Raw genomic sequence first — 57,671 nt, 5'->3', positions numbered from 1 at the left:
AGGCCCCCACACCCTTTGGTTATGAAATCGCACTTCACCCTCTTTCAAATCGATAAGGCCATAGATAGCCTTTAGCAAGGTACTCTTACCACAACCACTTTCACCCATTAATGATAAAAGCTCCCCTTGTGGCAACTCAAATGAAATGTTGCGCACAATGGGAGCTTTGTCATAAGCAAACGTAATATTATTTACTTCAAGCATTATAAGCTATTAGTTGTTACTTCTGTTTTAAATCGCAGATTTAAACTGCTCTAAGAACCGGATATCATTCTCATAGAACATACGGATATCGCCTATTTGGTACAATAACATAGCAATACGTTCTACCCCCATACCAAAAGCAAAACCGCTGTACACCTCACTATCGATGCCACAGTTTTTAAGTACATTAGGGTCGGTCATACCACAGCCCATAATCTCTAGCCAGCCGGTACCTTTAGTAATGCGGTAATCTACCTCATTATTTAGCCCCCAGTAGATATCTACTTCGGCACTAGGTTCGGTAAAAGGGAAGTATGAAGGGCGCAAGCGTATCCTTGATTTGCCAAACATTTCTTTGGTGAAGTACAACAAAGTCTGTTTCAAATCAGCAAATGAAACATCTTTATCTATATATAAGCCTTCTACTTGGTGAAACAAGCAGTGAGAGCGAGCAGATATAGCTTCATTACGGAACACACGCCCTGGAGAAATAGTGCGTATAGGCGGCTGATGTCCTTCCATATAGCGTATCTGTACCGAGCTGGTATGGGTGCGCAGTAATATATCGGGGTTGGTTTGGATAAAGAAGGTGTCCTGCATATCACGAGCGGGGTGGTATTCTGGCAAGTTCAGGGCAGTGAAGTTATGCCAATCATCTTCCATTTCAGGCCCGTCGGATACGTCAAATCCTATATTAGCAAATATATTTACTATTTCGTTTTTTACTAATGAAATAGGGTGGCGTGCCCCTATAGGGGTAGGGGTAGCAGGACGACTCAAATCGCCGTAGATGCCTTTGCTTTCGGTACGCTCCTCCAAAAGGTCGCGCAGCTCTTGCACCTTGGCTTCGGCTTTGTTTTTTAGTTCATTTACTACCTGCCCGAAGGTCTTTTTCTGTTCATTAGGTACTTCTTTAAAGGCAGTAAAAAAATCATTCAACACCCCTTTTTTGCCAAGGTACTGAATGCGGAATTGTTCAAGTTCGTCTTTTGTTTTTGCTTTAAACGCCTCGATTTTAGCAATGTGTTCTTTTATTTTATCAATCATCATAATAGGAGAATGATTCATTTAGTTCTTTTCTGGAGTGCAAAGGTACAAAATAATTTAGAATTAGCAATTAACAATTAACAATAATCTGCCCTTTAGGAGACTGTTATAAGTTAAAAATTAAAACATCTATTTTGAAAAGCAAGTTAAAAAATACACATAAATCAACTGTAAATCAGCAGTAAAGGGTGTTTTTATATTACTAAAAGTAGCTTCTAGGCAAGTTACCGGCAAGTTAAATCTATGCCCAAATTGGGACATATCTCATATACCGAGGAGCTGTGTTTGGATCAACAGGTTTTATTAAATTTTTGCCTTGTACTTCTTTTATTAATCGCGAAACCATTCCAGATGATGATGTTTTGAGTCCGAAACGCTCTCTTAGAGAGGAATTAGACATAGCCTCACCTTCAATGTATTTTATACAAGAATGTAAATAAGTAGACCATATACGGTCATCGGTTTGAATATTGACAAAATCTAGATAGGAGAACAAAGAAACGCGGGTTGATTCTTGATATACATTGATACGAGGAGCGGGGAGGTACATACTCTCACAACTGATGACCATTCTGTCCCATCCTCTTCCAAGTTCTTCACACATACGCAGGCGACGCATAATAGAAGCGAGTTTCTCATTGCGTGATTTTGGAGGATTATCAATGATACGCATCACATCGACTAATGGTACACCAGGATTGGTTACTTCTACGCGGTTATCAAACAGTTCAATCACAGGACCTGCGCCTGTAATGTAAAAATCTTGGTGTATTACTGCATTAGCAATACTTTCTCTGATAGCAGGAAGAGGGAATGTACTTACGGTGCGTAACTGTATTTCTTTAGGATCTTCTATTGAGGGGAGGAGAGTGTTTACATACTTGACAGCTTTTTCTAAACTAGTAGCATATCCCTCATTAAAAGTCTCCTCTTTAAGGATTGTTTGGCGATTATGTTTGTCATATTGCACTACACGAATAGCTTTACGTCCTAATCTTGAAAATTCTAATAAATTCTTAGCTAATAGAATTGCACCAAGGTTGGTTATAGCATAAAGAGTATTGTCTTGTTGAGCAAGAAAGCCCTCTTGTAGTAAATAATGTATTATCAGCTCTGTTTCGTCGGGGATTGGTATGTGTAGTAAAGTGAAATAGACTTCATAGTTGAGCAAGCGAAGTACTTTTTTATCAGTTAAACCAGTCATTGAATAAGTTTCTTCAAATTGACTGTTACGTAGCTTGTCCCAGAGTTGTGCTTGGAGAGTAGGAAACTCTATTAACTTTTTGGTGTAGCTTCCTGAACGGATGTAGTCTACTTTTTCAAAAGTTACAGGAACTCCCTCTGCGCGAGTTATTATAATTAGCTCTATATGTTTTCCTTCAATTTCTACTTCTTGAAATTCAAAATTGGCATTTGCAGAAAGCATATAGCGCAGCCAATTCTCTAATTCTTGATTACCTTTCTTTTCATTTTTTAATCTGACAGAGGTGCCTATTATCTGATGTGTAGTGTCATCTACACCCCATATCATATAAGCGTGGTTGCGGTCGGCAAGTACAGTACTATTTGCAAGGGCACTGATATCCTGACCAATCATCTGTGGTAAGCAATTGTTATGTTTGAACTCAACCCACCCTGACTCATTGGGTAGTTTACATAGTTCTTTGATAAGTAAATCTAAGTTTTCCATTAGTTTTTTCTTTTTAATGTTCGTTCATCATCTTTATTTCCCTTTGAATGATTTATCTGTGTCTTCCCACTCTGAAAAAAAATCTTATAGGCAAGTTACCGGCAAGTTAAACAGTATTTATTAAGCAACTGTAAATCAGTAGTAAAGGGTGTTTTTATATTACTAAAAGTAGCTTCTAGGCAAGTTACCGGCAAGTTAAAATTACTAAAAGTTATATTCATTGAGATTTAACTTACTAATGGGACTGGTATTAAAATATGAATGTAGTAACAATTAATTTAGAAAAAGGGGTTATTGGTTGGCTGTTTTGTAGGAGCGCCATTTTTCGATGCAGGCTTGCATATCTTGGGGGAGCTCACTATCAAAACTTAGGAATTGGTGTGTTACGGGGTGCTCAAAGCCTAAGGTTTTGGCGTGTAGCGCTTGGCGAGGTAGTACTTCAAAACAGTTCTCGACAAACTGCTTGTACTTGGCAAAGGTGGTGCCTTTTAGTATTTTATCGCCTCCGTAACGCTCGTCATTAAATAGGGTATGCCCGATGTGCTTGAGGTGTACCCTTATCTGGTGGGTGCGTCCTGTTTCGAGCTGGCAGGCTATGAGGGTTACGTACCCAAAACGCTCTAATACTTTGTAATGGGTAACGGCTTCTTTGCCGTGTGAGCCATCGGGGAAGACGGCCATTTGTAGGCGGTCCTTTAGGTGCCTGCCTATATGGCCGCGTATGGTGCCTTCATCGTTTTCTATATTGCCCCATACTAAGGCTATGTACTGGCGCTGTGTGGTTTTGTGAAAGAACTGCTGGGTGAGGTGTAGCATTGCCTCTTCGGTTTTGGCTACTACTAATAGTCCGCTGGTATCTTTATCGATGCGGTGTACTAAGCCAGGGCGGTTACTGCTGTTATTGGGCAGATGCTCGAAATGATACACTAAGCCATTGATGAGGGTGCCGCTGTAATTACCGTGACCAGGGTGTACTACCATACCGGCGGGCTTATTGACTACCAGTAGGCTATCGTCTTCATAAACGATGTTAAGGGGTATGTTTTCGGGTACTAAGAGGTCGTTATGAGGAGGGTGGGGGAGGAGTACCTTTACCACATCGTTTGCCTTGACGCGGTAGTTGGATTTGACGGGTACGCCATTGACGAAGATGTTACCTTCCTTGGCTGCCTGTTGTACCTTGTTACGGGTGGCATTCTCTACGAAGTTCATCAAGAATTTATCTACCCGCAGGGGTTCTTGTCCCTTGCCGGCGGTAAAGGCGTAATGCTCATAGAGGGTGGGTAGGGTTTCTTCTTCTAAGCCCCAATCATCAAAATAATCTAACTCGGGTGTGTAGTTTGTATCGTCTTCTTTCAATCTTAAATTTATTTGCTAATTGAAAATAGCCACCTTGGGCAATGGTGCCAAGGGGGAGGAAGTGTAGGGTGTTTTGGCTTTTATTGACCTATGAGTTCTTCAATAGGGATTTCGGTAGGGATGGTATCACGTATTTCTAATCCGTTACCGCAAACAAGGTCGATGCGTGAAGTTTTGATGAGTTTGTCGCCAGGTTGTACTGGTTTGCCGTCGTACAGGAGTTCCAGTACCATATCTTTGCCTATATCATCGACATAGGTGATGGTGCCTATGGTAAGCCCTACGGATTGGAGGGTAGCTTCGGCACTGCGGCGTGTTACTTGTATTACTTTGGGTACGGTTACCTTATGATATCCTTTTGGGTTGATATTTAGGTATATTTTGCGGTTTTCTTTTACGCGCTCATTAGGTTCGGGGCTTTGGCTAATGACTGCCAAGGGGGGGTATTTGGGGTTGTACTCGGTAGAATCGAGGACTTCCCAGCGCAGGTTTTGCTCTTCGAGGAGCATTTGCACCTCGGTGAGTGATTTTTTGGCAAGGTTTGGCACTACGATGAACTTGCCGTGATCGGTATAGAAGTTGAGCAGTTGTAGGGCGCCCCATACGATTACTACTAAGGCAACCATAGCGAGGGCTAACTGCCATAGCAATATGCGTCCTGATTTTTTTATAAATTCTTTGAAAGCCATTTTCTTATAGAGTGAAATTACAAGGGGCAAAAGTACGAATAATTTTTCAAATGGCAAAAGCTAAAAAAAGAGGTTATTCCTAATTAAAGAATAACCTCGGTACAATTATTTGGGATTTATTTAAACTCTTCTTCAGTATAAGTGGCACGTACTTCAACCTCTTTATTATCTTTAAGAGTTCGTACCTTATAGCCTATAATTACAGCTGATTGTATTAAACTTTCGGGAGTGGGAGATTTTAGATAATTGATGAAGGATTGATAATTATCAATTGTTTTTATTTCATTTCCTAATGCACCTTCTCCAATAACTACTTTTACATATCCTTTATTGAACCAATTTTGTACAGTTTTGTCATAAATAGCTTTTATATTGGCATTAGTAATATTTTTTTTAGCTAAATTTATTTCTAAAGAACTATCAATGTGATTTCTTGTGGCTTCAGCACCTATGTTTGTTTCAATAAGTAGGTAAGCAATCCTACCATAATCTACACTACTTACATAAACTGGTTCTGTATCTCCTATATTAGTGAGCTTGCCCCATTGTTCAGGAGCTTGTGCATTCATAGTAAGGTTGTATAAAGGCTGAAGAACTTTTACAACTACAAATTCTTTTCCTTGAACACGAAATTTAAAAGGTTTGTAGTCAAAACGAAGGTCAATAAACTTTTTAAAAACATCAATACCTGAATGTAAATGTAGTATTTTTCTAAAACTTTCGACAGTACTTACAGCCTCACTTGAATAAGTCATATAAGTAGGAGTGTTTTGATAGTCTATTTTATCAGTATTATCTTTAAGTAGGTTATTAATTTTTTGGCGGAAATCACTAAGTATAGGTTGTCCTTTTACTTTTACATTTAAATCCTTTCCTTGTAAAGAAGTAGAGATGGTAATATCATTAGGGTTTGTTAGTGCGATAGGATCATATTTTCCTTCCATAAATGAATCACCTCGCAAAACACTACCAGGATAAATGACATCGGCATTTTGCATACCCACTACTTCCATAGGGCTAAGAACTACTTGCTTACGGGTGGTAATAAGAGTTTTACCACTATAACTTGTCCAGTTTCCCTCAGTAGCAATTACCTGATCGGGTTCTTTAGCAAAATGTACTGGTTTGAGATTGGCTAATTGCTTAGCGATAGGCTCAGTAGGTTCGTTATCATTTTTTCCACAAGCTACAACTAAAGTTAAAATTGTTAGTGCTACTATTTTAAAAAAAGACTTTTTCATACAATTGTTAACTTATAAAATTATTATTCACGTACTATTCTTTGTTAGATTTGTATTATTTTTTCACTACAAAAATACAATAAAAATAGTAGAGAGCAAGAGGTAAAATGAGTATTAACACTTAATTAACCTTTACAAAAAGAATTGTAAAGCAATTAACATAGAAGTAACACTTTAGAGTGTTAAAAAATTAATAAATAGTTACATTTTTAAGATTAATTTTCTATTTCTTTTTTTCTGATGGCTCCAAAGGCAAGGGCTTGAGAGAGGGCGAGGCAGAGGCTGAACATCATACCGCCCCAGAAGCCGTGTACTACGAAGCCTTTTACGAGTTCGCCGGCTAAAAGTATTATGATGGCGTTGATGACCAGCATAAAGAGCCCTAAGGTTAAAAAGGTAATGGGTATGGAGATGATTTCCAATACGGGGCGTACTACGGCATTGAGTATGGAGAGTACGAATGAGACTAAGAGGGCGGAGTAGAAGCTCTCGATATGAGCGCCTGCATTAAGGTTGCCTAAGAGAAAGACGAGGGCAGCGGTGATGAATATTCCTATAAGGTATCGCATAAAAAATGAATGGTTTTAGAGTAAAATTCGGTGGGGTTTTGGGCGTGTAACCAGTGTCCGGCGCCGCTTACGGTATCGATAAGGGCGTTTGGGAAATGGGCGTGTATAAGGGGCTCATCACTGGGCATTACGTATTCGGAGTGTTCGCCTTTGAGAAAGAGTGTTTTGCCGGAGTAGGTATTGCCATAAGGCAGTTCGGCTCCTATTTCGATTTCGTTCTCGATCAGGGCGGGTAGGTTTAGGCGTAGTGCGAGTTTTTTGGGGGCTTGCCAATAGAGGTTTTTGAGCAAAAACTGCCTAACGCCCATATCGGTTACGTAGGCGGAGAGGGCTTTATCGGCTTGGGTACGTGAGTGAATGGTATCGAAGTTAAGAGAGGCTAATCCTTTGAGGCAGGCTTCGTGGTGTAGGGGGTAGTATTTGGGGGCTATATCGGCTACTATGAGGGATTGTACGAGGGAGGGGTTTTGGGTGGCGAAGAGCATAGCGGTTTTGCCTCCCATAGAGTGCCCAAGTAGGTGGAAATGGCTGAGGTTATGGGCGTTGGCGTACTCCAACAAATCATTTGCCATAAGGGGGTAACTGAAATGTGGGGAGTGGAAACTGTGCCCGTGGTTGCGCTGGTCGATTAAATGTACTTGGAAGCCGGCTTCGGCGTATTTGAGTCCTAAAGAGCGCCAGTTATCGAGCATTCCGAGGAATCCGTGTAGTATGACAAAGGGGGTTCCTTCGCCTATGATTTGAGAGTGTAACATTTTCAATGAACAATTAGTTTAGTGATTGATAATTTGTGTTGATTGCGCTGCAAAGGTATGAAAAAAATATTAAAAAGCAAGGGGGAGTTAGGGGATAGGGGGTAGGGGATAGGAGATAGGGAGGGGAGGAGTTAGTGAGTAGGGGATAGGGGGAATGAGGAAAATGCAATGTTTTGGGGATTTTGTTGTGAATAATGCAAAAGGAGGGTTGGGTGAGAAGAGGGTTGATTATCAGCGGTTTTTTGTTTATCCTTCGTTTATAGTTCGTTTATAGTTCGTTATAGGTTCGTTCAACCTAAGGGATAGCTGGGGGATAGCTGGGGGATGGCTGGAGGAGGAATGGGCTGATTATTAGGGGAAAGGAGTTAGGAGATAGGGGATAGAGTGGGGAAGGGGATTTTTGCATTATTGGCAATGAAAAAGGAAAATAGATGAATTTTGGGCAGGAGGTAGGGGTAGGATGGTTATTTTTTAAGATAGATTAAAAATATTCTTGGTTTTTTATTCGATGTATGTCGTTTTTTCGGTGTAATTTTGCGGCGTCAAAAAAAGATATATTTATGCGAAGACTTATTTTATTTTTATCTGTTCTGTTAATGGGTTCATTTACAGCGTGGTCGCAGTCTCTTTCCTTTGAAGAGGCTATGGAGCAGATGCGGGGAGGGAACCAAAAACTAAAGGGGATAGATAAACAAGCCCAAGCGGCTAAGGCTAATGAGAAGGCGATGCAAGGGTTGTACTTGCCACAGCTGAGTATTAATGCGAGTTATATGCATCTGGCAGACCCGCTGTATCTTAACTTAAATGAGTATAAGGAGCCTTTACAGAGAGGTTTTATGGGATTTGCGGGGCAGGTGCCGGCTCCTATGCGTCCGCTATTGACGCCGTTAATGGGAAGGTTGCAGCCTCTTTTTGGTATGGATTGGCGTTATAAGTTTCAGGAGCAAGACATTTGGAAGGTGAGTGCCGATGCAAAATGGGTGCTTTTTGCGGGAGGAAAGGTGCGAGTGGCTAATAAAGTAGGGAAACTGAGTACTGAAATAGCCGAAGTAGAAGCTAAAAAGACAGAATATGCGTTGATTTCGGAATTGGCGGAGCGTTATTTTCAAGTGCAGCTGGCTCAAAAAGCGTTGGAAGTGCGGAAACAATCGTTTATGACGGCAGAACATCACTATGAAAATGCCAAGAAATTAGAAAAGAATGGTATGATAGCTTCGGTAGAGGTGATGCAAGCTAAAAAGGCTGTTACCGATGCTAAGCGCGAGGTGATGGGAGCAGAGAAGGATATACAGCTGGCACAAACGGCTCTGTATGGTGTAATGGGTACTACCGAACAACCACTTACTACCCTTACAACAGAACTCTTTGAAGTAGCGCCATTACAACCGCTTAGCTACTATCAGCAACAAGCCAAAGAGAACTATCCTACGATAGTGCAGGCTAAACTAAAAGCCCAACAAGCTACCCAAGGAGTGAAAGCCCAACAAGCGGCTTACTTGCCCGATGTAGCGGTAATAGGCAAGAAATACTTGTGGAGTGATAACCTCCCCTTAACCGAACCCGATAATTGGGTGGTAGGAGTAGGCTTGCAATGGAACTTATTTAACGGCTTGCAAGATAAGCATAAAATAAGCCAAGCCAAAGCAATGCGCGAGAGTGTAGAACTCATAACCGCACAAGCCGAAAAAGATGTACAAACCTTGGTGAAAAAACAATATACAGAAATAGAAAAGCAACGTGAACAATACCTCAGCTTGGAAGAGAGTTTGCGTTTTGCTGAAGAACTGGTACGTGCAAGGGATAAGGCTTTTGCAGAAGGGCTTTCGACCTCGACAGATGTAGCTGATGCGAACTTGTACTTGGCATCTATCAAAATAAAACGATACCAAGCTCTTTTTGAAATGGACAAAACGCTAGCCCAACTACTAGAAACCTGCGGGATGAGCGATACTTTTAAACAACAAACAACAGCTAATAAATAACAGCTTTTGTATTATACATAACTCTTAACTAAATAAAAAAAATGAAAAAGAAGAACATCACTGGACTTATAGTAACCATCACAGTATTTATGGTAGTACTTATTCTCTCTATTTACTTTTTTAGCAATAGGGAGCCTATATATTTGCAAGGGCAAGTAGAAGCTAAACAGATAAATGTAGCGCCTAAAGTACCTGGTAGGGTGAAAACCATCTACAAACAGGAAGGGGATAGCGTACAAAAAGGCGACTTACTATTGGAGCTTGAAAGCACCGAACTTGATGCTAAACTATCACAAGCTGAAGCTGCGCGATTGGCTGCCCAAGCCCAAAGTGATAAGGCACAACGCGGAGCCCGCTCGGAACAAATACAAGGGGCTTATAATGTATGGCAACAAGCCCAAGCAGCAGCAGAACTAGCTGAAAAAACATATCAGCGGGTGAGTAACCTTTACAATGACAAGGTGCTACCAGCCCAAAAGAAAGATGAGGCTTATACCCAAATGGTTGCCTTACAAAAACAAGCTGAAGCAGCTAAATCACAATACGAAATGGCAAAGAACGGCGCTAGAGTAGAGGACAAAACTGCTGCCCAAGCGCTTGTAGCCCAAGCCCAAGGCGTAATAACCGAAGTAAATGCGTATAAAGACGGTGCTAAGGTATTTGCCCCTACTAACGCACAAATACAAACTATTATCCCTAATGAAGGTGAGATAGTGAACGCAGGTTATCCCGTGATGAACCTTATCGATACGCAAGATGAGTGGGTGGTATTCAATATACGGGAAGATAAAATGACAAACTTTAAAATAGGTGCTAAATTTAAAGGTATTGTGCCTGCTCTTGGCAATCGGGTGATAGAAATGGAGGTAAAACATATAGCTGTACAAGCTGATTTTGCTACTTGGACAGCTACTAAAAGCAAAGGAGATTTTGATAAGAAGACTTTTGCTATCAAAGCCTATCCTACGCAAAGAGTAAAGGATTTAAGACCGGGAATGTCGGTATTAGTTGAAGATAACAGGTAACAAGTAATAGATAATTAGCAGATTATCACTATGAAAATAGACCACATCGCTTTATATGTAAAAAATTTGGAAGTATCTAAAGCCTTTTATGAGACTTTCTTCGGCGCAAAATCAAACGAGTTGTACCATAATCCTAAAACAGGATTACGCACCTACTTTCTAAGTTTTGATAGTGGCGCTCGTTTGGAAATAATGTGGAGACCCAACCTCAGTGAACCTTTGGACAAGGTGACGAGTGAAGGACTTATACACTTTGCTTTTAGTGTAGGGAGTAAAGAAGCGGTTGATGTGCTTACTCAGAAAATCGTAAATGAAGGTTACGAGTGTTTTAGTGCTCCTCGTACCACAGGTGATGGGTATTACGAAAGCGTGATACTTGACCCCGATGACAATATGGTAGAGATAAGCATCTGATTAGATAATATTAAAAAGCAAGTAAGTTTGTTTGATAAAATGAGAATAACTGAAGGATTATCAACTAAAGATAAGCAAGCTATTATACATTGGACAAATAGCAAAGGCGCTGATTTCTTGCAACAATGGGCAGGAGATGCTTTGCCTTATCCTCTTACAATGGAAGCGCTCAATGCTTTGTCTCATTGTTTTCGTATTGAGGCAGAGGGTAGTTTTATAGGGATGATTCAGCAAATAAGAGTAGAAGGGAGCAACGTACATATCGGTAGATTTCTTATCAATCCTTCGCTTACAAGAAAAGGATTAGGCACCTCAGCAATGCAGTTATTTATTGCAATGCTTTTTGAGAATAAAAGAGTTCATTCTATTAGCTTAAATGTATTTGATGACAACCTCATAGCTAAAGGTCTTTATATAAAACTTGGTTTTAAAGTAGTAGCCACTGTAGAGGGAGAAAGAAAAAAATACAAGATGATGAAAAGTAATTCGGTAATTAACTAATTAGCTTATTGCTAAATTAGCTAATTATCACTATCTTTGCCCTATAAAAACCTCATTTTACAATGATTGAATCCAAAAACATAGAATACAAGCGACAAGTTACCCCCACGTATTTTGCAGAGTTATCCTAAAGAATCTTTTAAGTTTATGGAAAACACCTTGCGAGTGATTTTCCCTATAGATAGAGATTATTTCAGAAAAAACTATCTCAATCCTGCCATAGAACAAGGCTTTGTAGCGCTTACCATTCCTGATAAACCCACAAGTAGCAAGCAACAATACTACCTTACTGATAAAGGTAAGGAATTTTTAAAAACATTTAAATAACCCTTAAAAAATGAAGATAAAACGAGATGAATCACGTTGTTATGCTGCTGTCATCACCAAAGATGGTCAGTGGCAAAAAGGCGAAGAATACTTCTTAGAAGACTATACCGAAACCCTCATTTACAATGAGCAAGGTAAACTTATAGACGCTTGTTATGGCGAGGAATACCACTTCCTCTTTACCTACGACTCTCACGGCAACTGCTTGAGTTCTCACCTCTACGACCCTGAAGATGAAGCGCTAACCGACTGCTGGGAGGAAAAACAATACCGCTATAACGACCTACAACAAAAGGTAGAATGTATTACTTATGAAAATGGCAAATGGAAAGAAACTGTTACTTTCGAATACGATGCACACGGTAATAACATAAGTCAGCTTACTCGCACTGCTGACTACCAATACTTGTTCCAACTCGAATATGATGCCAAAGGCAGATGTATAGATAATCGTTATACAAATATAACTACGGGAGAAAAGATTTTTCATCACTCTACTGAATTTCATAATGATACCGAAAAGGTTGATACCAGTTTTTCAGAAAGCGGAAAGCCTTTTATGTTTACCATAACTCGTTTTGATGAAAAAGGCAATGTAATTTATGTAGCCCATCAGGATATAGGTGACCCCGAACCTTATTCAATAACTGAAACCACTTTTGATGAGCATAACAACGAAATTTTCGAGCGAATTAGCAACAAAGAAGGGGAAGTTTATACTCGCAAATACACCTATCGCTATGATGCTCACGGCAATTGGATAGAGAAACGCATTGAATACTCTAAGCGTTATACCAACCTTATTGTAGAAAGGAATATTCAATATGCTAATGGGTTAACTTCCTAATTATCTCTATGACATATAATGATTTTTACAACCATATAGAAAGGCTTCCTGAAGAAGTGGCTAACAGAGATTTGGAGACTTATCTTTTGGCATTATATGGACTTATGGCTTCATATAAAAATGATACTTGTACTCCAAATGTTTGTTTGGAACTATTGGTAAAGGCTTTTGCTGCAGCTCCTATTCCTTATGAGGAGGAGTGGGCAACTATTGTTACAATGCCTGAGGCAGAAGATGAACATCTCTCTGCCTTTGATTATACGCAAGCAGTAATTCTCTTTCAGATAGCTGAACTCCACCGTATGAAAGACAAAGAACTTCATAACGAAATGCGTTCCTTTGGCATTACTTCCGAAATGGGCTATGATTGGTACAATTTCAATCCTTTAGACCTTTTAGAATGTGGTGCACGAGGCTTATGTGATTATATAGGCGAAGATGAAACCATTCCTAACGACTGGCGTTTCTTAGGACATCTGTTAGACTTGGGAAGGTATTATGAATAAAAAACATCCAATATGAACCCATTACAAAAAATAGAACAGACTTATAACTTTCAGTACCCCAAGCTATATCACCGGCTTTATGAGGATGGTATGCTGAATGTTCATTGGCAATGGAAGGAAGTATTTCCAGAGCTAAAAAAGAATCCTCCGTTACTTTTATTTAGGGATCAATTTACAGCATTGGATGATGCAGAAGATATTATAAATAGAATAAAAAATAATAGATCTCAACGAGGAATCAAAACTGAATATCTTTTGGTGCCTTTTGCTTCAGAATGTGAAGGAGAGGTTTGTTTTTTCTATGATAGAGAAAAACCAGAGCAACCTCCTGTTATCGTAAAGGACTGGTACGATTTTGATGCTGCTGAAATTATAGCTGATAACTTGCAGAATTTTATTTTCTATGGCTTGCTATCAATTGTATATAGCATTTATGCAAAAGCATCTTCCTTAAGTGATTTCTATGAGAATATTGCCAATATATACCGCACCCATCATCCTTACCTAAGTGAGGAACAAGCTGAGGTAATTAAAGAAATTTACAACAGAAAACTTACAAACTTTCCTTGTTCCGCAAACAAAGAAGAAAATAGATATTCACCCTATCTTATAGTAAAACATCGGAGTGATTATACTGCCTTACTCTCTGATGAAGAGTATTTTGATTTATTAAATAAATACAATTCTATCTCGACCCCAGAGGATGATAGGGAATTCTTTATAATCTAAAACATACAAATAAATTATAATATGGAAGAGAGAAACATCTTTGCCCAGAAAAAAGCACCTTTTAAATGCCCCGAAATAGTAACCTTTTTACGAGAAGAAAACTTTTCTGCCTTGGAAGCAGAACTTGCCAAAGGCTGGGATATCAACCAAGAAGTCCGTGTACACGAACGCTATTCTCAAACACCTTTTGACTTTGCCCTATCCAGTCGGAAAAAGAAACTATTAGAGTTTTTAGTTGATAAGGGAGCTCATATAAACAAAACAGCGCTTATTGGTGTTTGTATGAGTGAGAATAGCGACCCTGAGTTAATAAAATGGTTGATTAAACAAGGTGCCGATGTGAATGCTCGTACCCACCTCACTACTTTGCAGGCTGCTATCTATAGCAAAAATGAAGAAATAGCTTTTCTGCTGATAGAAAACGGTTTTAAACTCACTCCCGACGGTACTACCTTGAGAAAGGTAGCTTCGGAAGGTATGTATAAACTAGCAGACTACCTTATCGCTCACGGATTTGATGTAAACTATTGTGAGCCTGATATGGTATATCCTTACAATGCCTCGCCCTTACAAGTGGCTGCCTCAAAAGGTCACCTTGAGTTGGTAAAACGATTTATTGAGCTGGGTGCTGACCTTTCCTACAAAGATAAATACGGCGAACGTGCCTATCATTACGCTTTGCGCAACAAGCAGAAAGCAGTAGCGGAGTACATCAAATCGGTAGAGCCTGCCGAGTGGCACGATGAAGAAGAGCGCTTACGAGCCTTAAAAGCCTACAAACTTCCCGAAGGACTTATCGCCTTATTGCGCGCTACCGATAGGCGTATCCCATTGCCTGAATGCGAATATACCAGTTTTGTAGCGTTTGCCCCGCTGAGTGATGTAAAGGAAGTAAAGTGGAAAAACAAAAAGTTCCTCGACCTCCTTTCGGATGCTGATAGGTATGGTGCTGAAGGCTTTTTGGTGTGGTATCCTAAGAACAAAAAACTTGCCTTTGCCGATTACGAACACGGTACTTTTACTGAACTCTGTACCTTTGAAGAGTTTGTGGCAAACCCTTCGGCACAAATTAATAAGATTTTTGAGTAATATATGACAAACTACCATACCTTAAATACTTTTAACAACTCTTTTCGTCATTATAGGGTGGTAGATATTGTGCCTTTTCAGGAGAAAATAGCTGTATTGCAATTTGCCTCAGCTGATGTTTCTAAAAAGATGGTGAAAGAGGGAGTGTATGTGGATCGTTATATTCTTGTAGATATATTTTCAGAAGATTTTACCTCACAGAAACGACTTTCTTTTTTCTTTGAAGAAGAAACTTGCTATAATAGTGATGTGTGCTATTATTGGGAAGGCGAACGACTTTTTATGCTTATTGAATACTATAAATTAGGCAATATTTTTGTAACCAATAAGGTATTTGAAATTACTGAAAATGAAGTGATAGAACAATCTTTCGGCGTTATCCCTCAGAAGCAAACTTTTAGTGATGCTAAAGTCTATTGTTTTGGAGATAAAGAAGTTTTTATGCAATCTCCGTTTATGATGAGCTGCCGAGATAAACAGCACCAAAAAACACTTTGGAAATACAAACTCTCTGCTTATCTTTACACTGAAGTAGAGGAGTATAACGATATCTTATATTTTGGCACAGCAGGCAAAGGAGGTTATTTTTATGGAGTTTCGGTGAATAATGGACAGACGGTATTTAGTTATAATACGGGACAAACAATACGCTTTGTACGAAAAGGAGGGCGTATTATCATAAGTAATAAAAAACAGAAGCCAATGCTTATCAATGCTTTAACTGGGGAGATAATTCACTTATTAGACATTGGCAAGTACACTATTGATTACGAGCAACAAATGCTTTGGTATAAAGGACGTTTTTATGGCATTGTTCGCAATAAGGAAAATGACTTATTGGTGGTGAGTGTAGAAGTAAATTGACAATAAACTATTATGAGATTTTATCATTTGAAAATAGCAATTTTAGCTATATTATATAGCAGTTGCGGTTATGAAATAACGGCTCAAGATAAGTATCCTAAGATACCTGAGTTCAGTGGTTTTGATAAAAAGCTTTTTGTAGTGGATACTCTGCTTAGAGGAATAGACAAAAATATGATTTTTTATGACAAAGATGATGGCTTTATATATTGCTTAAACTTTGCAAAGGGAGAGTATTTTTTACTTGATAAAAGTCTGAAAATTAAGCAAAGGATAAATGCAAAAGGGTCTTTTGTAGGGAATAAAACTTTCTACAAAACTGGAGATGATATATTTAAACCTACTGTGTACAAGTATGTTTATCCTTGGAATAAAGGAATTAAAATAAATAAATTAGATGTGTTAGACTATGACTTCATTGTGAAAAATTACAAGATTCCAAAAGATGAAAAATATGGGGAGTATGATATAGATGCCATCAGGAGTATAATAAAAAAGGATATGGATAATAGGTTAGGTACACTGAAAGAAACTATTAACTTGAGAGATCATATCATTTGTATAGGGACTAAAGGGGAGTTTTTTATGCTTGAATACGTATTTAAAACTTACTATGAAGAAAAGCCCCAAAAGAAAAATTTTATTCAATACTTATACAAGGAACAAATAGAGAAGAATTTATATCAGTTTGATGAAGTGGTTTTAGGAAATCACGGAGGAGGCAACCATTTTTCGGGCTGGACGATACCTTATGGTTACCAATACTATACCTTTAAGATAGATAAGGACTCTGTACAATTTAAGTGGAATACTAAAACAAATAGTACGCGTAGGATTATTCAGATGAGAGACTTGTGGGGGGATAGGGTCTTGATTTATAAAGATGGGGAGAATGGAGGGGAATTATATAGCATTCGGAAAAAATAGGAGAGGGGAGGAGATAGAAAGGTTTAGGAGATAGGCAAGAGATAAGAGATAAGAGGGAAGAGAGGGCGAGAAAAATGGGGAGAAAAAGGTGGGAGGTTTGAGAAAAATGCAAGGTTTGGGGGATTTGGTTGTGAATTATGCAAAGGGAGAGTTGTGGAACGAAGGGGCTGATTTTCAGTAAATAAAGGTCTTTCTTTCGTTTATAGTTCGTTTATCCTTCGTTATTCGTTCGTTTAAAGTAGGGAAGAGACAAGGGATAAGAGGTAAGAGGATGGGGGCGGAAAGAGTTGATTATCAGGCAAGAGATAAGATGTAAGGGGCAAGACTGGGTGATGGGGGAATTTTGAAGGATTGGTAATAAAAATGAGAAAAGGATGAGAATTCTTTATTTTTAGGGAGGAGATAGGAGATGAGAAAGGGGAAGGGGTATTGGTTAATTGGCAAAATATGTTTATCTTTGCGTTTATTATTAATTATCAGTTTATTTATTGAATATGAATTTTATTACTGAAAACCAAATCGAGTATCAAGCACTCTTTACCTTTTGGGGTGATGAAGAGGCTGAAGTTGTGGTCTGTTTTGATGCCAAACGCCACTTTACAGAAGAAGAAAAGCAAGAAGTATTTCGGCAAGTAGCAACCAAAGTACAATGGTTGGAGGGCAACAAGGAAGCTGTTCTGCAGTTTCTGCTCAAAAATGAAGAGGTAAGAGAACTCTTTGAAGTAGCCCAAGAAGACCTTGAAGAAGAAATTACTGAAGAGCAATTTTGCGAAGCCGTGTATTTCTATGATTTGTATTGTGAAGTAGGTGAAGACCTCGTCTGCACTTTTGATGTGGATACTGACCCTGATTACTTTTTGGGGCATCTGGTGAATATCAGGCTCGATAATAACTATCAACTTCATTTAGAAACGATTAGTGGATAATAAATCTATGAAAAACCTTACTTTTGAGAAATATGGCTTGAGTCCAGAGAAAGTGGAACAGCTCAGAGCTTATAAGATTTTGCCCGATAAACAAACCCTAAAAAACCTCATCAAAGCCTACGAAACGGACAAGGCGGAAGAAACAGAAATTGCTGATTTTCACAGAGAGCTGAGCCAGCCTATCGATGAGGAATATATTCGTTTTCTGTTGGAGCACAACGGAGGCATTCCTTCTAAAAACAGGGTGAAAGGCAGTAAGGTGGTAATAGACCGCTTTTTGGCTTTTCGGTCGGCTTATAAGTTTCATTCGCTGATAGACTTGTATACTGACTTTCAGAAACAGGGAATACCGATTGCGCGCACTCCTGCGGGCGATACGCTTTTATTAGCAGAAGACCAGCAGATTTATCTTTTTAATCATAATATACAAGACATAGAGCCCTCTCCTATTGCTACTTCTTTTGCCGATTTACTAATGAAACTTTATTAATTTGCAATGATTGATTACACTCCCAAAGAACATGGCTGGGCAATGGTAACTATTAGCAATGGCACTACCGAAATAGCCTTTGTAGCCTCTCACTTGCACGATAGTAGGCAGGATTTGATACGCTCGGTAGCAACCTTAGAAAACTACAAAGAAGCAATCGTTGTTTTTCAAGACGAACCCGATGGTTATGTGCTTCACTTAGAGCGCGAGGACAAGCATTGCCATTATACCCTTCATTCCTTTAAAGGCTATGACCCAACAGCCCTTTGCGAGTTGGTTTTAGAAGGAAATATCAGTTTTGCGAGTTATAAAAACGATATAGCAAAGATTAAATAACACTATATGGAAATTACACAAGCCCTTAAAACAGAAATATATCACACTCTTGCGGACTTTTTAGAAGCCTATAAAGCCGAAGATACCCAAGTATTAGCTGAAAAGTTTGATATTTCGGGAGAGTTTTTAGAAGAAATCTATGAAATGCTTGACTTTGTAGAAGACAAAAGCGTGTTACACCTCTTTCCTATAGAAGAAATGGACAAAGAAGAAGGTGGAGGGGTGAATTTAGAGGTGTATAACTTCAACAATGATGATACCGCTGTAGGAGTAGAAGCCCACTTGTGGGATGATCAAGAATATTTTGCCATCATCAAAGGATATTACAACCTTAGAGACCAATTTCCTAAGTTTGTATTTCACTACTTTAGTTGTTAATACACTCGTTGAGGCTATCTGAAAAGTCTCAAAATTGCTTTTGCGTCGCTATACTTTTGCAAGTTATAAAAACGATATAGCAAAGATTAAATAACACTATATGGAAATTACACAATCCCTTAAAACAGAAATTTACTACGCCCTTACCGACTTTTTAGAAGCCTATAAAGCCGAAGATACCCAAGTATTAGCTGAAAAGTTTGGTGTTTCGGGAGCGTTTTTAGAAGAAATCAATGAGACTCTTGATTTTGTAGAGGATAAAAGCGTATTACACCTCTTTCCTATAGAAGATATAGATAAGGAAGTGAATAAACTACGTGAACTGACCTTGTATAAAGATAAAAAGATGAATAAACTTGTGGTAGAGGCTTGTGTATATAATGATAAAAATGAATGTATAGGGCTTATCGTGGGCGATTATCTTTTGTATGAGTTACCCCCTAAGTTTGTGTTTAGTTATTTTGATGTATAAATAAAAGAACAATTTACTCAGCTTGCTCAAGCTCTCTCTAAACAAGGCAAGAAATGAAATCAATAAAAATATTTAAAATGACACATAACAAAACACTTATTTACTTTTTCTTTCTACTTATATTATCTGCTTGTAGCAAACAATCAGGAGAAGAAGAACAGCAGAAAGGGTATTATTATACGGGAAGTCTCTTTGAGCCTTATATAGCTCAGGGGTCTATTTTCACAAGAGAAGTTAAAAATATGCCTTTGGCAACGAACTCGGCTGCCATAGCAGCTTATATGCCTAAAATGCCCGCTGAATATCTGCCTGAAAGATTTAAAAAAACGGTGCTAACTTCATTGTGTACAACATCTTATAACATCCCTATTTATGTGGTAGATTCTAATAACCCTCATCAGGAATATGCTTATTTTGAATCTAAAGATAATAGAGTTATTTACAGACAAGACCTTATTAAGTATACTACGGGGCGCATCCCCTTGCCTAAATATGCACAACCAGCAGGCGGAGGGGATAGAGCTTTTGCTGTTTATGACAAAGCAACAGGGATGATGCGAGAATATTTTTACGCTGTTAAAGATGAGAAAGGTACTTGGCATTTTGCTGCTTCGGGATATTTTAAAGCAAAACCAAACTTTAAAGATTTGGGTAAGGATAACTTTGCGATGCAACACACCACAGGAGGGTCGGCAGTAGTGTGTATGCTTAATCCACTCTCTCAAATAGGCATTGCAGAGGCGCGAAAAGGTGAGATATGCCACGCGCTATCCTTTACTATTGCCAATGCAGGGAAAGGTTTTTCTTATCCAGCAAAACAAGGAGATGGCACTTCAACAAACCCTAATGCCCCGTTGGAAGGGCAATGGTTTCGGATAGATCCTAACATAGACCTTAACAAGCTAAAACTTCGTCCTTTTACCTTTTTGGTAGCCAAAGCAGTACAGAAATATGGAGGCTATGCAGCCGATAAGAATCTTTTTTGCCACGCCTTTACTGCTGAACACCCTATAAACGAGATGGTACAAGGCAAACCTAACCCTTGGGAAAAAGGAGGGGATATCTATGAGAAATACAACGGAATAGACCTTAATGATTTCCCTTGGCATCTTACCCAATGGGCGCCTGTTGATTGGGGGAAATAGAACATCAAAAAGCATTCTAAACAACATAAAGTATGATAGATATAACGTCTTTGTTAAGTGAAAATGTAAAAAAGCATTTCCTTACCTTGCCTGCTTCTCATCAAAAAGAGTGGGTAAACTATATTAATGAGGCTAAAAAGGAAGAAACACGCCTTAAAAGAGTGCTGAAAATGCAATTGTCGTTCTGTGAGAAGTATACATTGGAGGGAGAACCCCAAGTTATTAATCTGTTAGAGCAAATTATTAATATTAATTCGCAAGAAGGGAATGCTCTTGCAGAGGCTTTTATAAGTGCTATAGGTAATAACCATAGTGGCGTGTATTGTGTGGCATATAAGTGGGCAATTGCTTTTTTGGTGCAATTGTACCAAAACTCTGAACCTAGCAGTCTGCGTGCTATAGCTATATATGGGATTCTAAACGACCTTTACTACTTTGAGCCTATAGAAAAACAAGGTGCTAGTGTGGATAACGCAACCATAAAGGAAGAGATAAAACAACTGTTAGCGCCTTTTGCGGATAAGAATTAAATATTAAAAATGACAACTATAGAAATACCTAAGTTTATAGAAAAGTATAAAGCCTACGAACGAGAAGGCGGTATGATAGACTTTCGTTTCTTTCAGTTGGATACGGAGCAGGACGATACACCTTATCAGAAGCATTTGGCAGTAGCCCAGCAGACTCTTATTTCGGTAGCAGAAGAAGTAAATACGCGTCTTGACCGTATAGCGGCTAAATCTAAAATAAATCGTACAAAACTTTTTACGATGGACTACGATTTTGGTGTCCTTAAAGACTCGGGTAAGGAGATTTCTGTACAAGACTTTATGGGCTGGCAATATGAAGAGGTGAGCGGAAGGATAATTCTTAGTGGTGAGAAACTGCACAATCGGTATTTTTACTATGATGATAAAGAAGTGCCTGAAAAAGCAGTGGCTATGACAGAGGAAGAGCTCAAAAAGGAAGCCTTTGCTTACGCTTTCTTTCAGCCTCGGTTCTCTTTTATGATTACAAAAAGCAATTTTGAAAAAGGCAATTTCTTTTTAGATTTTTGTAGGTTACTTTTTACCGATATTTCGCAAATAGAAGTCTGTAAGTGGAGTACGGATAGCTCTAATTACTTTGATGAGGGCAAAAAGGGGAGAGGGAGTTTCTTTTGGACGGTCTATAATCCGTGTATGTATTGGTATATAGGGATTATAGCCTCGACAACTGATTAATAAATTAATTATGAAAACAGACACGCAAATTAAATTTGATAGGATTGTAAAAGAAGGTTTTACCCTTTTGCTCAAACCGCTTTCTTTTAAAAAGAAAGCCTTAAACTATTATCAAAGGCTTGCTGAGGTAGGGCATATCATCAATATACAGAAAAGCATTTATGGGGATAGAGATAACATTAGGTTTCGGATTAATATAGGGATTTTTGAACCTAAATTTTGGTTGGGCTATTATGATTTTAAACATACAGGACAAGTCCCTGATTACCCTACAGAACCTGTTTGTCTTATCCGTAAAACTATTAACGATTTACGAGGGAGAAAAGAGCTATGGTATGAAGTGGACGAAAATACCAATGAACAAGAGTTGATTAAGAGAGTACAGGAAGATATACAACAATATATTCTGCCTTTTTTTAAACAATATGATAGTGTAGAGAAGATTTTCTATTCGGCTAATTCAATTTTTCCTTCTTTTGGAGCGCTTGTGTTTTATGGGGAACACGGGTATATAGAGAAAGCCCAAACGGTATATAATGAACTTTTAAAAGATGTCAATCCTTTGGCTGAAAGAACTTTAAAGGGGTATGCTAAAAAATATGGCTTAAATATTTAGTAATTATATGAAGCATCTTATTACTTTTTGTATGTGTATCATTAGTTTTGTAGCTTTTGGACAAAAAGAAAAGACTGATATGAAAAAAGAAAAACCTAAAAACCTGACAGAATGTATCCAAATGCTGGATAAGAACCTCAAAAAGGAGGATAAGGAGTATATAAAGACGCTTACCGAAGAAGAATTCTTTATGGAAAGTCATTTTACGATAGGAATGGGCATTCGGAATGAGTGGATTAGGGGTGGAAATCCTGAACTTGTAAAGTTTTTTTTAGAGAAAGGTGTTAAACACCCCGATGATATGTCGGCTATGATACTTACAAGCTATTATCGTCAGCTCTTGGGAAAAGAAATAGACTTTGAAGGACAGATTTCGGCACATAAAAAGCAGTTAAAATGATGAATACAAATAAGCAAGAGAAATATGATGAAATAACCGATTTTCACGAGGGCTTTGCTTGTGTAAGGCAAGGTGACAAATGGGGCTACATCAATGAGAAGGGAGCTCTTATTACTCCTATAAAGTACGATTTTGTCTATGACTTCTTTCAAGGAGTGGCAATGGTGAGAATAGGTGCGCAATACGGATTGATAGATACCTCTGGCAAGGAGATTACTCCCATAAAATACGACCTTATAGATGACAATGACTTTTATAACCATCGCCCTGCTGCTGCCCTATTGAATGGCAAATGGGGCTTTATCAATGAGAAAGGAGAAGAGGTGATTCCGTTTATCTATGAAGATACTGCCTACTTTTATAAAGATTATGTAGCTGTAAAGAAAGACGGCAAATGGGGTTTTATCAACCGGAAAGGCGAACAAATCATACCTTTTTTGTACGATGATGCTTCTTATTTTACCGAGGGGCTTGCCTTGGTGAAGAAAGGCGCTAAATATGGCTATATCAATGATAAAAATGAGACTGTGATTCCATTTATCTACGATGATGGGGCTCTCTTTGAGAATGGTAAAGCGTGGGTGCAGATAGGGGATAAGCAATTTGAGATTACACATTAGTAGGGGAGGGGATGAGAAAAATGTAAGGTTTGGGCGATTTTGTTGTGATTTTTGCAAAGAGAAAGTTTGGGGAATAAAGGGTTGATTTTCAGCAAATAAAAGTCTATCCTTCGTTTACAGTTCGTTTATAGTTCGTTATAGGTTCGTTTAAAGTAGGTAAAAGATAAGAGATAAGAGGTAAGAGAGTGGGGTGGAAATAGGCTGATTATCAGGCAAGAGGTAAGAGATAAGAGGAGAGACTGGGAGATGGGAGAATTTTGAAAGATTGGTAATAAAAATGAGGAAAAGATGTATTTTAGGCAATAGGTAATAGGGGGAGAGGGAAAGAAATAAGCGATTGAAAGATTGGATAAACAAATAAAATAAGAAAAATGATGAAAATTACTAAGTTAGAGGCTAAGAAGCCCCCTTTTTTTGATATTGATATCCGCACTGTAGCAGATATTGACAAAGACCCGCGTTTTTATATGGTGGACACACAAGAAACGCCCTGCTATTGGACAGACGGCAAGCGAATATACTACCGCTATTCGGCTATAGAGAAGGCAAATCTTGATACTTTTGTTTATTTTAATGGCTTTTTTGCTAAAGATGACAAGCATTGTTATATCGTGGGGCGCACTCTTAAAGGGGCTAATGCTAAGACATTTGAAATGCTCAACGAGTGTTATGCTACCGATTATCAAAGTGTATGGACATCGGGAGGGCGCTTTGAGCCTGCTGATATTAGCACTTTTGAGGTGTGTGATGAGGGTGTACACAGGACGGATAGAGATAGAGAGACATCGTGGGAGTTTAGTGATGGTATCAGGCGAGTGGTGCGTGTAGAGATTCCGTATGGGTATGCCAAAGATAGCAAGCAGGTGTATTATGAGGATTATCACGGGAAGATAAAGCTACTTGCTAAGGCCAATCCGGCGACATTTGTCTCGATGAACGATGGTGATTTTGGGAAAGATGATAGGAGTGTTTACTATGGGAAGTCGTCTTTGCCTAAGGCAAATCCGGCGACTTGGGGAAAGATTTCGCATTTCTATACCAAAGATGATAAACGTATTTATTACCTGAACAAACTCATCAAAGAAGCAGATTACGATACTTTTGAGGTGGTAGTGCTCACTTCTCCAGAAGGATATAAACTGCCCTATGGCAAGGATAAAAACCAATATTACAATTATGGAAACCCTCTTAGCGAAGCAGAGGCTTTGTACGAAGTAAATAGACCCTTATAAGAACCTAAACACATAAAGATATGGCCGCATACAAACACCCTATCAGCTTAGAAGCAGCTTTGAGAGAAGTAACCGAAGAGCGTTTTTGCAAAGGGCATCATTATAAAGATGTTGCGCTAACAGACGCTATGGTAGCGCAAATAGTGAGAGTAAAATCGTTGGTAAATATGGGTTTTATCAATACTGATATTACCGATGAAGCTTTGAAAGACTTGGCAACCTTGCCTAAGCTAAAGCTTCTTTTCTTGGAAGATAATAAACAAGTTACAGGAGAAGGATTTAGATATTTTGCTGAAAAGGCTATTGACCATATTTCACTTGACGGTTGTGCAGTAACAGATGAGACGCTAAAAACTGTTTTGCAAGTACCACGCTTAAAGTCTCTTTCATTAAAGAGAACGCGTGTTACTTTTGAGGGACTAATGGCAGTGGCGCATTACAATAAGGTGAGTTTCTACCTTGACAAACCTTTTACCGATGAGCAGATAAAAGCCTTTGAACAAGCCCAACGCACGGCAGGGAAGAAGAAACCAGCTGCAACTCTGGAAGAGGATTTGCCTGTGGTAAAACAATTGCTTTTAGATTTCTTTGCTGCAATGACTGAGTGGGAGGCTTTTGCGGCTAAAAGCGATGATACAGAAGAGACTGAGCTTTTGGTACAAGAAAAGTGTAAAGTCCTATTTGAAAAGTATTGTACTGATAAACGCAGGGCAGGCTATCGTCCTGAGGGGATTCATTTTTCACTAAACGAAGGCGGTACTTATGGAGGACATCAAATCATAGATAACGAGTTGGTGACTAAAAATAAGATATACCTCTATACCCAAAATGATCGTGATGATCAGTTTCGATTTCTCATCATCAGAAAAGATGGCGAGTGGCGAATTGACGAATGCCAAAGGCACGATGGGGGCTGGACTAAATATGGATTATAATAATGAAAACAAAAGACAAAAAACCTTATATAGCTTTATTGCGAGGAGTAATGCCTACGGGGAAAAACAGAATCCCCAAAATGGCAGAGCTACAAGAATTACTCTCCTCAGAATTTGAAGGGGTACGCACTTATATCCAAAGTGGAAATATAGTGTTCTTATCTGACAAAGTACGTAGTGAAATAGCCCCCAAAGTCTCCCAATTAATAAAAGAACATATAGGTCCTGACCTACCAACTGTTGTAGCAACTCGTAAGGAAGTACAGGAAATGCTTGATATGAATCCTTTTATAGGAGAAAATTATGATATAGCTCGGGTATTTTTTACGCTCACAAATAGTGTTTTAACACCTGATTTAGTAGAAAAGTTACAGAAAGAAACTTTTGATGGAGAAGAATTGACTATTGTAGGTAATAAAATATATCTATATCTTCCTAAGGATGCTTCAAGGTCTAAATTGAATAACAATTATGTGGAAAAGAGACTTAAAATAGTAGCTACAACGCGTAATTTTAATACTTTGAGCAAACTTATTACAATGGTTGATGAACTTACTAAAGAATGAAAACAGCAAAACAACTTATAGAAGATGAACTTCAGAAAACAATTCATCAGCTTAAAGAAGTTTCTCTTTTGCAAGAGGAGAAACAAGCACTTGTAAGCTATAAAAAGGAGTTAGAGCAGTTATTGTTTCTCAAAAAACTTTCGGATACTTATCATTTGGAACCTAAAGAGATAGAGCATATTGTTGTATTGCCTCCGCCTCGTACAGATTTTGCTAATTTTCGTATTGTAGATGATGCTGAAACAGAAGAAAAACAATGGTGGGAGGAGTTAAAGATAGAAAATGAACCTCTTTGGCTTTGTGAAGGAGATATTTTGATTAAGAAAAGATAATTTAAAAATATAAATACAATGAAGGATATATCCCAAATATTAAAAGCTGATATAAAAATAGAAGATGGTATTTTTTGCTGTATGAATGACCATTTTGTCAGTGGAGATAATCAAAAATATATGAAAATGTATGATTGGATGTCTTTCTTTTATGATTTTGGAGAAAAATGGATAGGAAAATTCAAGTATGGAAATGGCATTGACCGCCTGCGTACGGAATTGATGAGCCGCTTGGAATGGAAGAATGCTATTTCGGTACTTTATGTTTCCATAGGTACAGGGGCAGACTTGCGTTATCTACCTCAAGGGATTGATCTGAAAACAATAGACCTTGTAGGAGCTGATATTTCTATGGGAATGCTCAAAAGATGTAAGAAACAGTGGCAAAAGAAAACAAACCTTACCCTTGTGCAATGTCCCGCTGAAGAGTTACCTTTTGCTGATAATATGTTTGATATTGTTTTTCACAACGGAGGTATCAATTTTTTCAACGATAAAGCTCTTGCTATGAGCGAAATGCTCCGAGTTGCCAAACCAGGAAGCAAGTTGCTTATCGCCGATGAGACAGCCGACTTTGTGGAGACCCAATACAAGAAAAGCGTCTTTTCTAAATCCTATTTTGAAGGCAAAACGGTTGATTTGAACGCCATAGAACAATGTATCCCAACGTCAGTGGTTGAAAAGAAAACAGAATTGTTCTGGAATAACAAGTTTTATGGAATCACTTTTAGAAAAGCAACTAAATGAGTTACATTACCTTTAAGAGCAAGCTTATAGAGCAAAAAGTAAAGCAATATCTAAAAAAAGAAACACGAAGACCTTCTTGTAAAAGAGGGGAGGAGGGTGTTGGTCAAAGAACAATTAGCAGACCTCCTGAAAACATACCTATTGAACAAAAAAGAATTAGAAAAACAAATCCTATAATCTAAAAACAATGACCCTATTAGCCTCTTTATTAGCCCTATTCTCTTGCAAACAATCACCCCAAGAGCGCAAAGCCACCAATGCCTTTACACCCCAATCATTCCTCACCTATGAGTATTGTGGCCAAAACGCAGGCTTTCAGTATTTCTCATTGGGCAATCATTGTAAGCGTAAAATGTTCAAAATAAAAAACTCCGAAATAAGCATCGAGGCTCAATACACCTTCTCTGCTTCCCAATCTTTTCAGCACAAAATCCCCATCACTCCCATCCCCCAGCAAAAAGTCTTTGCCCAAATTACCGCTACCCACCAAAAACTCTACTTGTATGACCAACACCTCACCCTGCGCTATTTCCTTAATTGTTCCGATTTGCACAAAAAGAACACCCCCAGCCCTACTTATTTGTATGACGAGATTACTAAAGAAGAAGCCCAAAAACACCAACACCAAAGAGCCTATTACATAGGCTATTACTCAGGCAAACTCCTTACCCGATACCAAAAAATCTATAAACAAACCATACTTATCGATAAAGTACTTAAAAACCAATAAATATGATCACCCCATCTCTCCCCCAAGGCCACCCAAGGCCGAACGAACGAATAACGAAGGATAAACGAACTATAAACGAAGGATAGTTGCTCCCTTAGCACAGCCCTATCCTATTAACTAATAAACATATTTACATCTTAATAAATTATCATTATGTATTTATTTAAAACCGAATGCAAGAACCTCTTCCTATCGCCTAAGCGCCTCTTTTACGTCTTAGTGCTACCAATGTTGCTCTTCGGGTTCTTTGCAACTCTATTCTACAAAGGCGTACCTCGTGATTTGCCTATGGCATATATCGATTATGATAACACCCAACTCTCGGCAAACCTCCTGCGTATGCTCGAGGCTACCCCCAATATCGCCCTTACTACTAAAGTAAGCAGCGAACAAGAAGCCCAGAGCCTCATCCAGCAGCAGCACATAATCGGCTTTATAGTCATACCCGCCAATTTCCAACAGAATATTTTTAAAGGCGAAAATCAGTCAGTAATATGCTACACCAATAACCAGTTTATGCTCGGGGCAGGCCTCATTCAAAAAGACTTCCAAGTCACAATAGGCTCTTTCTCAGCAGCATTACTGATGAAAAAGAAAATGCAAAAAGGAACCCAATCCCAGCGCGTATATGCCGAAGCCCAACCCATAAAAGTGGCCGATTATGGGCTCTTTAACCCCTACTCCAATTACGCCTATTACCTACTCACAGCACTCTTGCCAATGATGCTCCAAATGATAGTAATGATGGTAACTGTCTACGTCTTAGGAGTCGAGTTTCGCTACCAACGAGGCAAGCAATGGCTCAAAAAAGCAGGAGGCAACCCCTTAAAAGCCCTTATTAGCAAGCTACTGCCCTACACCCTGCTACTCTTTTTTATAGGCTGGTGGATGAACTTCTTGCTCTTCAACCTCATAGGCACACCCCTTCACATCCCTATGTTTAATGTCTTGCTCATCACCTTTGCCTTAGTGGTGGTGTACCAAGTTATAGGAATCGCAATAGTATCCCTAGCCCCCGATTTTCGCTTAGCTCTTACCATAGGCAGTGGTTTTACAGCCATAGCATTCTCCTTTGCAGCCTACACCTTCCCTATGGAAGGGCTGCCTAAAAGTATGCAGTACTTAGCGCAAATCTTCCCTTATGCCCATTTTATGAAGTATTATGTCAATCGCGCTATTAAAGGCATCCCTATCGAAATGACTTGGCAACCTCTTTTAGCCCTATTGCTCTTTGCCCTATTATTTATAGTCGCCTACCCTATGTTTGTTAAGAAAATTAAATCAGGAGGATATGAAAAAGTTTAGAAATTACATATACCAAAGTTCAGCCGATTTTACCAAGGCAATGTTGTGGGAAGCCAAATACATTTTCCGCGACCGCGCAGTGTTTTTCTCATTTGTCATTGTCGCAGTAGCCGTCTCATTCTTGTACACCTATCTTTATTCAGAAGAAACCCTACAAGAGCTACCCGTAGGCGTAGTCGATGCCGATAATACTACCAATAGCCGCCAGTTACTCCGGATGATAGATGCCAGCAGCGGGGTGGCTATCTACAGCAGTTATTTGAATCTAGCCGATGCTCAAAAAGCCTTCCAGCAGGAGCAAATACGTGGTATAATCACCATCCCTAAAGATTTTGGCCGTGACCTCCAGCGCGGCGAGCAACCCGTAATCTCTGTCTACGCCGATGCTTCATATATGCTCTATTATAAGCAAGTGCTCACAGCAGCCAAAGTATCAGCCACCTACCTCAATGCAGGGGTCGAGCTTAAGCGCACCGCAGCACAAGGCAAGCTCCCCACTCAGGCACGCGATGAGGCAATGCCTGTAAGCGCTCAGGTAGTAAGCCTTTATAATCCATCATCAGGGTACGCTACCTTTCTTATACCTATCGTATTAGTAATTATCTTCCAAACCACCATACTCACAGCAGTAGGTATTTTAGGCGGAACAATGCGCGAAGGTAATAAACTCAAAAAAAATATACCCCAACTCCGATAGCTTTTTTGGCGCACTGCCCATTGTGATGGGCAAAGCCACTACCTATTTAGGCTTCTCAGTGCTCATTCTGCTCATCATTTTAGGTATCGTAATGCCTCTTTTTGGCATACCCCTACGCAGTAACATACTCAGCGTATTAGTGTTTATGATTCCTTTCATTTTAGCCATAGTCTTTATGGGCTTATGTTTGCTTAATTTCTTGCGCCGCCGTGAAGATGCTATTATGCTTATAATGTACACCTCAGTACCAGCCATAATGCTCACCGGTTTTTCGTGGCCATCAGTAGCAATGCCACAGTGGCTCACAGTACTATCCTATGCCCTGCCCACTACTTTGGGTAGCAAAGGCTTTGTATCCATTACCCAGATGGGCGCAAGTCTCACCACTATTATGCCCTTTTGGTTAGGAATGTGGGGTTTGTGTATAGTATATCTCTTTTTAGCAACCCTTACCCTCCGAAGGGTACTTCATAAATCATAATTTGCTAATTCCCAAATTTGCTAATTTGCTAATTCTCTCATTTGCTAATTCACTAATTTTTTGTACCTTTGTCGCCTAAAAACACTTTTGCAATGAACAGAATATACTCACTAATCTTCGCACTCTTGCCAATACTCGTTTCGGCACAATATACCGAAATTATCAATTCCAATCTACCAGGCAACTCACAAAGTGCGTATGCTGTAGGGGCTCGTGTCTTGCAGTTTGAGGGCGGACTCTGGTATGAGCGTAATAACCATAAGCAAATGGGTACCTCTATGAATTTTACAGGGGTCAATTACGCTGTGCGCTATGGCTTTTTTAGAGAGCAGCTTGAGGTAATGCTCAATGGTACTTTTGCCTATGACAAAACCTTCCTGCCCAATGCCACCACCACACATATAGGCTTTGTCAATAATACTATCGGGGCAAAATATTTGCTTTTTAAGCCCAAATTCTTAGATGAGCAGCCCAATATCTATAGCTGGAAAGCCAATAACTCTTTCCGTTGGCGTAACCTCACACCCTCTATAGCAATATATGCAGGGATGAATTTCTTGCCCAATAGCCGTTATTATTATGAACAGATACCTACCTTGTCACCTAAGGTAGCCGCTATCTTTCAGGCAGAACCTATCCCACGTGTGGTAGTAGTAGCCAACCTTATTGCCGACCGCTTCCTTAAAAAAGACAGCTCCGAGTATAGTTATATATTCACACTCACCCATAATCTTGACAATGGCTGGTTTAGTATTTTTGCCGAACAGCAAGGCATTTTTAGTGATCGTTATAATGACCAAATTACCCGCTTTGGGGTAGCTTATATAGCCTCACATAACCTACAACTCAATGCCGATATGGGCTTTGGCTGGAATGATACTCCCCAGCGTTATATGGGGCTTATAGGGGTATCTTACCGCATTGATAAGCACAATAGCTTCATTAAAAAGAAACTCAAAGAAAAAGTTGAACCTACTAAAATAAGCCACAAGAAAAAAGCTAAGAAAAGGAAAAAGAATGTTTTTGATTAAAGAAATATCCACTCAAAAGGAACTTACCAGTTTTGTAAAGTTTCCCCTATCATTATACAAAAACCACCCTTATTGGGTGCCACCTCTCATTGCCGATGAGGTAGCTTCATTTAATAAAGATAAAAATCCTGTGTTCGATAACGCACAGGCTTTCTTCTTTTTAGCTTATAACGCCCAAAATCAAATAGTAGGGCGTGTAGCAGCTATTATTAACCAGCACGATATCGCACAAGGCGCTAAAAAAGTACGCTTTGGCTGGCTTGATATGATTGATGATATTCAGGTTACCAAAGCCCTGCTCGATAAGGTTGCCGAGGTAGCTCGCCTACATCAGTTAGAGTATATTGAGGGTCCTATGGGCTTCTCTAGTATGGATAAAGTAGGCTTGCTTACCGAAGGCTATGACCATATCTCTAATATGATGACTTGGTATCACTATCCTTATTACTATGAGCATTTACAACAGTTAGGCTTTACCAAAGAAAAAGGATTTATTGATATGTCTTTTTTAATAAAAAGTATCAACCCCGAGTTCTTTAAAAAAACAGCCGAAGCTATCAAAAGGCGTTATGGAGTAACCCTTATCGATACGCCTACTACTAAGGAAGTACTTAAGCACGTTGATGATATGTTCAATCTCTACAATGATACCTATTCCAAATTAGCGTCCTATGTACCTATAACCAATCGCCAGCGTGATTATTTTAAGCAAAAATACATTCCCTTCATTAATCCCGAATACATACGTTTTATTGAAGATAAAAATGGCAAACTAATATGCTTTGCCATAGTAATGCCTTCTTTCTCTAAAGCCTTACAGAAAGCAAAAGGCTCTCTATTACCTTTTGGATGGTGGCACTTACTACAAGCCAAAAAACACCATAATACAGTAGAGTTTTACCTTATAGGCGTAGCTCCCGAGTATCAAAATAAAGGTATTCCAGCCCTCCTGTTTGATTATTATTATGATGTATTTAAACGCAATGGGGTAACCAATTGTGTTATCACCCCCGAGTTAGAAGAAAACATAGCCATTCAGCAGCTTTGGAAAAGCTTTGATCCCGTTATCTTTGCCCGCCGTGCTACCTTTAAAAAAGAAGTTTAATAACACGCACTAAGGGCTCCTTACCTTAACCAATTACCTTTTTTGAAATTCTCTAACAATGAATTATTTTCTTCCTTTTTTGGCTGTACTCTTAGGCTACTCTTTTGTAACCTTTTTTAAGCCAGCACAGCACCAATATACCAAACTACTGCTTTCATTCAGTGGGGCTTATCTATTGGCTCTCACTGTATTTGTACTCATCCCCGAAGTATACCACTCTCACAGCCATACCCATGATTTCAAGCACATAGGTATATTTGTTATAGCAGGGGTATTACTCCAAATAGTCTTAGAGTTCTTTTCTCATGGTGCCGAACACGGTCATACCCAGCACCCTCACCCTCATGCTCATAGTGCCTTCCCGCTCTCATTGTTTATAAGCCTAAGCATTCACTCCATTTTAGAGGGGTTCCCGCTATCACACGCCCATAACCACGATCTTGTATATGGTATTTTTGTACATAAGCTGCCTGTGGCAATTGTGCTTACTACTTTTTTTGTCAATTCAGGTATAGCCAAATGGAAAACAGCCCTTTTCCTTCTTCTGTTTTCCCTAATGACCCCCTTTGGTACCTTTCTAAGCAGTACAGTACCTGGTCTTATCAACTACCACACCGAGCTTTCTGCTATAGTAATAGGCATATTCCTGCATATCTCTACTGTCATATTATTTGAAAATTCCGAAGGACACCGTTTTAATCTTCTCAAGTTCTTAAGTGTATGTATAGGCTTTGCTGTAGCCTATTTCACTTAATCAGTTCTTTACCCCCAAGCATAAATCATCAAGTTAAACTTTTAAAACCTGTACAGCATAAAGGTCAAAACCCAACCCAACAAAAAAGGACTGCTTTTCTCAAGCAATCCTTATATTTTAAAAATGAAAATTCAGCTGTATAAAACCTATCTTAGCAAGCCTACTTTCCAGCCATTGCGCTTGCGCCTCAGGGTCAAAACTCTTTCTATCTCTTCTAATATTATATTTTAAGAAAAACCCAGGCTCTGTCGATACCGAAAAATTCTTGCTAAAATAATACAATATCCCAAAAAACGGATTAATAGCTATATTAGTATAGTATTGTTCTCGGTTGCCGTAATACAAATAACGCCCCCAAAGGTCTACACCGTAATAAAACTGCCATTTTTTGTAGTCTTTCAGTTGTTTATCTAAACCAATCTTCAAGGCAAACTCATAATAACTGTCCTTACTATTCTCCATCCGATAGTCAGCCCCTACACGATATACAAGGGTAGGATTTTTCAAATACCTATATTCTAGCAAAAAAGCATTACTATCACTTGGGAAAGCAGCATTTACAAATTTAGAAAGTCCTATCCCTATCTGGTGCTTATACTTAGCAGTACTTAAACTATCTGTGCAAACAGAAATAGCATTGCTTTGTTGTGCCAAAGCAATGCTATTTATAAAAGTAAATATAATTAGTAATTTCTTCTTCATTACTCCTCAGAGTTATTAAAAAAACGTTTGAAGATATCTGTTACCTTTTTTTCAAAGTCTGTAATGTACTCTTCAGCTTTCACTTTTGAGCCATCCGAGAAAATAAAGTAAACCACACTTTCATTATTTCTCTCAAATTCGTGTTTCACATCTGCTATTTTTGCTCCATTTTTAAATACTTCAGCCTTAGCGTATGTATTAATTTCTTCATTGGTAAGCTCGCTTAGTTTTTTACCCAATTTATGAATAGCTTTTACATCTGCATGGGCTACTACTTGTAAGTCGTTTTGTACAGCCACTATACGGATATTATCAATAGCTTCTTCTATTGAGGCTACAGAGTTTAAATCACTTGTAGTAAGTTTTATTACTGCTTTAACCCTTGTAGTACAGCCCTCAGGTGAGCTAAATGAAAAATCTGCCACATACTCATCTCCACTTCCAACATCTACTTTTAAGATTGTAGTAAATGGATTAGTGTAGATTTTAAGATCTACCGCTGTCGGACGAACATATCCATTTTCTAGCTTGTAAGTAATGTTATTAAGGTTTACCTCAGCTACCTTTTCATTATCAACAATAACTACGGCATTTCCTTTAGTAGGAAACCTTTCTTCTTCACCTTTTACAGTAAGAGAAACATCGCTATATCCACTAAGCACAGCCCTACCATTATTGGTAGTACTGCTGGCAGTAGCAGGAAATAACCAAGTAATATTACTACTATTGCTACTCACTTCTTTATTCCATTCTTTACTATTAGGATTCCAAGTGTAAGTTCCCTTAAGCCCTTCGTAGTTAAATCCTTGATGTGCAGTTTTTGTTTCATACTGGTTGTAAAATACATTAGCTATATATTCACCCCAGCCTTCACTCTTTTTTGTGTCTTTTATAAGTTCAAAAAGCACATTAGCAAAGCCCCCATCATTAGCTTTTTTTAAGCAATTATAAAAGCTATCCATAGTACCCCTTATTGAAGCTTTAGCTTCTTCAGCACTATACACAATAGGTTTGTCTTCTTCTTTACTACCACACCCCACAAGGGCAACAGCTGCCAAAAGGCTAAATAAAAATCTTTTCATATACTGAATTGTTACTATTAATAATTGCGGCAAAAATACAATTTTTATCACCAATAAATTGTTAAGTTTTAGTTAAAATACCATTGTAATTCAATGGTTTAGTTTTATATATTGTCAGTTTTATACATTACCCCAACCAAATATCCTTTATTTTTCCCTAAAAATATCACTAATACTCTTACCTCTTACCTAAACATCACTCCTTATCTTGCAGAAGTATAGTTTGTCCGTCCTCAGTCTCATACATCACCCCAAGGCGTTTCCCTTTTTTCTGTGTGTTAGCAGCATCTGTAGGGCTATCTTTTACAGTCTTATACTTAGTAATTGTCTTCCCCTCTCTACTGATAATTTCCATATCATCACCCTTCTTCTTTACTATTGTAAAGTCCTCCCCCGAAAAGAAATCAGCCATATTCAGGTTCATCACCATCGATACCATTAAAGCAACAGCAAACACCATTGCCACATCAAAAAGGTTTACTACCACGCTTAGCGGGTCAGCATCATCATCTTTTATTCTACTTACACGTCGGTTCGTCTTCATAGCTTTGCAGGTTGTGTTAATACTCTACTCACATATTCAAGGTTATTTATTTCTTTGGCATACCAGCGTTGTTTAAACTGTAAGGTTACAAGGCCTACAAGGCTAATTACCAAACCTACCACTGTAGTTGCAAATACCACCTGCATATTGTTCGCCATTTTTGATATATCTCCTGTCGATAGCCCCATCAGCGCCGGACTCATAGCTATCAGTGTACCAATAAGCCCCAGTACAGGTCCCACCTTTGCCAGTAGTTTAGAGGTTGCAATATCCTTCTCTCCTTCATTCTCAAAGTTTGAAATCATATAGTCATAATATGCTTCATCAGGTTTATGTTGCAACATATCGCGCAGGTAATGTATATAAAGTGAATTATCCTGTTCAGGCAATAATCCTTTTAGTGCTTCCCCACCATCAGGGGTTAGCGTGCGTATAGCCTCATTCAGCTGCTTATCATTTTTGTATTTAGTAATAAAACGATTGTAAAAACTGCCCACCAGCAATAAGGCGCGCACAAAAAGCACCAATAAGATAATAATATCAGGTATCAATAAACTATCCGATACCAAAAACAAAATTTTAGATATTTCATTCATAATATTTCTAATTACTAATTGTTAATTGTTTCATTCCCATTTCATAGCCATATTCAAAGGCATAATCCAGCATTTTAGTCTCCAGCACACCCACTTTGCTTAGGTTGTGTAACAGTAGCGCATCACATTTCTTAAACTTTCTAAGGTAGTTCCCATCCATAGTAATGTTGTATATGCGCTGCATAAATTGGAACGAGTTGCTTAGCTCCTTTTCAGTAATTGTCTCCAAAGGATTTACAAAGCTCCCAATAATCACATCACACAGCCCTTTTAGTGGCTCTGTCGGGAAGTTGTTCAGTAGCCCTCCATCACAATAAAGACTATCGCCTATTCTCACTGGCGAAAAATAAGGAGGCAATGCCGATGAAGCTATTAGCGGTTGTATCAGTTCTCCTTCCTTAAAGTACTGGACTTTTCCATTCAGCAGGTTTGTAGCAGTAACCACCAAAGGCAACTGTAATTCCTCAAAGGTTTTACATTTAAATTCTTTAGCAAAAAACTTCGTGTATTTAGCACTATCCACCAAGCCTACTTTTTTAAATGTAACCATCGACCATTTAAATACCGGCGTTTCTTTAAAAAAGCGCATCATATCCTCTGGGGCAATTCCACAAGCATATAGCCCTCCTATAAGTGCTCCGCCACTTGTCCCCGAAATTATGGAGGGTTGTAAGCCCTTTTCTTCCAAAGCCTTTAGTAATCCAGCGTGTGCCAAAGCTCGCACACCACCTCCCGAAAACACCAACCCTATTTTCTTCATAATTTTAATCTATTTAATCCCCCTTCTGCTTTTTTACTATCCTATCAGCCAAAAAGCAAGCATAGCACTAACATAAGCAACACCTGTCATAAATAAGAACTGTATGCCCGCCCATTTCCAGCTATTAGTTTCTTTGCGCACTACAGCTACCGTACTTAAGCACTGCATCGCAAAAGCGTAGTATAGTAATAACGAAATCCCTGTACCTAATGTATATACAGGCGAACCATCAGCACGCACCTCTGTACGCATCTTAGCCAAGATTGTACGATCTCCCCCTTCTATCTCAGTGTCCAATTCATCCTCTCCTAAGCTATAAACGGTCGATAAGGTACTTATAAACACCTCACGCGCCGCAAATGAGGCTACTACCCCTATGCTTATCTTCCAGTCATATCCCAATGGGCGAAATACAGGCTCTATTCCCTTGCCTATATACCCCAAAAATGAATATTCTTTCTTTTCCGATTGAATGTAGTGTTCAGTCTCTTTCTCTGTCCAATGCTGCTCTTGTGCTAATAGCTCAGCCCTTTCTTCTACACTGTTGTACTGTTCACCCATCCCGTGCGAACCCAAAAACCACAACACTACCGATATAGCCAAGATAAACTTACCCGCTCCCATCACAAAGCCCTTAGTTTTCTCATATACAGTCACCCCCACATTGCGCAGCAAAGGCAGTTTGTAATCAGGTATTTCTGCTATAAAATAGCTGTTATTCTTACGCATTTTAAGCAATTTATCTAAGATAAAAGCCGAAAGCAACGCCACAGCTACCCCTAAAAAGTACATCGCAAAAAACGCCCACGCCTTATAGCTTATAAATAAGAACTCTCCCTCTGGTATTACCAAATTAATGATGATAAGATACACCGGTAAGCGTGCCGAACAAGTCATAAAAGGCGTTACAAGTATCGTAATAAGTCGTTCCTTAGGACTCTCAATATTGCGCGCAATCATCACTGCAGGCACCGCACAAGCCGCCCCCGATATAAGCGGAACCACACTCTTCCCACTTAGTCCAAACCGCCGCATTATATTATCCATCAAGAATACCACCCTACTCATATAACCACTTTCTTCCAAAACCGAAATAAGAGTAAATAGCACAGCTATCTGTGGTATAAATACCATAATACCCGTAATACCTGGTATCAATCCCTCTACCAATAATTCTGTAAGAGCTCCTGCTGGTAGTTGGTTACTAAGCCACTCCCCTAAATAACCAAAACCATTTTCTATCCATTCCATAGGATATTCCGACCAGCTGAATACTGCCTGAAAAATAACCAGTAAAATAGCCGAAAATACTACATAACCCATAACCGGATGAATCAAAAAGCGGTCTAATTGCGCTCTTAGTGTTTGCGCCTTTTGCCTATCCACCACATAAGCTCCCTCCAGCACTTCCTTTATAAACTGAAACCTTATAATAGTCTCTTTCTGTTGCTTGCGCCTCTGTTCACTCTCGCTTTTACCAAAATCCATACCCTCCAAGCGTGAAATATCCACGCAGCGGGCTTTAGGAAGTTGTTCATAATTCGCAATAGCCTCTTTTAAAGCATCCAATCCCGTACCCTTGCGCGTGCTGGTAAGTATAATCTTGCACCCCAATCGTGCCTCCAAAGCAGCAACATCCACCGTAATACCCTTTCGCTCCATCTGGTCGGCCATATTAATAACCAATAGGGTAGGGCGGGCTATATCTATCACTTGGGTAAAAAGCAGCAAGTTCTGTTTTAGATTAGAAGCCTCACACACCACCACTACCACATCAGGATAATGACGATCCAAGTTATGCGTAAGCACATCTACCGTTACTTGCTCATCTTCCGAACTTGCATACAAGCTATAAGTACCCGGAAGGTCAATAATTTCAGCCTCCAAAGTATCCGTAAGCCTACACATCCCCACCTTCTTTTCCACAGTAATACCAGGGTAGTTCCCCACCTTCTGGTTCAGCCCCGTTAGTGCGTTAAATAATGATGTCTTACCCGTATTAGGATTGCCCACAAGGGCTACTTTTAAATGTCTCAAATTGCCAAATATTAATTCACTAATCCACTATTGCTCTCTACCAGTCCTCTAATTAGCCAACAGGATATGTCTTGCCATTTCCTTCCTGATAGATAAGTACACATCATTCATTCTGATATAAATAGGATCCCCAAAAGAAGCCTTTTGCAGCACCTCTACCTCATTGCCCACAGCACATCCCAATTCTATAAGTTTCATCGGTATTTTCTGTATATCAACCGATTGTATAATACCCTTCTCGCCTTTCTTCAGTTGGGCAATGCTATTTATTTTAAAGTTCTCTTCCATAGCTATTCTTATTTAGAATGAATTTGCGCGCAAAGGTACAAAACTATTATCAATTACCAATTAACAAATACTATTTTTTTTCACTCCTTATTATTACCATTCTACAGCCATTCCCTCTTCTCTCCATAACCCGCCCACACCCACATATCATCCTTGCTCCATCACTCCCCAAGGAAGACCCTAAGCTGAACGAACGAATAACGAAGGATAAACGAACTATAAACGAAGGATAGTTATCCAGCAAGCACCCCTCACTATATGAAGTCTGCCTACCCTAAAATAACCAAACCACCCCCTCTGGTACGCTTGTACTTCCTAACCCCTACTTCACCAAGTCTATATAGTCATAAATATCCTGCGGATACACACTCCCAGCAGGCGCCGTATCAGCCGTATGATGCCCCAAGCGCACTATAATCACACCCGTAGTAGGGTTCACAATCACATACTGCCCCAAATGCCCCCGCATCATAAAATAGTGGGTACCCTTGTAGTCCAGCAGCCACCACCCATAACCATACTCAGGGCTCTGCTCAAAACGCGCCTTTACCGATTGCTCTACAAAAGCACTATCCAGCAGCTGTTTCCCTTCCCAATTACCCTTGTGCAGATATAACTTGCCCAGCCTCGCAAAATCACGAGCATTCGAGGCTATACAGCAATAAGCCTTCTCCAAGCCACTCTCCTCACTATCCAGCTGCCACAAAGCATCACCCTCACAGCCCATCGGCTCCCATAGCGCCTCACCAAGGTAAGCACTAAGGGTTTTACCCGTAGCCTTCTCCAAAACCATACCCAGCAAAAAAGTATTGCCACTAAGGTATTTAAACGCCTTTCCTGGCTCCGAAGTAATCTTCAAGTCCAAAATACGTTCCCTGAAATTCGTGTCAAAATACGCCCTCGTAGTAACCGAAAAAGGATTGTAATACTCCTCCTGCCAGTCCAACCCCGAAGCCATCGATGACAGATCTCCCACCGTAAGCTCCGCCCCCAAGCCTTCCTTGTATTGCGGGAAAAAGTCACTTACCTTCTGCTCAAGCCCCTTTATATACCCGTCCGCTATAGCCTTGCCAAGCAATGCCGATACGTACGATTTTGCCATCGAAAACGAATTGCTCTTGCTCTCAGCCGTATAGTTGTCAAAATACCGCTCATACCAAATACTATCGTTTTTAATAACCAAAAAAGCCACCGTACCATATTGTTTTTGCACCGAATCCAACGCCGCAGGCATAGCCACTTTATTGTAATCTTTGTGCAAAGGCCAAGGCTGTGCCTCCCTACTTTTACCTATCACTCTATTGTCAAAATAGCTGTAATCCGACAGGAAAGTAGTCTTATGTCCCGTGCCGTACACCACCCACACAGCCTTCAGCAAGTACCCATAACCACTGATGTAAAGTCCCCCAATCAAGAGAACGAAAAATAACGCCAAAAATAATAAAAATCTCTTCATTTCTTATTGATATTTCTCTGTAAAGCACAAAGATACTAAAAAGATTCAAATACAGCCCATAAACACAAAAAAACACAGCACTTGCACCCTGTATTTAATGCAACCGTACCGTGTCATTTAGCAGCCTTCCTCTCATCCATAACAGTAGAATGGCAAAGCCTGTATCAAGTATCCTAAACAAAAAGCACAAAAAAAGCTGCCCTATAATGAGGGCAGCCCTTTTTCGTGTCTGATTTTAAACTTCTTTCTTAGAAAATAGCCGAGAATATACGAGGATTGATATTCAAGCTGCACCATAACCAGTCTTGGTAACCACGTGCAGGAGTAGCAGGAGTAGCAGGACTAACAGCTTTAACAGCTTTAATACCATCACTTAAGAAGTAAGTAGAATAACCCACTTGTAGGCCAACAAACTTCTGTACATTAAGGCTGTACACCAAGTCAAGCTCACCGCCAAAGCTACTGTAATTTTGGAATTTAGCAGCAGGAGCAAAGTAGTGTAAGGTAGCCCCTAAGTTACTCTTCTCACCAGTGCGTACAGTCGCATTAATATACGGATTAAATAAGCCAGCTTCAGGAATATAATTAGAGCCTGGAGCTCCTACATAGTAATAATCCATAAAGCCGTAGAACTTGTGGTTAGTACCGCTAAAAGGATTAAATACCTTATCACTCGCCGAAGTGTCGTTAGAACCCTTACCGCTTAAGTAATCAATACCTCCTTTTAAGCTGAAAGAAGGTGAGAATTTGTAACCTACATTAGCAGCAAGCATAAAAGCACTCTTGCTCACTCCAGCAGCGTTTTTACCAGTTTGCAAATAAGCAGTACCACCAAAGCTAAGATCTTCAGCTTTACCAGCATAGTGCGCTCCAAAAGTTTGCATATTGTTAGCCTTAGCCGAATTTTCTTTAAAGCCTAAGTTAGCAAGCAAGAATGATAATCCGTGATCAGCATTAATGTAGTAATGAGCGTGAAACGCTTCCAAATGTTGGTAATCTTGTCCACCAGAAGTAATAGTGGTAATAAAGTTTTGTCCTTTAGGTACGTTTACGTTAAGGTTTCCACTAGCATTTGCTTGGTTGTAAGCAAAGAAACTGCGAATAGTCCATTCATCCGATGGTTTCCAATCAATATTCACAGCATCGTGAGCACGACCTGCAGGATGCCAATCCAATGCACCAAAAATACGCTCATCATCAAGTGATATTACTTGGCGCCCTATCTTAGCAGTAAACTCTGATGATAAAGGGAAAGAAGCGTATGCTTCAAATACCGACATACCTCCTGTTGGGTCAATTGCTTGTATTTGTTTTGCTTGTCCCCATACATTCACATTCTGAACTGAAAGGTACACCTTTAGCATATCACTATTCTTGTACTCAAAGTTCAAACGTGTACGGTTATTCACCAAAATAGCTGGTGAGTCTCCTACCAACTGAGGGGTGTAAGCCCCATTGCGGTACTCAAAGCGTGGGCGTATTTGCGCCGAAAGATCAAAGGTATTATTACCTTCCTCCTGAGCTTGTAAGCTGCACGGAGCAATAGCTGTCAAAGCTAATAAAGCTCCTAATTTGAAAAATTTTTCTTTCATAAAGATAGTGTTTATAAATTCGTTTTTAATAGTTTACTATTTTATTCTTTAATCAAACCAAAAGGTAAATGCCATAATACTAATAAAAATGATAGAAAGGATATTTAGTACAAACCCTACCTTTATCATATCCCGCTGTGTCACCTTTCCTGTACCATAAGCAATAGCATTAGGAGGGGTAGCCACAGGTAGCATAAATGCACACGATGCCCCCAACCCTATAATCAATGATAGCCCCAAGGGGTTCATATCTATATTTTTAGCTACTGAAATGAAAATAGGCACCATCAAGGCAGCGCTTGCAGTGTTAGAGGTAAATTCTGTAAGAAAAATGATAAAAGTGGCTACCAAAAGCCCTATTAAGAAGTAATGTTGCCCTACTAACAAAAACTGAACAGAGTCCACCAGTGCCTTACTCGCCCCCGATTGGGTAAGAATAACGCTCAATGAGAGTCCCCCACCAAAAAGCATAAGCACACCCCAGTCTGTATTTTCTTGTATTTGTTTCCATTCAGCAACTCCAAACACCGATACCAATATCGCAGCTATCATAGCTACTACAGCATCAAAATCACCTATCTTATTAATCTGCAAAACAGAAGAGATAGTTTCATTTAAGGTGTCACCAAATATCCAGCAAAGGGCTGTAATAAGAAAAATAAGGATTGTAAGATACTGTTTCCCGTTTAGTTTTTCAGTTACAGTTTCAGTAGTAATTTTAATATTTAGCTTAGGCCTAAAAACCACATACATAGTTCCTATCATAAGAGGCATTAAGCCCAATACAGTAGGCATACCATACCTAAGCCATTCCGAGAAGGTAATATCTAGTTGTGAAGCTACAATCGCATTAGGGGGGCTACCTACCAAGGTACCCATACCACCAATACTCGCACTATAAGCAATACCCAGTATTACAAAGGCATAAGTACCTTTGTTATTTTCGTAATCAATATTTTTAAGTAAGCCTATAGCCAATGGGATAATCATTGCAGCAGTAGCAGTATTACTAATCCCCATTGATAGCAGTGCTGTTACTAAGAAGAGAAAGAAAACAGCCAGCAAAAAGTTACCACGCGCCAAGGCAATTACCTTATGCGCAATATACTTATCCAACTTCTGAACGCTCAGTGCCGTTGCAATAGCAAAACCTCCAAAGAAGAGGAAAATAGTAGGATTCGCAAAGGCTTGCAGGGCACTTTTAGTGCTTTCTAAGCCTAATAGGATAGCAAGCACAGGCACACATAGCGCTGTTATTGTAATATGAATAGCTTCAGTAAGCCACAAGATAGCTACAAAGGCAAGCAAAGCAAGCCCTTTATTAGTTTCTACTTTATAGGGTAGGAACAAAAAAAGTAAAACAGCAATCACTAAAGCTGCTCCAATAATAGCAGGCTTTCGGATAAATTTGGTCAGCATATCAATAATTTTTAAGGGGTTACTTTTTAGTGGTTAGTAACAATAGTAATGCTTTTTTGTAGCAATAAGTTATTGGGCAGGGTTATATCCTCACCATCAGCTGTTTTAAGTAATGTATAAAACGACTTAATATCAATAATTTTTGCTTCAATAGGACACTCCTTATCCATTATCCTTATCGTATTTCCTATCCTAAACGGCGATGAAAAGAATACTATAATACCAGCTGTTATATTGCTTAAAATAGACCATTGCGCAAAAAAGGCTACTCCTATTACCGTAAGTACCGAGGTCACAAAAAGAAATAGCTGTTCAGTTTTAATACCCCATATCGAGATAATGGTAAGCACCGCCAAAGCATAAATAAAATAATCTATATACTTTTTTACTAGCTTAGTACGGCTTTCTCCAAAGTCAGCCTTACGCCCAAATTTCTCAATAATTGTATTTACCAAAAAGCGCAACACTATAAATATTACCAGAGCAATGGCAGTAGCAATAATTTGGTATATATATTCTTTAAAAAGCTCCATACTTTTTACTTCGCAATATTCACTGCTCTTGTTTCCCTAATCACAGTTACTTTCACCTGTCCTGGGTAGGTCATATCTGTTTGTATTTTCTGTGATAGGTTAAATGATAGTTCAGCAGCTTTATCATCAGTTACTTTTTCGCTTTCTACTATTACGCGTAACTCTCTACCTGCTTGTATAGCGTAAGCCTTCTTCACTCCTTGGAAGGTAAAGGCAGCATCTTCAAGGTCTTTAAGTCGTTGTATGTATGAGTCTAATACTTGGCGGCGTGCTCCTGGGCGTGCTCCACTAATAGCATCACATACTTGTACAATCGGCGATAGTAATGAGGTCATCTCAATCTCATCATGGTGAGCCCCAATAGCATTGCATACCTCAGGTTTTTCACCGTATTTCTCTGCCCACTCCATACCCAATATAGCGTGAGGAGTTTCACTCTCTACTTGTGGCACTTTACCTATGTCGTGTAATAAGCCAGCACGTTTTGCCAGTTTAGGGTTTAAGCCCAATTCAGCAGCCATTATACCACATAGTTTAGCCACCTCACGTGAGTGTTGCAAAAGGTTCTGTCCGTATGATGAACGATACTTCATACGCCCTACACATTTCACCAATTCAGGGTGCAATCCGTGAATACCAAGGTCAATAACAGTACGTTTCCCTATTTCAACTATTTCTTCTTCTATTTGTTTAGTGGTTTTCTCTACTACCTCTTCAATACGAGCCGGGTGAATACGTCCATCAGTAACTAATTTATGTAGTGATAAGCGTGCTATTTCACGGCGTACCGAGTCAAAGCATGAAAGTATAATAGCCTCAGGAGTATCATCCACTATAATCTCTACTCCAGTAGCCGCTTCTAAAGCGCGTATATTTCGCCCTTCTCTACCAATAATACGTCCTTTTACTTCGTCAGACTCTAAGTTAAATACCGATACACAGTTATCTACAGCCTCTTCAGTTCCTATACGTTGTATAGTATTGATAATAATCTTCCGAGCTTCTTGGTGTGCAGTTAGTTTAGCCTCTTCAATAGTAGTTTGTATATAAGCCATAGCATCAGCTTGGGCTTCACTGCGTAATGAGTCAGTAAGTTGTTTTTTAGCTTCCTCAGCCGATAAGCCCGAAATTACCTCTAATTGTAATACTTGGCTTTTGTGCAGTTTATCTATTTCTTCTTGTTTTTTATCAAGGGTCTGTAGGCGGTATTCTGCCTCCTGAGTCTTAGTTTCTAATTCATCTTTCAAACGCTTGTTTTGAGCCAACTCGTTTGATACTTGCGATTCTTTATCGCGTATGCGTTTTTCCGCTTCAGCCATTTTTTTATCTTTGGCTGTAATAGTCTTTTCGTGTTCAGCTTTTAGTTCTAAAAACTTCTCTTTAGCTTGGTAGATTTTTTCTTTCTTGATGTTTTCAGCTTCATTTTTAGCGTTTTTAAGCATCAAATCAGCCTCGTTTTGTGCATTAAGAATAATTTTAGAAGCATTCTTTTTCTCCAGCACTTTAGCGATGGCAAACCCTATTACAAGGGCAATGATAAAAACGGCAATGATTACTATAATACTTGTACTACTCATCTTGTTGTGATAATAATAAAAATTTGATATATAAAAAAAGCCTATATTGATTAGGTTGTTTCACGTAAAACTCTATGAAACAGGTTTAGGGATACTGGGTGGGGCAAGTATCCGTAACAATGACGGCGCGCTTTAGCCACTCCAACTCACCCTTTTTTTTAATGTTAATGTTGAGTTTACCGAAAAGTCAATCAATATAGGCAGTAAGTTATTCCTATGTATAAGAACTTGTTATCTTTTAAACAGCATCGTTCAAAAGGTTGTAAATGTTTTCTAACTTTTGTTTCACAGCTTTATCCTCATTAGTTTCGTCCAGCTTCTCCTGTGCAGCTTGTCTTGCCAATACAATAGCACACATAGCAAGTGCATCTTGTTTATCTCGCAGGTCGTAATTCTGTTCAAAGCTCTGAATCATCTCATTTATTTTCTTTGCAGCCATTCTAAAACTTTCCTCTTGTGCAGGCTCTGTCGATAGAGGATAAAGCCTATCCGCTACCATTAGCTTTATTTTCAAGAGGTCTTTTCTCATCAGTCTTATTTCAATAGTTGCAATATACACGCATCAATCTCTTTGATAAGTGCGTTTATTTTTAGCTTAGTTTCTGTTGTATGTTCTTTACTGCCTAATATCCGGTTCGCTACTTTCAAAGCGTCATTTTGCTTTTTAAGTTCTTGTAATGAGTTTTCAGCTGCTTCCTTTTCAGTATGCAGCTTGGCTATATTTCGCCTTAGTGTTTCATTTTCAGCTTCTAAATGTACTTTTTCGCTTCTTAATAATAACACTTTTTCCTCTACCAAATCTACTAATTGGCTTATACTACTCATCAATAGCGAACACTATAATATTCGGTGCAAAAATAAAACCTATTTTGCAAAAAAACAATTTTTTCGGCAAATAATTGTAATACAGTTTCACAACTGTTTTATTATCAATGATTTACCCATTCCCTTTGTGCGCTTTATAAAGATACACCAGCTGCACAATTATCAAAAAAGCATTAGGCAAAATTACCGGAATGCTATTAATACAATAACCAAATATTACAAAAAGCACACAGCCCACCAAGTTAGTAAGCCGTATATACACCAAGTTATCTTTAATAATAAAACTCAGCACCACAAATAAAGATGCCGCATATCCTACAAAATCAACCATTATCGTTTGTTTTTAATACGTAAATAACGCCGAAATCCAAACATTCCCAATGCAAGAACTCCAAAAATAATAAACATAGTCACTTTAGCCTCCGGAATATTCCAAAGCCTATAAGCCTCATAGCCACAATAAATAGCTATCGCCAAGTAAGCATACTCAAAAAATATACGTCCATTCATATCTGTTCAAAGTGTAGGTTTCACCTCGCAAAGGTAAACTATTTTTTCCAATCTACCAAATCCCCACCTAAATTACCATCACCATCCCACATCCCCCCATCTCTTCTCTTACTCCCTATAACACCGAACGAAGGATAAACGAACGAATAACGAAGGATAAACGAACTATAGTTAGCGAGCTGGCGCAGCTAAGTATGTCGCGAACGATAGCTCTCACCAAGCACAGCCATCCACCCCTCAGCTTTCTATATAGTAAAGCCTATTTCTCTTCTACAGCCAAAACACCCGTAGTTTTATGCGCTTTAACGGTCGAAAATTGCTTGTCAAAATCCATCCCAATACCCTTAGTAACAGTACCCTTCTGGTGGTCAGTAAAAGTAAACTCACGGTCTGTAAATATCCAATCCTCTTTCTGATCCCAAAACAACTGAGGGCTACGCAGTTGCTTCCCATCATAAGTAGTAAGCACCACACTATCGCGCAGCTCCACCATATCAGCAGTAGGGTAGATAATGCCATATTTAGCCTCCACCGTATTTTTATGCCTATTAGCATCGTAAAACTCCAATTTCACCCCCTCTGGGAATTCCGAATAAGGCATCTGTTGGTTCGTGAAATCCATGTTCAGCACACTGCTCAGCACCGCCACTACTTTTGTCGAGTCCGTATACACCAACTTAAAGTCAAAAGCCTCCCCCTGCGGATATTTCTTCCGTATGCTTAGCTCCTGCAAGTTCTTCATATCATTAGTACACGAAGCTAGTAGCATCCCAAGCCCAATACAGCAATAAAGTATAATATTTCGGATCATCATATTAAAAAAAAGCCAAAGGGAATAAACGCCCTTTGGCTAAAAATATAGTTTAGTTTTTTTTTAAAATGTCTATAATCTAGGTACAGTTATCGATTGTCCTATCCAGCATTTCAAAGAAAGTGATTTACCAGCCATGCCAGATTCAAACACATCCACCTTGCTAGGAGCTAGCGCATCATAGCGGGCAGCCAAACTTTCCAAACCTCCCTTACGAGCTACCTGAGCAGCAAGCCAGTACACAGCACGTTTTTCAAATGAAGTGCTACCACATTCATTAGCCGAGCTTGCGTAAGCATGAGCCATAATACGGTAAGCGTCAGAGTTTGAAGGGTTATAAGTAAGAGCTTTTTGAGCGTAAGCTACAGCTTGTCCTTTGCTGTGTTTTGTAGCAATACGAATCAACAATTTTGATTTCTTAAAGTTATCAGTCTCCAAGTTCACAGCCTCGTTGTAGTATTGGATAGCCTTGCTAGTATTACCACTCTTGTCGCTCATTACCCCTAAGTAGTAAGCCGAGTTAGCCGATGGAGCAACACTGTGCAATGAAGTAACTATCTTCACAAACAAAGGATCTTTAGTACAGTCCTTATCCGACATTTTACCTGCAGCACGGCGTAACCACTCTTCATTATTCTTATTAGCTTCAAAGTTTTTAGTGTAAAGCGGAATTAAGTTCTCGCAATCAGCAAGCTGTCCTAATTTAGCATCTATACTCTCACCAATAGTTTCGTAGTTATCCACACGTTTACGAGTAGCCTCCAAAGTCTTTTTGTCTTTTTCGCTAATAGTACCAGCTTCCTCAGCAGCCAAATACTGGTTAATTACAGTCGATAGCTCATTCTTTTCATCTTGTATCTTTTCCGATACGTTATCATAAGCATCAAATACCTCTTGTAGTTCTTTTTGTCCTTTTCCGTGCAAAGACACTAATTCCGAGAAGTACAAGTACAACGCTTTTTCATTCTTGAAGTTAGCTCTATCCTCAGTGAAAGCTTTATTCAAAAGGTCATAAATTTCTTGTTCGCTACCAGCATTTTCGTCAAATAATAGTAAGGCTTGGCGTATGCGCATCTCAGTAGCCGATAATTTAGCAGGAAATGCTTTGTTATAATCAGTATAAAGTTGGTTTAAATCTTTAATAAACTGAGTCTTTTGTCCCCCAGTGCTATTCTTTACTTTATCTTGAAGAATACGTTCTCCATAAGCAAAAACAGCAAAGTGCAAAGTAGGGCATGCAGTATATACTTCTTTCCATACAGGGTATGCCTCATTGTAGTTACGGGCTTTCGCATACTCACTGAATATTGAGAGTTTTTGTTTTAAATCTTCATTACTTTTGCAGTCTTGTGCCCCAGCGCTACCTATAAAAAATCCTGCAATTACTGTGGCTAATAAAATTCTTTTCTTCATCTTTTTAATTGTTTTTATTGATATTTTGTTTTTTGGAACCATTTGTCATTAAGGGTGAACCCTATTTTAAAGTTTATGTAATTCTCTTTCACAAGTCCCGAGTTTAATGTGCCTCGCTTTCCTATCTCAAGCACACCCGTAAGGTTTGAAAAGCCTCTTACTGGTAAGCTAACTCCAAAAGACGTGCCAAAATCATTTAGCGACTGTCCATTCAGTACCACACCTGTGTTTTCATAGCGCAATCCTAAGCGGTAAGTCACCCTATGCCAGTAGCTGGTAAATGAATTGTAGTTAGGTACCCAAAAACCTCCCAATGCTATCTGGTAGCTATCTTTATAGCTCACATTAGTAGTGCTCAAAAACGGATTGCTAAATGATTTTGTATTAGCGTAAGTGTATTCCAATCCAGTGAACCATTTCTGATGCTCCCCTATACCCAATCCTACTTCTATTTGTGTAGGCAAGGTCAGTTTAGTCTCTTTAATACCCTTAGCTCCCAAGTCTATTTGCTGAATGCTCCGTACCGATAGCTGCGTGCCCGAGTTCCCTCCATTCACATAGCTAAGCATTTGCACACTGCGTTCGTTATCACTACTTAATTTGCTTTCTGGGGTATACACTAGTGAGCTGTAAAGGCGCAAGCGGTGGCGTAGAGGCAGTTCATAGTACAGCCCAAAGTTTACCGAAGCTCCTTTAAGAGTCTGCTTACTGCTCTCTTGCGTGAAAAACTCTACATTGTACAGTTGCAAAATATCAGTCATCTCTATACTCCCAAAGTGGTACTTAAATGAAGCTCCTATACGTAGTCCATCATACAGTTTGTATCCTCCCGAAGCAAAAAACTGATTCACATTACCCTTGCCCTCATACTGCTGTACATTCCTATTCACAGTACTTTTCATCTTATATCCTACAGTCGAGTAAGGTACCAGTCCAAAGGCAACACCCAATTTCTCTGTTATTGGAAATCCCAAAGTAAAGTAATTCAGCGCCGAAGTCCTAGTTGTGAAATCCATATTGCTGGTTGCTACATTCTTGCGCTGCATAGTAAGTCCTGCCGAAAAAGCAGTGTATTTCAAGCCCGATAAGGCAGCAGGGTTTTGCATATTCACCCTTGTACTATCAGCATAAGTACCTATACCACCCATAGCACTCTCTTCAGCTATGCCGCCAAAATTGCGTTCACCCACACCATAAAATGAGTAAGGTGATTCAGTAGTCTGTTGCGCTACTGCAGCCAATGTACCTGTCAGCAAGGCAATAATAAGTGTATTTAGTTTCCTGTTCATATTCTCTTTTGATATTCCAAAATAGCATTCATCCCTTCAAGCAGTACGAATGGGGCGGCAAATATCGTACTTTTTATTCGTTCTGCCAAATAAAAATGATTACCCCCCGTCAAAACAGTTGTTAGGCTATTGTATTTTTTCTTGTATTGGGCTATTACACCTTCTATTTCGCGTAACACATTGTTATACACCCCACTCAGCATACACTTAGCAGTTGTATTGCCTACAAAATTCTCAGTATCAAAGTCTTCCTCTTCTATCAGTGGCAGCTTATCAGTATAGTGGTGCATTGCTTTCAGCCGCATAGCTATCCCTGGGGCTATAGCTCCTCCCAAGTACTCTTTCTTCTTGGTGATAAAATCAAAAGTGATACAAGTCCCAGCATCTATTACAAGCACATTCCTGCGCGGAAATCTCTTCATACCCCCTGCCACCAGCGCAATCCGGTCACAGCCTAAAGTTTGCGGACTCGCGTACTGGTTACTAAACGGCACAGGCGTGTCAGCCCTAAGGTGCAATACAGGTAAAGAAGTATATTCCTGCAGAAAAGCAAAACGCTCCCTGCTATGTTTCGCTACCGAAGATACAATCGCCTTCTTTATCCCTTTCAGTGAAAGCTCTTCCAAGAAATCTCCCTCAAAATGATCCTTCCCGAACGATTTAAAAAAGTATTGTTTATCTCCTTTATACAGTGCTACTTTTATTTGGCTATTTCCTTCGTCTATAATTAAGTTCATTGCTTATTGTACCTTACAATAATAGTGCCATTTAATTTCAAAATCACAATTTGCACCTGTATTTTGCCGGCAAAGGTACAAAACAATTATCAATTAACAATAAATTATGAACATTTTTCAGTTCCCCAACGTTTTTTCCTCCCTTTCATAAGCTCACATACACATTTTATGTTAATAAAAAATTCTCACTCATTTCCCATAATCATTGCCAAAAATTCAAACTTTTTACAACCCGACACTCTTCTATCTTCATTTTAGCCAAAAAATCACAAACCTCTATAAATCAATAAGAAAGAATTTTTATCACCCCCATTTCACTCCCTTTTTCACCTTAGCTATCTTATAGGATGAACGAACTCATAACGAACTATAAACGAACTATAAACGAAGGATACGCCTCACCTTCTTGATTTCCAGCCCTTTCACCCCCAACCCCTCCTTTTGCATAATTCGCAACAAAATCGCCCAATCCCCACATTATCCTCATCACCTCCACTACTTTTTTCTCTCTCCCCAATTCCCCAACTTCCCAATTTGCTAATTTGCTAATTTCCCAATTCCCCAATTTGCTAATTTCCTAATTTGCTAATTTTCTAATTCCCAAATTTGCTAATTTCCTTCTATTATTGTAACTTTGCAGCCTCTTTTAAAGACTCAAAATGAAAAGATTTTTAGCCTTTATTTTCCCTTCAAAATTAGCTTTTTAAAAACCATTAAATTAATATACAATGAAAAAATTATTTATTACCATTATGCTAGCAATTGTTACCAATCTGCAAGCACAAGAGACCTTCGGAATTGAACAACGTAACGGGCAGTATTACCAACTCGAAAAAGGCAAAGAAAAACTACTACCTTATACCCAAATCGCTCCCTTTTTTGAGTACCGAGCAGTTGTCAAAATCAATGGAAAATACGGCTATATTAACCCCCAAGCCCAGCTTATAAGCCCTGCAAAATACACCCAAGCTTTATCATTCGTCAGAGGCTTTGCCGTAGTAAAAATAGATGATAAATATGGAATCATTAACATTGATGGCAAAGAAGTAATACCAGTAGAATATTCCGATATTAAAAGAGGAGAAAATACTTTTATTGTTAAAAAAGACAACCTTTGGGGGCTTGTCGATACTTCAAACCACACCATACTCCCTATTGAATATACTAATATCCGATATTTTGATTTCTCTTTATTAGGAGCTATGAAAGACGAAAAACTAATCGTTTTTAACACCAAAGGCGAAATAGTTTTTGAACCTCATAACTTGTATAATGTAATGCCCCTATCACCCAATTTGTTCGTTGGTTTAGCCGATAATAAATTACATTTTTTTGCTCCCAAAGGTAAGAAACTCGCTACCTACGATGGAGGAAATTTCTTAAATACCCGAACTTGTGTAAGTGTTAAGCAAAACAATTTATGGGGTATTATTAGTACCAATGATACTCATATAATGGTACCTTTACAATATGCAGAACCTTTTCAACAACTCACCTCCCCCCAGCACGAACCCATCTATTTAGCAGCCAAACTCAATAACCATTGGGGAGTAATTGATTTGAATAACAACCCCTTAACCCCCTTTGAGTATGACGCTATCAATCCCTTTTTAGGAAATGTAATTAAAGCAAAAAAAGCTGATAAATGGGCACTGTTCGAAATTAAGGACAAAAAATTCACTCCATTAACCTCTTCTCAGTACGAAACAATAACCCTTGCTTTTGGCGAAATCATCATAGCAAAAAAAGAAAGTAAATATGGCCTGTTAGATATCAAAGGCGCTCCCCTTACATCCTTTAAATATGATGCCATAGGTTTAGAAGGAGTATTGAACAAAAAAAGAGGAGGCAACAATATTGAATCCACCTACATAGCAGCGCAACAAAATGGCTTATGGGGTGTTGTCGATTTAAATGATAAAATCCTACTCCCTTTTGAATATGAAGCAATAAACCCAATTAACAACGAAGTTTTTGCAGCCAAAAAGCAAGGCAAATGGGCAATGGTTAATTTTAATGGTAAAATACTCTCACCCTTCAAATATAATAGGATTGAAAAAGGATTTTATCCCCAACGCCTACGTGCCCACATCGATAACAAAATCGAATATCTAGATACAGAAGGAAATGTCTATGAAAAAGAAAAAATGGAGTAGTAATTACAGTACCATTCACATTTAGTCTTTTGCACTTATCACTTATCCCTCTCTCTAATTCCCCCATTTGCTAATTTGCTAATTCCCTAATTTCCAAAATTTGCTAATTTTCTACTTTGCCAATTCGCCAATTATTTGTATTTTTGCCCCGAAAACAAGGATAACACCCTTTGCTTATGTTGCGCAATATATCATTTAAAAAGCCCATTATCAATGGGTTATTAGCAATAGCTCCCTTCCTCTCATTACTGATGAGGGGCTTGGTAGCCTTAGCTCAAATGCTATATAAGCTGCTATCCTACTGTCTCCCTCTCCTCTGGAAAGGTATTATTTTCCTCCTCCTTATCATCCCCTACGGCTTGTTTTTGCTGTACAATAAAGCCAAGGATTTTTACCTCTCAGCCAAAGAAGATTCCCGCTCCCTTACCGATAGGTTCGGAAGCTGGCTCCATAGCCTCTGGAATATAGGGCTCCCCTCCACAACCACCTTTTTAGGCAAGGTCAAAGCAGCCCTACTTTTCATCCCCTTCATCCTCTATGCCTTAGTTGTTTTTGTCTATACAGTCATCACTATTTCAGGAATATGGTTATACAAAAAAGTACAAGGCATCCCCACCCCCACACGTTGGTGGGTCATAGCACTATTAGCCATTCCCTTTGCCCTGTATGCCCTTGTTGTACTAGCCTACACACTCCTCATTTTTATAGGGCAGCAAATATTTTACGCCCTTAAAAAATGCTGTTGCTGGTTACCTTATGGGCTTTCAGTAGCCTTAGGCTTTTTCTTCGATACCCTCGCCAAAGGCTGGCAGTACCTGCGCTACCTCTTGCAATATCTCTGGCAAGGACTACTTTTAGTGCTGATAGGTATCCCCTACGGTATAGGACTGCTTTTCAGAAGAAAAGAAGGTAAAAAGCCCAAAACCTATAAGTTCTATTTAAAATGGGCAGGCATAGCCATCGGCTCAGTAGTCGCTATGGTATCCCTGCTGGTAGCTTTGGTCTACTTCGGGGTTTTTGGCAAACTCCCTACAAAGCAAGAACTCAAAGAACTCAAGCAGGCCGAAGCCAGCCTCATTTACGATGATAGTGGCGAGTTTGTAGGCAAATTCTATATCTTTGATCGCACCAAGATTGATTATACCGATTTTCCTCCTTATCTGGTCAATGCCCTTATCGCTACCGAGGACGAGCGCTTTTATGAGCATAGCGGTATCGATACCCGAAGCCTTTTAAGGGTATTCTTCAAAACACTCCTCTTGCAGGACGACGCCTCAGGAGGGGGTAGTACCCTCACTATGCAGCTGGCGAAAAACATCTTTGGCCGTGCCGATCGTTATGGTAAGCTCACTATGCCTGTGCATAAAATTAAGGAAATGATTATTGCTCACCGTATCGAAAGCGTTTATAGTAAGGAAGAAATCATTACCCTTTACCTCAATACCGTTCCTTTTAGTGATAATACCTACGGTATCGAGGCAGCTTCATACCGCTTTTTCAGTAAGCCTGCCAAAGCCCTCACCCTTAATGAGGCAGCTACCCTTATAGGCACCCTCAAAGCCAATAATAGCTATAACCCTCGCACCGCCCCTCAGCGTAGTGAGGAACGCCGCAATGTGGTATTAGCCCAAATGAAAAAGAATGGCTTGCTCACCGAAACCGACTTTCAGGCTCACAAAAAAGATAGCCTTAAAATAGAGTATAACGGACTTGAAAATGAGGGCATAGCACCCTACCTCCGTGAGCAAATACGCTTGCAACTGCCCAATCTCCTCAAGGATATCACCAAGGACGATGGCACACCTTATAATATTTACAAAGATGGCTTGCGCATCTACACCACCATCAATCGCACTATGCAAGAGTATGCCGAAGCCTCTGTACGTAAGCACTTAGCTCGCTTGCAAAAAGATTTTGAATTGGCTTATGGCAAAAATGCCCCTTGGAAGCTCGATAATGAGTGGCTAAAACAAGAAGCCCAAAAACTACCTGCCTACAAGCAGCTCAAAGCCAATGGACTTACCGAAGAACAGATATGGGATAAGCTCAGCCAGAAAAAAGCTATGGATTTGAGCTTCTATGAAAAAGATAAAGTGCAAATGCACAGCACTCTCGATAGCCTTTCTTTCTTCTCCCGATTGCTAAACACAGGCTTTGTAGCCGTTAATCCGCAAACCGGCGCTATCAAAAGCTATGTCGGCGGTATCGATTTTCAGTACTTTAAGTACGACCACGTCTTGCAAAGCAAGCGCCAAGTAGGCTCTATATTTAAGCCTATTGTCTACGCCACAGCTTTAGAACAAGGAATGCCCGTATGCACACACTTCTCTCCACGTGCGCTCACCTATGCCGATGAGAAGTTCTGGACGCCTCGTAACTCCTCCAGTACCGACGACGATCCTTATACTTACTATTCAGTAGGCAAAGCCCTAAAAGAATCTCTAAATACTATAGCCGTACAAACTCTCTTTTATGCAGGCTTAGAAAAGGTTATCGCCAAGGCAAAAGCAATGGGTATTAGCTCCCATATACCCTCAGTGCCTTCCATTGCACTGGGTTCAGCCGAGCTGCCCGTGATCGAGATGGCTAAGGCTTATACCACCTTTGCCAATAACGGAGTGCCTTCTCAACCCTATTTTATTGAAAAAATAACCGACAAAAAAGGCAAGGTATTATGGGAATATAAGCCCAAAAAAGAAGCCCCTGCCCTTACCGAAACTACCACCCAGCAGATGTTGCAGCTAATGCGCGCTACTGTTAATGAAGGTACCGCATCGCGTATGCGTGGCCAGTATGGTCTCACCAATGACCTCGCAGGCAAAACAGGTACTACCCAAGATAATAAAGACGGCTGGTTTGCGGGGTTATTACCCAATCTGGTAATGATTAGTTGGGTAGGTAATGATCAGCAGATAGGCTTCCGCAGCACCCGTTTAGGACAAGGTGCCAACTCTGCTTTGCCTATCGCCGCCCTCTTTGTATCACAACTCAACCGCAATAAGAAGTTTAAGGATATTACTCAGGCTACCTTCACCATCGATGAGGAACTGAAAAGTGAAATACTCAGTTGCGAACCAGTAATACGCGAAGGCTTCCTTGATCGCCTTTTCAGTACCTCTACCACCGTAAAGGATACCGTAGCTGCCGGCGAACTACATTACCGCATCTATGAGCGCAGCAGTAAGCTACATAGTATAGATAATCCCGACGAAGACATATCTATTGACGATGTAGTCCCTCCTACTACCAAGCCTACCACTACCTCTACCCAAGAACAAGAAGAAGATAAACCCAAAAAGAAAGGTTTTTTTGGAAGAATATTTAAGTAATATGAGAAAAATAGTATTTTTAACCATCGCCCTTATGATGGGCGTATTTACCACTAACGCACAACAAAAAAAATTAGCTGTGAGAACAATAGCTTTTTACAATGTCGAGAACCTGTTCGACACTATTAACGACCCTCATAAGTTCGACGACGATCGTACCCCTCAAGGTGCCGATCGCTGGACGAGCAAGGTATATAATGACCACGTCGAAAAAATAGCAAAGGTAATATCCGAAATAGGTGCCGATGTTACCCACCACGCCCCCGATATAGTAGGACTTGCCGAAATTGAAAATGAGGCCGTAGTAGCCGATCTTCTCAATACTAAGTACTTGAAAAAGTACAATTATGGTATTGTACATTATGAGTCCCCCGATTCTCGTGGGGTCGATGTAGCCCTTATCTACAAAAAAGGGGTGTTTAAACCCATTTCATCTTTCCCACATCCACTACATCTCACCAAGGACGATGGCAAACCTCTCTACACTCGTGATCAGCTATTAGTATCAGGTGAGTTAGATGGTGAGATGGTGCATTTTATTGTGAATCACTGGCCTTCACGCTTAGGAGGCGAAACCAAAAGCCGCCCCTTACGTGAGCAAGCAGCTGCCCTAAACAAGCAAATTATCGACTCTCTACTAAAACAAGACCCTAATGCTAAGATCATCGCTATGGGCGACTTTAATGACGATCCTATCAATTCAGGATTTAAAAACATACTTAAAACTAA

General features: G+C 39.4%; 64 protein-coding genes and 1 pseudogene (2 of these 65 only partly in view). 37 read left to right on the top strand and 28 right to left on the bottom strand.

Going from position 1 to position 57,671, the window contains the following annotated elements:
- The 8 genes from C4H12_RS09810 to C4H12_RS09775 form a co-directional block, all read right to left on the bottom strand.
- A protein-coding gene (locus tag C4H12_RS09810; RefSeq protein ID WP_106098761.1) for an ABC transporter ATP-binding protein crosses the window boundary here: on the bottom strand, positions 1-204 show its start. 714 nt of this gene lie to the left of the window's left edge; the window shows 204 of its 918 coding nt (coding positions 1-204); the start codon lies at positions 202-204; its stop codon lies beyond the left edge, outside the window.
- Positions 205-231: 27 nt separating this feature from the next.
- Positions 232-1,254, bottom strand: coding sequence for a phenylalanine--tRNA ligase subunit alpha (gene pheS, locus C4H12_RS09805; protein WP_106098760.1), 1,023 nt, complete (start codon positions 1,252-1,254; stop codon positions 232-234).
- 238 nt (positions 1,255-1,492) lie between these two features.
- Positions 1,493-2,941: an ATP-binding protein gene (locus C4H12_RS09800; RefSeq protein ID WP_106098759.1), complete on the bottom strand. Its 1,449-nt coding sequence runs from the start codon at positions 2,939-2,941 to the stop codon at positions 1,493-1,495.
- Between the two features lie 291 nt (positions 2,942-3,232).
- A complete protein-coding gene (locus tag C4H12_RS09795) occupies positions 3,233-4,300 on the bottom strand; it encodes an RluA family pseudouridine synthase (RefSeq protein WP_106098758.1) in 1,068 nt (355 codons plus the stop codon).
- 80 nt (positions 4,301-4,380) lie between these two features.
- Positions 4,381-4,989, bottom strand: coding sequence for a PASTA domain-containing protein (locus tag C4H12_RS09790; RefSeq protein ID WP_106098757.1), 609 nt, complete (start codon positions 4,987-4,989; stop codon positions 4,381-4,383).
- A gap of 116 nt (positions 4,990-5,105) precedes the next feature.
- Positions 5,106-6,230, bottom strand: a complete 1,125-nt coding sequence (locus tag C4H12_RS09785; protein WP_106098756.1) for a thiol-activated cytolysin family protein — start codon at positions 6,228-6,230, stop codon at positions 5,106-5,108.
- Between the two features lie 215 nt (positions 6,231-6,445).
- Positions 6,446-6,799: a phage holin family protein gene (locus tag C4H12_RS09780; protein ID WP_106098755.1), complete on the bottom strand. Its 354-nt coding sequence runs from the start codon at positions 6,797-6,799 to the stop codon at positions 6,446-6,448.
- Complete coding sequence (locus C4H12_RS09775) at positions 6,784-7,554, bottom strand: alpha/beta fold hydrolase (RefSeq protein WP_106098754.1); 771 nt, start codon at positions 7,552-7,554, stop codon at positions 6,784-6,786. Before C4H12_RS09775 ends, C4H12_RS09780 begins: the two co-directional genes overlap by 16 nt.
- Before the next feature lie 560 nt (positions 7,555-8,114).
- On the opposite strand from C4H12_RS09775, the gene C4H12_RS09770 reads away from it, so the two are divergent.
- The 34 genes and pseudogenes from C4H12_RS09770 (at position 8,115) to C4H12_RS09605 (ending at position 33,286) form a co-directional block, all read left to right on the top strand.
- The gene (locus C4H12_RS09770; protein ID WP_106098753.1) at positions 8,115-9,536 is read left to right on the top strand and encodes a TolC family protein; all 1,422 of its coding nucleotides are present in this window, start codon (positions 8,115-8,117) and stop codon (positions 9,534-9,536) included.
- Between the two features lie 41 nt (positions 9,537-9,577).
- Positions 9,578-10,561, top strand: coding sequence for an HlyD family secretion protein (locus C4H12_RS09765; RefSeq protein WP_106098752.1), 984 nt, complete (start codon positions 9,578-9,580; stop codon positions 10,559-10,561).
- A 30-nt stretch (positions 10,562-10,591) separates the two neighbouring features.
- A complete protein-coding gene (locus C4H12_RS09760) occupies positions 10,592-10,975 on the top strand; it encodes a VOC family protein (protein ID WP_106098751.1) in 384 nt (127 codons plus the stop codon).
- Between the two features lie 39 nt (positions 10,976-11,014).
- Positions 11,015-11,476 (top strand): GNAT family N-acetyltransferase, encoded by a 462-nt coding sequence (locus C4H12_RS09755; protein WP_106098750.1) that lies wholly within the window; start codon positions 11,015-11,017, stop codon positions 11,474-11,476.
- Positions 11,477-11,623: 147 nt separating this feature from the next.
- The gene (locus C4H12_RS09750) at positions 11,624-11,803 is read left to right on the top strand and encodes a Fic family protein (protein WP_371514461.1); all 180 of its coding nucleotides are present in this window, start codon (positions 11,624-11,626) and stop codon (positions 11,801-11,803) included.
- Positions 11,804-11,813: 10 nt separating this feature from the next.
- On the top strand, positions 11,814-12,650 hold the full coding sequence (locus C4H12_RS09745) for a hypothetical protein (protein ID WP_106098749.1): 837 nt from the start codon (positions 11,814-11,816) through the stop codon (positions 12,648-12,650).
- A gap of 8 nt (positions 12,651-12,658) precedes the next feature.
- A complete protein-coding gene (locus C4H12_RS09740) occupies positions 12,659-13,156 on the top strand; it encodes a hypothetical protein (protein WP_106098748.1) in 498 nt (165 codons plus the stop codon).
- A 12-nt stretch (positions 13,157-13,168) separates the two neighbouring features.
- A complete protein-coding gene (locus C4H12_RS09735; protein ID WP_106098747.1) occupies positions 13,169-13,885 on the top strand; it encodes a hypothetical protein in 717 nt (238 codons plus the stop codon).
- Positions 13,886-13,906: 21 nt separating this feature from the next.
- Entirely contained in the window at positions 13,907-14,974 is a 1,068-nt protein-coding gene (locus C4H12_RS09730; RefSeq protein WP_106098746.1) for an ankyrin repeat domain-containing protein, read from the top strand.
- A 3-nt stretch (positions 14,975-14,977) separates the two neighbouring features.
- The gene (locus C4H12_RS09725) at positions 14,978-15,838 is read left to right on the top strand and encodes a PQQ-binding-like beta-propeller repeat protein (protein ID WP_106098745.1); all 861 of its coding nucleotides are present in this window, start codon (positions 14,978-14,980) and stop codon (positions 15,836-15,838) included.
- Between the two features lie 12 nt (positions 15,839-15,850).
- Positions 15,851-16,765 carry a hypothetical protein gene (locus C4H12_RS09720; RefSeq protein ID WP_106098744.1) on the top strand — a complete coding sequence of 305 codons (915 nt, stop codon included), beginning with the start codon at positions 15,851-15,853 and terminating at the stop codon, positions 16,763-16,765.
- Between the two features lie 494 nt (positions 16,766-17,259).
- Positions 17,260-17,691 (top strand): DUF2262 domain-containing protein, encoded by a 432-nt coding sequence (locus C4H12_RS09715; protein ID WP_106098743.1) that lies wholly within the window; start codon positions 17,260-17,262, stop codon positions 17,689-17,691.
- Positions 17,692-17,698: 7 nt separating this feature from the next.
- Complete coding sequence (locus tag C4H12_RS09710) at positions 17,699-18,181, top strand: SMI1/KNR4 family protein (protein ID WP_106098742.1); 483 nt, start codon at positions 17,699-17,701, stop codon at positions 18,179-18,181.
- Positions 18,182-18,187: 6 nt separating this feature from the next.
- Positions 18,188-18,517 (top strand): hypothetical protein, encoded by a 330-nt coding sequence (locus C4H12_RS09705; RefSeq protein ID WP_106098741.1) that lies wholly within the window; start codon positions 18,188-18,190, stop codon positions 18,515-18,517.
- A gap of 6 nt (positions 18,518-18,523) precedes the next feature.
- The gene (locus C4H12_RS09700) at positions 18,524-18,895 is read left to right on the top strand and encodes a hypothetical protein (RefSeq protein WP_106098740.1); all 372 of its coding nucleotides are present in this window, start codon (positions 18,524-18,526) and stop codon (positions 18,893-18,895) included.
- A 100-nt stretch (positions 18,896-18,995) separates the two neighbouring features.
- Entirely contained in the window at positions 18,996-19,367 is a 372-nt protein-coding gene (locus C4H12_RS09695) for a hypothetical protein (RefSeq protein WP_106098739.1), read from the top strand.
- Positions 19,368-19,420: 53 nt separating this feature from the next.
- On the top strand, positions 19,421-20,512 hold the full coding sequence (locus C4H12_RS09690; RefSeq protein WP_106098738.1) for a hypothetical protein: 1,092 nt from the start codon (positions 19,421-19,423) through the stop codon (positions 20,510-20,512).
- 32 nt (positions 20,513-20,544) lie between these two features.
- Positions 20,545-21,042, top strand: coding sequence for a YdeI/OmpD-associated family protein (locus tag C4H12_RS09685; RefSeq protein WP_106098737.1), 498 nt, complete (start codon positions 20,545-20,547; stop codon positions 21,040-21,042).
- Between the two features lie 9 nt (positions 21,043-21,051).
- Entirely contained in the window at positions 21,052-21,735 is a 684-nt protein-coding gene (locus C4H12_RS09680; RefSeq protein ID WP_106098736.1) for a hypothetical protein, read from the top strand.
- 10 nt (positions 21,736-21,745) lie between these two features.
- Positions 21,746-22,351, top strand: a complete 606-nt coding sequence (locus tag C4H12_RS09675; protein WP_106098735.1) for a DUF4304 domain-containing protein — start codon at positions 21,746-21,748, stop codon at positions 22,349-22,351.
- 7 nt (positions 22,352-22,358) lie between these two features.
- A complete protein-coding gene (locus C4H12_RS09670; RefSeq protein WP_254424753.1) occupies positions 22,359-22,751 on the top strand; it encodes a DUF6794 domain-containing protein in 393 nt (130 codons plus the stop codon).
- On the top strand, positions 22,748-23,371 hold the full coding sequence (locus tag C4H12_RS09665) for a WG repeat-containing protein (RefSeq protein ID WP_106098734.1): 624 nt from the start codon (positions 22,748-22,750) through the stop codon (positions 23,369-23,371). The genes C4H12_RS09670 and C4H12_RS09665 overlap by 4 nt, the downstream gene beginning before the upstream one ends.
- Positions 23,372-23,742: 371 nt before the next feature.
- Entirely contained in the window at positions 23,743-24,603 is an 861-nt protein-coding gene (locus C4H12_RS09660) for a DKNYY domain-containing protein (RefSeq protein WP_254424752.1), read from the top strand.
- Positions 24,604-24,623: 20 nt separating this feature from the next.
- Positions 24,624-25,538: an NTF2 fold immunity protein gene (locus C4H12_RS09655; RefSeq protein ID WP_106098733.1), complete on the top strand. Its 915-nt coding sequence runs from the start codon at positions 24,624-24,626 to the stop codon at positions 25,536-25,538.
- 2 nt (positions 25,539-25,540) lie between these two features.
- Positions 25,541-26,104 (top strand): DUF1697 domain-containing protein, encoded by a 564-nt coding sequence (locus C4H12_RS09650; protein ID WP_106098732.1) that lies wholly within the window; start codon positions 25,541-25,543, stop codon positions 26,102-26,104.
- Positions 26,101-26,436 (top strand): cell-division protein, encoded by a 336-nt coding sequence (locus C4H12_RS09645; RefSeq protein WP_106098731.1) that lies wholly within the window; start codon positions 26,101-26,103, stop codon positions 26,434-26,436. Before C4H12_RS09650 ends, C4H12_RS09645 begins: the two co-directional genes overlap by 4 nt.
- 18 nt (positions 26,437-26,454) lie before the next feature.
- Entirely contained in the window at positions 26,455-27,183 is a 729-nt protein-coding gene (locus tag C4H12_RS09640) for a class I SAM-dependent methyltransferase (protein WP_106098730.1), read from the top strand.
- The gene (locus C4H12_RS09635; protein ID WP_254424751.1) at positions 27,180-27,365 is read left to right on the top strand and encodes a hypothetical protein; all 186 of its coding nucleotides are present in this window, start codon (positions 27,180-27,182) and stop codon (positions 27,363-27,365) included. The genes C4H12_RS09640 and C4H12_RS09635 overlap by 4 nt, the downstream gene beginning before the upstream one ends.
- A 5-nt stretch (positions 27,366-27,370) precedes the next feature.
- On the top strand, positions 27,371-27,913 hold the full coding sequence (locus C4H12_RS09630; RefSeq protein ID WP_106098729.1) for a hypothetical protein: 543 nt from the start codon (positions 27,371-27,373) through the stop codon (positions 27,911-27,913).
- Positions 27,914-28,066: 153 nt separating this feature from the next.
- Positions 28,067-29,218 carry an ABC transporter permease gene (locus tag C4H12_RS09625; protein WP_106098728.1) on the top strand — a complete coding sequence of 384 codons (1,152 nt, stop codon included), beginning with the start codon at positions 28,067-28,069 and terminating at the stop codon, positions 29,216-29,218.
- Positions 29,205-30,396, top strand: a pseudogene (locus tag C4H12_RS09620) (ABC transporter permease). Before C4H12_RS09625 ends, C4H12_RS09620 begins: the two are co-directional and overlap by 14 nt.
- Before the next feature lie 92 nt (positions 30,397-30,488).
- Entirely contained in the window at positions 30,489-31,427 is a 939-nt protein-coding gene (locus C4H12_RS09615) for a transporter (protein WP_106098727.1), read from the top strand.
- Complete coding sequence (locus C4H12_RS09610) at positions 31,414-32,532, top strand: GNAT family N-acetyltransferase (protein WP_106098726.1); 1,119 nt, start codon at positions 31,414-31,416, stop codon at positions 32,530-32,532. Before C4H12_RS09615 ends, C4H12_RS09610 begins: the two co-directional genes overlap by 14 nt.
- A 58-nt stretch (positions 32,533-32,590) precedes the next feature.
- Complete coding sequence (locus tag C4H12_RS09605) at positions 32,591-33,286, top strand: ZIP family metal transporter (protein WP_106098725.1); 696 nt, start codon at positions 32,591-32,593, stop codon at positions 33,284-33,286.
- A gap of 117 nt (positions 33,287-33,403) precedes the next feature.
- Here C4H12_RS09605 and C4H12_RS09600 read toward each other — a convergent pair whose 3' ends face one another.
- The 20 genes from C4H12_RS09600 to C4H12_RS09505 all read right to left on the bottom strand — a co-directional run bounded on the left by C4H12_RS09600 (position 33,404) and on the right by C4H12_RS09505 (position 51,457).
- Positions 33,404-33,988 carry a hypothetical protein gene (locus C4H12_RS09600; protein WP_106098724.1) on the bottom strand — a complete coding sequence of 195 codons (585 nt, stop codon included), beginning with the start codon at positions 33,986-33,988 and terminating at the stop codon, positions 33,404-33,406.
- The gene (locus tag C4H12_RS09595; protein WP_106098723.1) at positions 33,988-35,070 is read right to left on the bottom strand and encodes a hypothetical protein; all 1,083 of its coding nucleotides are present in this window, start codon (positions 35,068-35,070) and stop codon (positions 33,988-33,990) included. Before C4H12_RS09595 ends, C4H12_RS09600 begins: the two co-directional genes overlap by 1 nt.
- A 196-nt stretch (positions 35,071-35,266) precedes the next feature.
- Positions 35,267-35,614, bottom strand: coding sequence for a DUF2149 domain-containing protein (locus C4H12_RS09590; protein WP_106098722.1), 348 nt, complete (start codon positions 35,612-35,614; stop codon positions 35,267-35,269).
- On the bottom strand, positions 35,611-36,210 hold the full coding sequence (locus C4H12_RS09585; RefSeq protein ID WP_106098721.1) for a MotA/TolQ/ExbB proton channel family protein: 600 nt from the start codon (positions 36,208-36,210) through the stop codon (positions 35,611-35,613). The genes C4H12_RS09590 and C4H12_RS09585 overlap by 4 nt, the downstream gene beginning before the upstream one ends.
- Positions 36,211-36,217: 7 nt before the next feature.
- Positions 36,218-36,970, bottom strand: a complete 753-nt coding sequence (locus C4H12_RS09580; protein WP_106098720.1) for a patatin-like phospholipase family protein — start codon at positions 36,968-36,970, stop codon at positions 36,218-36,220.
- Between the two features lie 36 nt (positions 36,971-37,006).
- Complete coding sequence (gene feoB / locus C4H12_RS09575) at positions 37,007-39,007, bottom strand: ferrous iron transport protein B (RefSeq protein ID WP_174688423.1); 2,001 nt, start codon at positions 39,005-39,007, stop codon at positions 37,007-37,009.
- Positions 39,008-39,055: 48 nt separating this feature from the next.
- A complete protein-coding gene (locus tag C4H12_RS09570) occupies positions 39,056-39,295 on the bottom strand; it encodes a FeoA family protein (protein WP_106098719.1) in 240 nt (79 codons plus the stop codon).
- 322 nt (positions 39,296-39,617) lie between these two features.
- Positions 39,618-40,751: a serine hydrolase gene (locus tag C4H12_RS09565; RefSeq protein WP_106098718.1), complete on the bottom strand. Its 1,134-nt coding sequence runs from the start codon at positions 40,749-40,751 to the stop codon at positions 39,618-39,620.
- 248 nt (positions 40,752-40,999) lie between these two features.
- Positions 41,000-42,343 carry an alginate export family protein gene (locus tag C4H12_RS09560; RefSeq protein WP_106098717.1) on the bottom strand — a complete coding sequence of 448 codons (1,344 nt, stop codon included), beginning with the start codon at positions 42,341-42,343 and terminating at the stop codon, positions 41,000-41,002.
- 48 nt (positions 42,344-42,391) lie between these two features.
- Positions 42,392-43,762, bottom strand: a complete 1,371-nt coding sequence (locus C4H12_RS09555) for a DASS family sodium-coupled anion symporter (RefSeq protein ID WP_106098716.1) — start codon at positions 43,760-43,762, stop codon at positions 42,392-42,394.
- 26 nt (positions 43,763-43,788) lie between these two features.
- On the bottom strand, positions 43,789-44,295 hold the full coding sequence (locus C4H12_RS09550) for a mechanosensitive ion channel family protein (protein ID WP_106098715.1): 507 nt from the start codon (positions 44,293-44,295) through the stop codon (positions 43,789-43,791).
- A gap of 5 nt (positions 44,296-44,300) precedes the next feature.
- Positions 44,301-45,872 (bottom strand): ribonuclease Y, encoded by a 1,572-nt coding sequence (rny, locus tag C4H12_RS09545; RefSeq protein WP_106098714.1) that lies wholly within the window; start codon positions 45,870-45,872, stop codon positions 44,301-44,303.
- Between the two features lie 238 nt (positions 45,873-46,110).
- Positions 46,111-46,401, bottom strand: a complete 291-nt coding sequence (locus C4H12_RS09540) for a cell division protein ZapA (protein ID WP_106098713.1) — start codon at positions 46,399-46,401, stop codon at positions 46,111-46,113.
- A gap of 5 nt (positions 46,402-46,406) precedes the next feature.
- Positions 46,407-46,697: a hypothetical protein gene (locus C4H12_RS09535; RefSeq protein ID WP_106098712.1), complete on the bottom strand. Its 291-nt coding sequence runs from the start codon at positions 46,695-46,697 to the stop codon at positions 46,407-46,409.
- Between the two features lie 112 nt (positions 46,698-46,809).
- A complete protein-coding gene (locus C4H12_RS09530; RefSeq protein ID WP_106098711.1) occupies positions 46,810-47,028 on the bottom strand; it encodes a uroporphyrinogen decarboxylase in 219 nt (72 codons plus the stop codon).
- Positions 47,028-47,207 carry a hypothetical protein gene (locus C4H12_RS09525; protein WP_106098710.1) on the bottom strand — a complete coding sequence of 60 codons (180 nt, stop codon included), beginning with the start codon at positions 47,205-47,207 and terminating at the stop codon, positions 47,028-47,030. Before C4H12_RS09525 ends, C4H12_RS09530 begins: the two co-directional genes overlap by 1 nt.
- Before the next feature lie 259 nt (positions 47,208-47,466).
- Positions 47,467-48,021: an LPS export ABC transporter periplasmic protein LptC gene (gene lptC / locus C4H12_RS09520; RefSeq protein ID WP_106098709.1), complete on the bottom strand. Its 555-nt coding sequence runs from the start codon at positions 48,019-48,021 to the stop codon at positions 47,467-47,469.
- 69 nt (positions 48,022-48,090) lie between these two features.
- Positions 48,091-49,431: a hypothetical protein gene (locus C4H12_RS09515; protein WP_106099468.1), complete on the bottom strand. Its 1,341-nt coding sequence runs from the start codon at positions 49,429-49,431 to the stop codon at positions 48,091-48,093.
- 14 nt (positions 49,432-49,445) lie between these two features.
- Complete coding sequence (locus C4H12_RS09510; protein WP_106098708.1) at positions 49,446-50,720, bottom strand: outer membrane protein transport protein; 1,275 nt, start codon at positions 50,718-50,720, stop codon at positions 49,446-49,448.
- A complete protein-coding gene (locus C4H12_RS09505) occupies positions 50,717-51,457 on the bottom strand; it encodes a type III pantothenate kinase (protein WP_106098707.1) in 741 nt (246 codons plus the stop codon). Before C4H12_RS09505 ends, C4H12_RS09510 begins: the two co-directional genes overlap by 4 nt.
- A gap of 728 nt (positions 51,458-52,185) precedes the next feature.
- On the opposite strand from C4H12_RS09505, the gene C4H12_RS09495 reads away from it, so the two are divergent.
- The 3 genes from C4H12_RS09495 to C4H12_RS09485 all read left to right on the top strand — a co-directional run.
- A complete protein-coding gene (locus C4H12_RS09495) occupies positions 52,186-53,613 on the top strand; it encodes a WG repeat-containing protein (protein ID WP_106098705.1) in 1,428 nt (475 codons plus the stop codon).
- Between the two features lie 815 nt (positions 53,614-54,428).
- Positions 54,429-56,942: a transglycosylase domain-containing protein gene (locus C4H12_RS09490; protein ID WP_371514501.1), complete on the top strand. Its 2,514-nt coding sequence runs from the start codon at positions 54,429-54,431 to the stop codon at positions 56,940-56,942.
- Position 56,943: 1 nt separating this feature from the next.
- A protein-coding gene (locus C4H12_RS09485) for an endonuclease/exonuclease/phosphatase family protein (protein WP_106098704.1) crosses the window boundary here: on the top strand, positions 56,944-57,671 show its 5' portion. Its footprint extends 316 nt past the window's final position; 728 of the gene's 1,044 nt are visible here — the first part of the coding sequence; it begins with the start codon at positions 56,944-56,946; the stop codon falls past the right edge of the window.

It is taken from the genome of Capnocytophaga sp. oral taxon 878, assembly GCF_002999135.1.
GTDB lineage: Bacteria > Bacteroidota > Bacteroidia > Flavobacteriales > Flavobacteriaceae > Capnocytophaga.
This window is presented reverse-complemented; position numbering and strand designations above follow the sequence as displayed.

Coding starts and splice junctions, on each gene's coding strand:
- C4H12_RS09640 (WP_106098730.1), top strand. CDS start 26,455: ATGAAGGATATATCCCAAATATTAAAAGCTGATATAAAAATAGAAGAT.
- C4H12_RS09570 (WP_106098719.1), bottom strand. CDS start 39,295: ATGGAAGAGAACTTTAAAATAAATAGCATTGCCCAACTGAAGAAAGGC.
- C4H12_RS09690 (WP_106098738.1), top strand. CDS start 19,421: ATGAAATCAATAAAAATATTTAAAATGACACATAACAAAACACTTATT.
- C4H12_RS09665 (WP_106098734.1), top strand. CDS start 22,748: ATGATGAATACAAATAAGCAAGAGAAATATGATGAAATAACCGATTTT.
- C4H12_RS09550 (WP_106098715.1), bottom strand. CDS start 44,295: ATGGAGCTTTTTAAAGAATATATATACCAAATTATTGCTACTGCCATT.
- C4H12_RS09525 (WP_106098710.1), bottom strand. CDS start 47,207: ATGAATGGACGTATATTTTTTGAGTATGCTTACTTGGCGATAGCTATT.
- C4H12_RS09555 (WP_106098716.1), bottom strand. CDS start 43,762: ATGCTGACCAAATTTATCCGAAAGCCTGCTATTATTGGAGCAGCTTTA.
- C4H12_RS09670 (WP_254424753.1), top strand. CDS start 22,359: ATGAAGCATCTTATTACTTTTTGTATGTGTATCATTAGTTTTGTAGCT.
- C4H12_RS09650 (WP_106098732.1), top strand. CDS start 25,541: ATGAAAACAAAAGACAAAAAACCTTATATAGCTTTATTGCGAGGAGTA.
- C4H12_RS09590 (WP_106098722.1), bottom strand. CDS start 35,614: ATGAAGACGAACCGACGTGTAAGTAGAATAAAAGATGATGATGCTGAC.
- C4H12_RS09610 (WP_106098726.1), top strand. CDS start 31,414: ATGTTTTTGATTAAAGAAATATCCACTCAAAAGGAACTTACCAGTTTT.
- C4H12_RS09765 (WP_106098752.1), top strand. CDS start 9,578: ATGAAAAAGAAGAACATCACTGGACTTATAGTAACCATCACAGTATTT.
- C4H12_RS09595 (WP_106098723.1), bottom strand. CDS start 35,070: ATGAAAAGATTTTTATTTAGCCTTTTGGCAGCTGTTGCCCTTGTGGGG.
- C4H12_RS09775 (WP_106098754.1), bottom strand. CDS start 7,554: ATGTTACACTCTCAAATCATAGGCGAAGGAACCCCCTTTGTCATACTA.
- C4H12_RS09785 (WP_106098756.1), bottom strand. CDS start 6,230: ATGAAAAAGTCTTTTTTTAAAATAGTAGCACTAACAATTTTAACTTTA.
- C4H12_RS09750 (WP_371514461.1), top strand. CDS start 11,624: ATGGAAAACACCTTGCGAGTGATTTTCCCTATAGATAGAGATTATTTC.
- C4H12_RS09685 (WP_106098737.1), top strand. CDS start 20,545: ATGATAGATATAACGTCTTTGTTAAGTGAAAATGTAAAAAAGCATTTC.
- C4H12_RS09735 (WP_106098747.1), top strand. CDS start 13,169: ATGAACCCATTACAAAAAATAGAACAGACTTATAACTTTCAGTACCCC.
- C4H12_RS09580 (WP_106098720.1), bottom strand. CDS start 36,970: ATGAAGAAAATAGGGTTGGTGTTTTCGGGAGGTGGTGTGCGAGCTTTG.
- C4H12_RS09710 (WP_106098742.1), top strand. CDS start 17,699: ATGAAAAACCTTACTTTTGAGAAATATGGCTTGAGTCCAGAGAAAGTG.
- C4H12_RS09630 (WP_106098729.1), top strand. CDS start 27,371: ATGACCCTATTAGCCTCTTTATTAGCCCTATTCTCTTGCAAACAATCA.
- C4H12_RS09720 (WP_106098744.1), top strand. CDS start 15,851: ATGAGATTTTATCATTTGAAAATAGCAATTTTAGCTATATTATATAGC.
- C4H12_RS09680 (WP_106098736.1), top strand. CDS start 21,052: ATGACAACTATAGAAATACCTAAGTTTATAGAAAAGTATAAAGCCTAC.
- C4H12_RS09700 (WP_106098740.1), top strand. CDS start 18,524: ATGGAAATTACACAAGCCCTTAAAACAGAAATATATCACACTCTTGCG.
- C4H12_RS09675 (WP_106098735.1), top strand. CDS start 21,746: ATGAAAACAGACACGCAAATTAAATTTGATAGGATTGTAAAAGAAGGT.
- C4H12_RS09560 (WP_106098717.1), bottom strand. CDS start 42,343: ATGAAAGAAAAATTTTTCAAATTAGGAGCTTTATTAGCTTTGACAGCT.
- C4H12_RS09625 (WP_106098728.1), top strand. CDS start 28,067: ATGTATTTATTTAAAACCGAATGCAAGAACCTCTTCCTATCGCCTAAG.
- C4H12_RS09600 (WP_106098724.1), bottom strand. CDS start 33,988: ATGAAGAAGAAATTACTAATTATATTTACTTTTATAAATAGCATTGCT.
- C4H12_RS09760 (WP_106098751.1), top strand. CDS start 10,592: ATGAAAATAGACCACATCGCTTTATATGTAAAAAATTTGGAAGTATCT.
- C4H12_RS09535 (WP_106098712.1), bottom strand. CDS start 46,697: ATGAGTAGTATAAGCCAATTAGTAGATTTGGTAGAGGAAAAAGTGTTA.
- C4H12_RS09540 (WP_106098713.1), bottom strand. CDS start 46,401: ATGAGAAAAGACCTCTTGAAAATAAAGCTAATGGTAGCGGATAGGCTT.
- C4H12_RS09730 (WP_106098746.1), top strand. CDS start 13,907: ATGGAAGAGAGAAACATCTTTGCCCAGAAAAAAGCACCTTTTAAATGC.
- C4H12_RS09660 (WP_254424752.1), top strand. CDS start 23,743: ATGATGAAAATTACTAAGTTAGAGGCTAAGAAGCCCCCTTTTTTTGAT.
- C4H12_RS09505 (WP_106098707.1), bottom strand. CDS start 51,457: ATGAACTTAATTATAGACGAAGGAAATAGCCAAATAAAAGTAGCACTG.
- C4H12_RS09800 (WP_106098759.1), bottom strand. CDS start 2,941: ATGGAAAACTTAGATTTACTTATCAAAGAACTATGTAAACTACCCAAT.
- C4H12_RS09515 (WP_106099468.1), bottom strand. CDS start 49,431: ATGAAGAAAAGAATTTTATTAGCCACAGTAATTGCAGGATTTTTTATA.
- C4H12_RS09780 (WP_106098755.1), bottom strand. CDS start 6,799: ATGCGATACCTTATAGGAATATTCATCACCGCTGCCCTCGTCTTTCTC.
- C4H12_RS09725 (WP_106098745.1), top strand. CDS start 14,978: ATGACAAACTACCATACCTTAAATACTTTTAACAACTCTTTTCGTCAT.
- lptC (WP_106098709.1), bottom strand. CDS start 48,021: ATGATGATCCGAAATATTATACTTTATTGCTGTATTGGGCTTGGGATG.
- C4H12_RS09770 (WP_106098753.1), top strand. CDS start 8,115: ATGCGAAGACTTATTTTATTTTTATCTGTTCTGTTAATGGGTTCATTT.
- C4H12_RS09510 (WP_106098708.1), bottom strand. CDS start 50,720: ATGAACAGGAAACTAAATACACTTATTATTGCCTTGCTGACAGGTACA.
- C4H12_RS09645 (WP_106098731.1), top strand. CDS start 26,101: ATGAAAACAGCAAAACAACTTATAGAAGATGAACTTCAGAAAACAATT.
- C4H12_RS09755 (WP_106098750.1), top strand. CDS start 11,015: ATGAGAATAACTGAAGGATTATCAACTAAAGATAAGCAAGCTATTATA.
- rny (WP_106098714.1), bottom strand. CDS start 45,872: ATGAGTAGTACAAGTATTATAGTAATCATTGCCGTTTTTATCATTGCC.
- C4H12_RS09695 (WP_106098739.1), top strand. CDS start 18,996: ATGGAAATTACACAATCCCTTAAAACAGAAATTTACTACGCCCTTACC.
- C4H12_RS09655 (WP_106098733.1), top strand. CDS start 24,624: ATGGCCGCATACAAACACCCTATCAGCTTAGAAGCAGCTTTGAGAGAA.
- C4H12_RS09530 (WP_106098711.1), bottom strand. CDS start 47,028: ATGGTTGATTTTGTAGGATATGCGGCATCTTTATTTGTGGTGCTGAGT.
- C4H12_RS09740 (WP_106098748.1), top strand. CDS start 12,659: ATGACATATAATGATTTTTACAACCATATAGAAAGGCTTCCTGAAGAA.
- C4H12_RS09615 (WP_106098727.1), top strand. CDS start 30,489: ATGAACAGAATATACTCACTAATCTTCGCACTCTTGCCAATACTCGTT.
- C4H12_RS09585 (WP_106098721.1), bottom strand. CDS start 36,210: ATGAATGAAATATCTAAAATTTTGTTTTTGGTATCGGATAGTTTATTG.
- C4H12_RS09745 (WP_106098749.1), top strand. CDS start 11,814: ATGAAGATAAAACGAGATGAATCACGTTGTTATGCTGCTGTCATCACC.
- C4H12_RS09605 (WP_106098725.1), top strand. CDS start 32,591: ATGAATTATTTTCTTCCTTTTTTGGCTGTACTCTTAGGCTACTCTTTT.
- C4H12_RS09705 (WP_106098741.1), top strand. CDS start 18,188: ATGATTGATTACACTCCCAAAGAACATGGCTGGGCAATGGTAACTATT.
- C4H12_RS09565 (WP_106098718.1), bottom strand. CDS start 40,751: ATGAAGAGATTTTTATTATTTTTGGCGTTATTTTTCGTTCTCTTGATT.
- pheS (WP_106098760.1), bottom strand. CDS start 1,254: ATGATGATTGATAAAATAAAAGAACACATTGCTAAAATCGAGGCGTTT.
- C4H12_RS09635 (WP_254424751.1), top strand. CDS start 27,180: ATGAGTTACATTACCTTTAAGAGCAAGCTTATAGAGCAAAAAGTAAAG.
- C4H12_RS09790 (WP_106098757.1), bottom strand. CDS start 4,989: ATGGCTTTCAAAGAATTTATAAAAAAATCAGGACGCATATTGCTATGG.
- C4H12_RS09715 (WP_106098743.1), top strand. CDS start 17,260: ATGAATTTTATTACTGAAAACCAAATCGAGTATCAAGCACTCTTTACC.
- C4H12_RS09495 (WP_106098705.1), top strand. CDS start 52,186: ATGAAAAAATTATTTATTACCATTATGCTAGCAATTGTTACCAATCTG.